Annotated in this window: 57 protein-coding genes, 3 tRNA genes and 1 pseudogene (2 of these 61 only partly in view); 34 read left to right on the top strand and 27 right to left on the bottom strand. The window is 65.9% G+C overall.

What is annotated here, in order from left to right; all coding sequences use genetic code 11:
- The 3 genes and pseudogenes from ACWGRX_RS19675 to ACWGRX_RS19665 form a co-directional block, all read right to left on the bottom strand.
- Nucleotides 1–80, bottom strand: a pseudogene (locus ACWGRX_RS19675) (JAB domain-containing protein); its annotated part reaches 238 nt to the left of the window's first position; the annotation flags it as partial.
- 62 nt (nt 81–142) lie between these two features.
- Nucleotides 143–1,348, bottom strand: a complete 1,206-nt coding sequence (locus ACWGRX_RS19670) for an integrase (RefSeq protein WP_452118918.1) — start codon at nt 1,346–1,348, stop codon at nt 143–145.
- On the bottom strand, nt 1,339–1,590 hold the full coding sequence (locus ACWGRX_RS19665; protein WP_452118917.1) for a hypothetical protein: 252 nt from the start codon (nt 1,588–1,590) through the stop codon (nt 1,339–1,341). The genes ACWGRX_RS19670 and ACWGRX_RS19665 overlap by 10 nt, the downstream gene beginning before the upstream one ends.
- A gap of 126 nt (nt 1,591–1,716) precedes the next feature.
- Here ACWGRX_RS19665 and ACWGRX_RS19660 point away from each other — a divergent pair, with 126 nt between their 5' ends.
- On the top strand, nt 1,717–2,292 hold the full coding sequence (locus ACWGRX_RS19660; RefSeq protein WP_452118916.1) for a DUF1236 domain-containing protein: 576 nt from the start codon (nt 1,717–1,719) through the stop codon (nt 2,290–2,292).
- 222 nt (nt 2,293–2,514) lie between these two features.
- On the opposite strand, the gene ACWGRX_RS19655 is transcribed toward ACWGRX_RS19660, so the two are convergent.
- A complete protein-coding gene (locus tag ACWGRX_RS19655; protein ID WP_452118915.1) occupies nt 2,515–2,934 on the bottom strand; it encodes a DUF669 domain-containing protein in 420 nt (139 codons plus the stop codon).
- A 149-nt stretch (nt 2,935–3,083) separates the two neighbouring features.
- Between ACWGRX_RS19655 and ACWGRX_RS19650 the strand changes: the two genes are divergently transcribed.
- The 3 genes from ACWGRX_RS19650 to ACWGRX_RS19640 all read left to right on the top strand — a co-directional run bounded on the left by ACWGRX_RS19650 (nt 3,084) and on the right by ACWGRX_RS19640 (nt 4,209).
- Nucleotides 3,084–3,332 carry a helix-turn-helix domain-containing protein gene (locus ACWGRX_RS19650; RefSeq protein ID WP_452118914.1) on the top strand — a complete coding sequence of 83 codons (249 nt, stop codon included), beginning with the start codon at nt 3,084–3,086 and terminating at the stop codon, nt 3,330–3,332.
- A gap of 31 nt (nt 3,333–3,363) precedes the next feature.
- Nucleotides 3,364–3,624 (top strand): hypothetical protein, encoded by a 261-nt coding sequence (locus ACWGRX_RS19645; RefSeq protein WP_452118913.1) that lies wholly within the window; start codon nt 3,364–3,366, stop codon nt 3,622–3,624.
- A gap of 144 nt (nt 3,625–3,768) precedes the next feature.
- On the top strand, nt 3,769–4,209 hold the full coding sequence (locus tag ACWGRX_RS19640) for a helix-turn-helix transcriptional regulator (protein WP_452118912.1): 441 nt from the start codon (nt 3,769–3,771) through the stop codon (nt 4,207–4,209).
- Nucleotides 4,210–4,225: 16 nt separating this feature from the next.
- Here the strand turns inward: ACWGRX_RS19640 and ACWGRX_RS19635 are convergent, their stop codons facing one another.
- Entirely contained in the window at nt 4,226–4,495 is a 270-nt protein-coding gene (locus ACWGRX_RS19635; RefSeq protein ID WP_452118911.1) for a hypothetical protein, read from the bottom strand.
- 105 nt (nt 4,496–4,600) lie between these two features.
- Here ACWGRX_RS19635 and ACWGRX_RS19630 point away from each other — a divergent pair, with 105 nt between their 5' ends.
- The 3 genes from ACWGRX_RS19630 (at nt 4,601) to ACWGRX_RS19620 (ending at nt 5,359) form a co-directional block, all read left to right on the top strand.
- The gene (locus ACWGRX_RS19630) at nt 4,601–4,837 is read left to right on the top strand and encodes a hypothetical protein (RefSeq protein WP_452118910.1); all 237 of its coding nucleotides are present in this window, start codon (nt 4,601–4,603) and stop codon (nt 4,835–4,837) included.
- Nucleotides 4,838–4,912: 75 nt separating this feature from the next.
- Nucleotides 4,913–5,140 carry a hypothetical protein gene (locus tag ACWGRX_RS19625; protein WP_452118909.1) on the top strand — a complete coding sequence of 76 codons (228 nt, stop codon included), beginning with the start codon at nt 4,913–4,915 and terminating at the stop codon, nt 5,138–5,140.
- A 54-nt stretch (nt 5,141–5,194) separates the two neighbouring features.
- Nucleotides 5,195–5,359, top strand: a complete 165-nt coding sequence (locus ACWGRX_RS19620; RefSeq protein ID WP_452118908.1) for a hypothetical protein — start codon at nt 5,195–5,197, stop codon at nt 5,357–5,359.
- 44 nt (nt 5,360–5,403) lie between these two features.
- Here the strand turns inward: ACWGRX_RS19620 and ACWGRX_RS19615 are convergent, their stop codons facing one another.
- On the bottom strand, nt 5,404–6,027 hold the full coding sequence (locus ACWGRX_RS19615) for a hypothetical protein (RefSeq protein ID WP_452118907.1): 624 nt from the start codon (nt 6,025–6,027) through the stop codon (nt 5,404–5,406).
- Nucleotides 6,024–7,784 (bottom strand): tape measure protein, encoded by a 1,761-nt coding sequence (locus ACWGRX_RS19610; RefSeq protein WP_452118906.1) that lies wholly within the window; start codon nt 7,782–7,784, stop codon nt 6,024–6,026. Before ACWGRX_RS19610 ends, ACWGRX_RS19615 begins: the two co-directional genes overlap by 4 nt.
- A 592-nt stretch (nt 7,785–8,376) precedes the next feature.
- On the opposite strand from ACWGRX_RS19610, the gene ACWGRX_RS19605 reads away from it, so the two are divergent.
- Nucleotides 8,377–8,814, top strand: coding sequence for a Ros/MucR family transcriptional regulator (locus ACWGRX_RS19605; RefSeq protein WP_452118905.1), 438 nt, complete (start codon nt 8,377–8,379; stop codon nt 8,812–8,814).
- A gap of 189 nt (nt 8,815–9,003) precedes the next feature.
- Here ACWGRX_RS19605 and ACWGRX_RS19600 read toward each other — a convergent pair whose 3' ends face one another.
- The 11 genes from ACWGRX_RS19600 to map form a co-directional block, all read right to left on the bottom strand.
- Nucleotides 9,004–9,303 (bottom strand): HNH endonuclease signature motif containing protein, encoded by a 300-nt coding sequence (locus ACWGRX_RS19600; protein WP_452118904.1) that lies wholly within the window; start codon nt 9,301–9,303, stop codon nt 9,004–9,006.
- Nucleotides 9,304–9,505: 202 nt separating this feature from the next.
- The gene (locus tag ACWGRX_RS19595) at nt 9,506–10,066 is read right to left on the bottom strand and encodes an HK97 family phage prohead protease (RefSeq protein ID WP_452118903.1); all 561 of its coding nucleotides are present in this window, start codon (nt 10,064–10,066) and stop codon (nt 9,506–9,508) included.
- Nucleotides 10,053–10,253, bottom strand: coding sequence for a hypothetical protein (locus ACWGRX_RS19590; protein ID WP_452118902.1), 201 nt, complete (start codon nt 10,251–10,253; stop codon nt 10,053–10,055). The genes ACWGRX_RS19595 and ACWGRX_RS19590 overlap by 14 nt, the downstream gene beginning before the upstream one ends.
- Nucleotides 10,246–10,818 (bottom strand): hypothetical protein, encoded by a 573-nt coding sequence (locus tag ACWGRX_RS19585; protein WP_452118901.1) that lies wholly within the window; start codon nt 10,816–10,818, stop codon nt 10,246–10,248. Before ACWGRX_RS19585 ends, ACWGRX_RS19590 begins: the two co-directional genes overlap by 8 nt.
- Nucleotides 10,819–10,821: 3 nt before the next feature.
- A complete protein-coding gene (locus tag ACWGRX_RS19580; protein ID WP_452118900.1) occupies nt 10,822–11,388 on the bottom strand; it encodes a hypothetical protein in 567 nt (188 codons plus the stop codon).
- Between the two features lie 147 nt (nt 11,389–11,535).
- On the bottom strand, nt 11,536–12,582 hold the full coding sequence (locus ACWGRX_RS19575; RefSeq protein WP_452118899.1) for a hypothetical protein: 1,047 nt from the start codon (nt 12,580–12,582) through the stop codon (nt 11,536–11,538).
- A 1,272-nt stretch (nt 12,583–13,854) separates the two neighbouring features.
- Entirely contained in the window at nt 13,855–14,280 is a 426-nt protein-coding gene (locus ACWGRX_RS19570; RefSeq protein WP_452118898.1) for a hypothetical protein, read from the bottom strand.
- Between the two features lie 606 nt (nt 14,281–14,886).
- Complete coding sequence (locus tag ACWGRX_RS19565) at nt 14,887–16,104, bottom strand: AAA family ATPase (RefSeq protein ID WP_452118897.1); 1,218 nt, start codon at nt 16,102–16,104, stop codon at nt 14,887–14,889.
- Nucleotides 16,085–16,348 (bottom strand): hypothetical protein, encoded by a 264-nt coding sequence (locus ACWGRX_RS19560; protein ID WP_452118896.1) that lies wholly within the window; start codon nt 16,346–16,348, stop codon nt 16,085–16,087. The genes ACWGRX_RS19565 and ACWGRX_RS19560 overlap by 20 nt, the downstream gene beginning before the upstream one ends.
- 80 nt (nt 16,349–16,428) lie before the next feature.
- On the bottom strand, nt 16,429–16,866 hold the full coding sequence (locus tag ACWGRX_RS19555; protein WP_452118895.1) for a JAB domain-containing protein: 438 nt from the start codon (nt 16,864–16,866) through the stop codon (nt 16,429–16,431).
- A complete protein-coding gene (gene map, locus ACWGRX_RS19550) occupies nt 16,863–17,684 on the bottom strand; it encodes a type I methionyl aminopeptidase (RefSeq protein ID WP_452118894.1) in 822 nt (273 codons plus the stop codon). Before map ends, ACWGRX_RS19555 begins: the two co-directional genes overlap by 4 nt.
- Nucleotides 17,685–17,808: 124 nt before the next feature.
- On the opposite strand from map, the gene ACWGRX_RS19545 reads away from it, so the two are divergent.
- From ACWGRX_RS19545 to gpt, 4 genes are all read left to right on the top strand, one after another.
- On the top strand, nt 17,809–18,660 hold the full coding sequence (locus ACWGRX_RS19545; RefSeq protein ID WP_452118964.1) for an FkbM family methyltransferase: 852 nt from the start codon (nt 17,809–17,811) through the stop codon (nt 18,658–18,660).
- A 122-nt stretch (nt 18,661–18,782) separates the two neighbouring features.
- Nucleotides 18,783–19,547 carry a competence/damage-inducible protein A gene (locus tag ACWGRX_RS19540; RefSeq protein ID WP_291640858.1) on the top strand — a complete coding sequence of 255 codons (765 nt, stop codon included), beginning with the start codon at nt 18,783–18,785 and terminating at the stop codon, nt 19,545–19,547.
- A 382-nt stretch (nt 19,548–19,929) separates the two neighbouring features.
- The gene (locus ACWGRX_RS19535) at nt 19,930–21,750 is read left to right on the top strand and encodes a methyl-accepting chemotaxis protein (RefSeq protein ID WP_452118893.1); all 1,821 of its coding nucleotides are present in this window, start codon (nt 19,930–19,932) and stop codon (nt 21,748–21,750) included.
- Between the two features lie 166 nt (nt 21,751–21,916).
- Nucleotides 21,917–22,426 carry a xanthine phosphoribosyltransferase gene (gene gpt / locus ACWGRX_RS19530; RefSeq protein WP_291640854.1) on the top strand — a complete coding sequence of 170 codons (510 nt, stop codon included), beginning with the start codon at nt 21,917–21,919 and terminating at the stop codon, nt 22,424–22,426.
- Between the two features lie 236 nt (nt 22,427–22,662).
- On the opposite strand, the gene ACWGRX_RS19525 is transcribed toward gpt, so the two are convergent.
- Entirely contained in the window at nt 22,663–23,571 is a 909-nt protein-coding gene (locus ACWGRX_RS19525) for a DMT family transporter (RefSeq protein WP_291640852.1), read from the bottom strand.
- A gap of 281 nt (nt 23,572–23,852) precedes the next feature.
- Nucleotides 23,853–24,911 carry a serine hydrolase domain-containing protein gene (locus tag ACWGRX_RS19520; RefSeq protein ID WP_452118892.1) on the bottom strand — a complete coding sequence of 353 codons (1,059 nt, stop codon included), beginning with the start codon at nt 24,909–24,911 and terminating at the stop codon, nt 23,853–23,855.
- A gap of 1,350 nt (nt 24,912–26,261) precedes the next feature.
- Here ACWGRX_RS19520 and ACWGRX_RS19515 point away from each other — a divergent pair.
- On the top strand, nt 26,262–29,057 hold the full coding sequence (locus ACWGRX_RS19515; protein ID WP_452118963.1) for a phosphoenolpyruvate carboxylase: 2,796 nt from the start codon (nt 26,262–26,264) through the stop codon (nt 29,055–29,057).
- Between the two features lie 134 nt (nt 29,058–29,191).
- Here the strand turns inward: ACWGRX_RS19515 and ACWGRX_RS19510 are convergent, their stop codons facing one another.
- Nucleotides 29,192–30,115 (bottom strand): cell wall hydrolase, encoded by a 924-nt coding sequence (locus ACWGRX_RS19510; RefSeq protein ID WP_452118891.1) that lies wholly within the window; start codon nt 30,113–30,115, stop codon nt 29,192–29,194.
- Nucleotides 30,116–30,361: 246 nt separating this feature from the next.
- On the opposite strand from ACWGRX_RS19510, the gene ACWGRX_RS19505 reads away from it, so the two are divergent.
- Together ACWGRX_RS19505 and ACWGRX_RS19500 are read left to right on the top strand one after the other, a co-directional pair.
- Nucleotides 30,362–31,012, top strand: a complete 651-nt coding sequence (locus ACWGRX_RS19505) for a glutathione S-transferase family protein (protein ID WP_452118890.1) — start codon at nt 30,362–30,364, stop codon at nt 31,010–31,012.
- A 108-nt stretch (nt 31,013–31,120) separates the two neighbouring features.
- Entirely contained in the window at nt 31,121–31,654 is a 534-nt protein-coding gene (locus tag ACWGRX_RS19500) for a dihydrofolate reductase family protein (RefSeq protein ID WP_452118889.1), read from the top strand.
- Nucleotides 31,655–31,670: 16 nt separating this feature from the next.
- Here the strand turns inward: ACWGRX_RS19500 and ACWGRX_RS19495 are convergent, their stop codons facing one another.
- A complete protein-coding gene (locus tag ACWGRX_RS19495; RefSeq protein ID WP_452118888.1) occupies nt 31,671–32,195 on the bottom strand; it encodes a hypothetical protein in 525 nt (174 codons plus the stop codon).
- A 426-nt stretch (nt 32,196–32,621) separates the two neighbouring features.
- On the opposite strand from ACWGRX_RS19495, the gene ACWGRX_RS19490 reads away from it, so the two are divergent.
- The 7 genes from ACWGRX_RS19490 to ACWGRX_RS19460 all read left to right on the top strand — a co-directional run bounded on the left by ACWGRX_RS19490 (nt 32,622) and on the right by ACWGRX_RS19460 (nt 38,402).
- A complete protein-coding gene (locus ACWGRX_RS19490; protein ID WP_452118887.1) occupies nt 32,622–33,101 on the top strand; it encodes a hypothetical protein in 480 nt (159 codons plus the stop codon).
- 22 nt (nt 33,102–33,123) lie between these two features.
- Nucleotides 33,124–33,759 (top strand): L,D-transpeptidase, encoded by a 636-nt coding sequence (locus tag ACWGRX_RS19485; protein WP_291647423.1) that lies wholly within the window; start codon nt 33,124–33,126, stop codon nt 33,757–33,759.
- 50 nt (nt 33,760–33,809) lie between these two features.
- Complete coding sequence (locus ACWGRX_RS19480) at nt 33,810–34,841, top strand: amino acid ABC transporter substrate-binding protein (RefSeq protein WP_452118886.1); 1,032 nt, start codon at nt 33,810–33,812, stop codon at nt 34,839–34,841.
- A gap of 81 nt (nt 34,842–34,922) precedes the next feature.
- Nucleotides 34,923–36,503 carry an AMP-binding protein gene (locus tag ACWGRX_RS19475; RefSeq protein WP_452118885.1) on the top strand — a complete coding sequence of 527 codons (1,581 nt, stop codon included), beginning with the start codon at nt 34,923–34,925 and terminating at the stop codon, nt 36,501–36,503.
- Between the two features lie 29 nt (nt 36,504–36,532).
- Nucleotides 36,533–37,171: a DUF1190 domain-containing protein gene (locus ACWGRX_RS19470; RefSeq protein WP_452118884.1), complete on the top strand. Its 639-nt coding sequence runs from the start codon at nt 36,533–36,535 to the stop codon at nt 37,169–37,171.
- A 204-nt stretch (nt 37,172–37,375) separates the two neighbouring features.
- A tRNA-Leu gene (locus ACWGRX_RS19465) sits at nt 37,376–37,462 on the top strand.
- Between the two features lie 166 nt (nt 37,463–37,628).
- Nucleotides 37,629–38,402 carry an HpcH/HpaI aldolase family protein gene (locus ACWGRX_RS19460; RefSeq protein WP_452118883.1) on the top strand — a complete coding sequence of 258 codons (774 nt, stop codon included), beginning with the start codon at nt 37,629–37,631 and terminating at the stop codon, nt 38,400–38,402.
- Between the two features lie 138 nt (nt 38,403–38,540).
- On the opposite strand, the gene ACWGRX_RS19455 is transcribed toward ACWGRX_RS19460, so the two are convergent.
- Nucleotides 38,541–38,825 carry a hypothetical protein gene (locus tag ACWGRX_RS19455; protein ID WP_291638540.1) on the bottom strand — a complete coding sequence of 95 codons (285 nt, stop codon included), beginning with the start codon at nt 38,823–38,825 and terminating at the stop codon, nt 38,541–38,543.
- Nucleotides 38,826–39,248: 423 nt separating this feature from the next.
- A tRNA-Asn gene (locus ACWGRX_RS19450) sits at nt 39,249–39,323 on the bottom strand.
- A gap of 190 nt (nt 39,324–39,513) precedes the next feature.
- On the opposite strand from ACWGRX_RS19450, the gene ACWGRX_RS19445 reads away from it, so the two are divergent.
- The 5 genes from ACWGRX_RS19445 to ACWGRX_RS19425 all read left to right on the top strand — a co-directional run bounded on the left by ACWGRX_RS19445 (nt 39,514) and on the right by ACWGRX_RS19425 (nt 43,913).
- A tRNA-Cys gene (locus tag ACWGRX_RS19445) sits at nt 39,514–39,587 on the top strand.
- Between the two features lie 352 nt (nt 39,588–39,939).
- Nucleotides 39,940–40,266: a hypothetical protein gene (locus tag ACWGRX_RS19440; protein WP_291647418.1), complete on the top strand. Its 327-nt coding sequence runs from the start codon at nt 39,940–39,942 to the stop codon at nt 40,264–40,266.
- Nucleotides 40,267–40,794: 528 nt separating this feature from the next.
- Entirely contained in the window at nt 40,795–41,436 is a 642-nt protein-coding gene (locus ACWGRX_RS19435) for a protein-L-isoaspartate O-methyltransferase family protein (RefSeq protein ID WP_291647417.1), read from the top strand.
- 245 nt (nt 41,437–41,681) lie between these two features.
- Entirely contained in the window at nt 41,682–43,097 is a 1,416-nt protein-coding gene (locus ACWGRX_RS19430; RefSeq protein ID WP_452118882.1) for a TolC family outer membrane protein, read from the top strand.
- Nucleotides 43,098–43,313: 216 nt separating this feature from the next.
- Nucleotides 43,314–43,913 carry a PopZ family protein gene (locus ACWGRX_RS19425; protein ID WP_452118881.1) on the top strand — a complete coding sequence of 200 codons (600 nt, stop codon included), beginning with the start codon at nt 43,314–43,316 and terminating at the stop codon, nt 43,911–43,913.
- Between the two features lie 225 nt (nt 43,914–44,138).
- Here ACWGRX_RS19425 and ACWGRX_RS19420 read toward each other — a convergent pair whose 3' ends face one another.
- Nucleotides 44,139–44,375 carry a hypothetical protein gene (locus ACWGRX_RS19420; RefSeq protein ID WP_291638535.1) on the bottom strand — a complete coding sequence of 79 codons (237 nt, stop codon included), beginning with the start codon at nt 44,373–44,375 and terminating at the stop codon, nt 44,139–44,141.
- Between the two features lie 18 nt (nt 44,376–44,393).
- On the bottom strand, nt 44,394–44,879 hold the full coding sequence (locus ACWGRX_RS19415) for a pyridoxamine 5'-phosphate oxidase family protein (RefSeq protein WP_291638534.1): 486 nt from the start codon (nt 44,877–44,879) through the stop codon (nt 44,394–44,396).
- Nucleotides 44,880–45,022: 143 nt separating this feature from the next.
- On the opposite strand from ACWGRX_RS19415, the gene dps reads away from it, so the two are divergent.
- The 3 genes from dps to ACWGRX_RS19400 all read left to right on the top strand — a co-directional run bounded on the left by dps (nt 45,023) and on the right by ACWGRX_RS19400 (nt 49,236).
- A complete protein-coding gene (gene dps / locus ACWGRX_RS19410) occupies nt 45,023–45,502 on the top strand; it encodes a DNA starvation/stationary phase protection protein Dps (protein ID WP_291647412.1) in 480 nt (159 codons plus the stop codon).
- A gap of 147 nt (nt 45,503–45,649) precedes the next feature.
- On the top strand, nt 45,650–48,478 hold the full coding sequence (locus tag ACWGRX_RS19405) for a valine--tRNA ligase (protein ID WP_452118880.1): 2,829 nt from the start codon (nt 45,650–45,652) through the stop codon (nt 48,476–48,478).
- Between the two features lie 176 nt (nt 48,479–48,654).
- On the top strand, nt 48,655–49,236 hold the full coding sequence (locus tag ACWGRX_RS19400; protein ID WP_452118879.1) for a YqaA family protein: 582 nt from the start codon (nt 48,655–48,657) through the stop codon (nt 49,234–49,236).
- A gap of 110 nt (nt 49,237–49,346) precedes the next feature.
- Here ACWGRX_RS19400 and ACWGRX_RS19395 read toward each other — a convergent pair whose 3' ends face one another.
- Nucleotides 49,347–49,955 (bottom strand): DUF938 domain-containing protein, encoded by a 609-nt coding sequence (locus ACWGRX_RS19395; protein WP_452118878.1) that lies wholly within the window; start codon nt 49,953–49,955, stop codon nt 49,347–49,349.
- A gap of 194 nt (nt 49,956–50,149) precedes the next feature.
- On the opposite strand from ACWGRX_RS19395, the gene ACWGRX_RS19390 reads away from it, so the two are divergent.
- The 4 genes from ACWGRX_RS19390 to ACWGRX_RS19375 all read left to right on the top strand — a co-directional run.
- Nucleotides 50,150–51,415: a hemolysin family protein gene (locus tag ACWGRX_RS19390; RefSeq protein ID WP_452118962.1), complete on the top strand. Its 1,266-nt coding sequence runs from the start codon at nt 50,150–50,152 to the stop codon at nt 51,413–51,415.
- 396 nt (nt 51,416–51,811) lie between these two features.
- Nucleotides 51,812–52,642: a chromate resistance protein ChrB domain-containing protein gene (locus tag ACWGRX_RS19385; RefSeq protein ID WP_452118877.1), complete on the top strand. Its 831-nt coding sequence runs from the start codon at nt 51,812–51,814 to the stop codon at nt 52,640–52,642.
- Nucleotides 52,639–54,033 carry a chromate efflux transporter gene (chrA, locus tag ACWGRX_RS19380; protein ID WP_452118876.1) on the top strand — a complete coding sequence of 465 codons (1,395 nt, stop codon included), beginning with the start codon at nt 52,639–52,641 and terminating at the stop codon, nt 54,031–54,033. Before ACWGRX_RS19385 ends, chrA begins: the two co-directional genes overlap by 4 nt.
- A 94-nt stretch (nt 54,034–54,127) precedes the next feature.
- Nucleotides 54,128–54,512: the 5' portion of a pyridoxamine 5'-phosphate oxidase family protein gene (locus ACWGRX_RS19375; RefSeq protein WP_452118875.1), read on the top strand. It continues 248 nt past the right edge of the window; only the first 385 of its 633 coding nucleotides appear in the window; it begins with the start codon at nt 54,128–54,130; the stop codon falls past the right edge of the window.

Raw genomic sequence — 54,512 nt, 5'->3', positions numbered from 1 at the left:
GTGCCGGTCTGCTGCACCTCGTCGGCGATCAGGGCGTTCTTCTTGTCGAGGAAGAGGATGCGGATGTGTTCCTCTCTCTCAGATTTTGCCGTTAAATCAATTGCTTGCGCGTCGCGTCCCCCAAACGTCCCTACCGCGTCCCTCATGGCTTGTTCTCGCTCCGTTTTGCGAGGCGAAGCTGAGCGACGCGACTGGTCTGTTCGATCGTGCCGCGGTTGTAACGAGCGCTTGTCTGGCGGTTCAGGTGACCCGCCGATTTCATTACGTCCGTCTCCGCTGCGCCAAGGTCGTAGGCCTCGGTGATAGCACCGGCGCGGGCATCCATGTTGCAGACAGTCTTTGGCACGCCAGCGGTGTTCGCAATGGACCGCCAGCGATCGGTGAAGTTCCTATGCTTGTAGGGCTCGCGAGTCGTCTCGGCGACAATCATCGGTCCGATGCGCTTCTCCAACGGCACACGAGCGATTTCTTCCAGCACGGCCGGATGAAGCTTGAGGTCGTGCTCGACAGGAAGTCCGGTTTTCGTGTGCGACTTCCGGAGAATCATGTTGTTGTCGATATCGGACCAGAGCAGTCCGTTCACCCAGCGCCGGCCATTGTAATAGATGCCGCCCTCCGTTTCAGCGGGCTCCCATTCGCCGATAACGTCCTTCTGGCGCATGGCGAGTTCGAACTGCAGAGCGGTAGCCAAGGCGACCGAGGGCCAGCCCTCGGCGTGGGCGGCGGTGCGCACCGCATTCACGTGGTCAATCGTCATCACGGCGCACCGCGCCGGTGGTGTCGGGAATCGGATCTTACCGAGCATGGTATCGGCGCGGAAGCAGTCGTCGTAGCCCAACGTCACGCCATAGCTGATTAACTGCCTTACGGCGTCCATAGCGTGCTTGGCGCGCCAGGGGCGGGCAGGGGCGTCCGGCTTCTTCGGTGCGCCAAAGCGAGCGTGCCAGCGTTTGAAGTCCGGCCCGAGCAGCTTGGCAAGCTGCCTGTCGCCAACGCTCTTCTCGATGATGGTCAGCGACTTCAACACATTGGCCCGGCTGTTCCACTTCATTGAGTGGAAAGGCGAGTCTTCGTTCGTCTGGAATAGACGCGATAGGCTCAGCATCGAGCCGTCGTAGCCGGGGGCTGAGTGCCGGCCGAGTGACGCCCATGCAAGCATCTCCGCCTGCAGACGATGGCAGTGTGATGAGAGCGACGCGCGGCCTTCCGGGGTCTTCGGATAGTGCAGGCGGACGGACGACGGGCGATAGCCCCTCTTGGCAAGGTCGGCGCGGGCTTCCCAGTACTCGCGAACCGAGCCGTCCTTGTTCCGCTTGCGCTTGAGCCCCGGGAACTCGATCACTGCCATACCTCGACGCCGTCAGCCGTAGAGGGCAGGGCACCTTGCCGGATACCGTGTCGGCGGTCGAGAAATTCTCGAACAGCCGGCCAGTAGCGGCAGCCGGTGAGAGGATCTACACGGGGCAGGCCCTCGCGCTCCAGAACGAGCGCAAGGGAGTCCCACCGGACCTTCGCCTTGGGTCCAAGGATGCGCTGGGCGATTGCCTGCTCGGGCAAATACAGCGGCGAGTTGTCGTTGGCTGGCTGCATTCTGGGCTCCATGGCGGGCGAATGCCGACTAATTGCCGGATTCGCACGGTCGAAAGTCAAGCGTAATCAGCCGGCGCAGCTATACTGCTCTGATGCGAGCCGTGGTTGGCGCGCCGGTGGGCTGTCGTGAACAGCTATATGCACCGGTTTCCGTGGCTTCTATTCACCCGGTTCACACAATTGATTGTCAAGCAGCCGCAGTATCTGCCGCTTGGATTTCGCGCATCGCTCGCTCGTCAATCGCCGGAACCTCATCGCCGCAGCCAAGTTGCTTCATCGAGCACGCAACTTGGGAGATTGGTGATGAAGAAACTCGCTTTCGCGTTTGCGTTAGTCGCACTGCCCGCCATGGCGTTCGCACAGAATTCCGGCGTGGTCGTCCGAGACCCTACTGGCGGTGCAACTCGCGATCCAGCACTCGGCGTCGGCACTGTTGAGGCTCCCCTGAAGCGGGATCCGGCCGGTGGGGTGATGATCGACGACACGCCGCGATTCCGAGCCTATGTGGTCGAGCAGCGCGTCCCGTCCTACACCTATGCCGAGCCGATGGCGGTCGGTGCCGTCCTCCCGGCCGAGGGCGGTATCGTCTATCGCGAAGTACCGAGTGAATACGGCGCACAAGGTTACAGCTACACGGTGGTGAACGGTCGCACCGTTCTGGTGGAGCCGGGCGCCCGGCGCATCGTCCAGATCATCAACTGATCCCGCTCCGAGGTTTCAGGGATCGAACGGGGCGGCAGAGCACAATCCTCGCTTTGTTCGCCTCGTCCGCGCTGGGTAGGCGCGCGCGCCACCTTCCAATGTCGGGCGTTCGCGGCCCCAATTCAGCCGGAATCGGGGAGCCCGCTAGCGGGCGCCACAGTGATGCGGCAGCGGACGCCGGGTCGTGCAAGTGCCCCCAGCCCCCATGCGACCCGGCGTCTATCAAGCCGCAGCCGGCTTGTCGTCCCGCTCGAATAGGTACTGCTTGATGACGTTCTCAAGCTCGCCGGTGTCCTTGCGAGCCTTGATGCCAATCTTCACGTGGAACGCCTTGAAGTGCAGCTCCTCGCTGTCATCCGGCGCGAGCACGCCAGTGGCGCGCCGCAGGCCGGCAAAGTCGCGCTGGCCGCGCTCCTGCTTGGTCCGAGCACGGTGTTCCAACTCGTAGTTGATGTAGAACGGGCGACCTTCGAAATCGCCGTCAACAACCTGCCCCTTGCACTTCAGGATGTTGCCCGTGCCCTTGCTGTTGGTGACGTATTCCGACTCCACGATCTCAAGGGTGTATTCCCCCGCCGGCAGGGGCAGGTAGCCGCTGCTGGGGACGGCGTTGGGGTTGAAGCTGTATGCGATGCTGGCCATGGCGGCGCTCCTTATCATATGAATTTGTTGACATAAACAATAGGCGCTGGAGCGCGCTAGGAGTCAACAAAATAATATGAGAGTGACAAAAAATGTTTCTATCCCCATGATTGGTTGACAACCATAATTAGGAATCGCTAGAGCGGCATATGATCACACCCGCACAATCACGCGCGGCCCGCGGCTTACTCGGCTGGTCGCAGACCGATCTAGCCGGTGCGGCGAAGGTCAGTATCTCGACGATACGCGACTATGAGACCGGCAAACGCCAACCCATCGCCAACAATCTGTCTGCCATCCGACTAGCACTAGAAGCGGCTGGAATGGTTTTTGTCGGCGACGGCGAGCCCGCGATCGGAAGTGGGCCTGGCGTGCGGCTGAAATCGTCAGCCCCTTGACTCTCAATCGGCATGTTCTCATTTTGTTCGCATGCCGATTGCCCTGCCATTGACCGTCAAACGCTTTCGCAACGGCCAGGGTGAGGTCGTATGCGTCATCATCCGCGACGCGTCTGGAAGGGCGATTCACATAAACTGCGACCCGAGCGACTTCCGCAGGACCGCATCGCGCGTGTGGAGCCCTGAGGACGCCGAAGCGCTTGGGAAGTGGATCGCGCGCCGGCTGTCCGAGGAGATCGTCATCCAAGTCCGCGTCGATGAGAACCGGCGCGACGCGATGTGGTGTCGGTAGCTTCCTGGCGCGTCGTTCCGCTTGGCTTCTCAATATGATCTGACGAGCATGCTGCGCGCCGGCTAAGCCACATCGCCAATCCAGTGTATAATCTAATGGTACACATAGGTTGACGCATGGGTCATTATGCTGCACTGTTTGCTCATGCTGACACCCGAACAAATCAGGGCGGCTCGCGCCCTTCTCAACTGGTCCCAGGCGGAGCTTGCAGATCGTAGCGGCGTAGCGGCTCAATCGATTAAGAACATCGAACGCGGCGTAACCGACCCACGCCTGACAACTGCGACGACGCTCAAGCGCACTCTAGAATCGGCCGGGGTCCAGTTCGTTGAGCCCGGGATAAACCCGGCGGGCAACGGAGTCGCTCTGCGCACATCCCCACGACACGTGGCCACCCAAGGCGAAATGCAGGCCAGCGCGGACGATGCCCGATTTCAGGCTGCAGAGGCCGTAGACGAAGCCCTAATCGGCTCGGACGCCACCGCGGAACAGAAGGCCGAGCGCCGTGGAGCGCTTACGGACGAGTCCGAGATGATCGGGCAGGCCCGCGGCAAGGGCCGCGGCAAGCCCAGCCCTGACAAATAGCGAGGATTGATGGAAGCTACTTCGGCTTTAGCAGGCGGTTGAACATCTCGGTAATCGGGTTGTGAGGGCTTCGGGGACGGGCGGGAGAGTTCGGCCTGCCGGGCCAATTGATCTGCGCCTCCCCTATAACCCGTTCCCGATCGTCCATGCCGCGAACTCGATATTGCGGATCGCCGTCGTCGCTGGTCGGCAATAGGCGGGTGACCGCATACGTTCCAACGGCATCTTGGTCGTGGAAACCGAAATTCAGTCTTACTTGGTCTCCGACTTTAAAATGGTGGTCCATAATCGCTCCTTTGTGCTGTCAGCATTCAGAGCTGAGATGCACACTAGCACGCCGGAGAGCTGTGGAGGGCGATTTCCTGCAGGATGGTGTGCGAGGCGCGCCGCGGTGCCGCGCACCGTGCTAACCTGCGTCATGGAAAACCTCCCAAACCGCCGGCTCGAAATCACCGACGCAACCAACATCGCTCTCACGGGCGGGCCGGTATGCGGCGCCGTCATCATGGTCACGAAGGCGGGTGGCGGGCTGATCGAACTCCACTTGACTGCGGAGGCGCTGGCCAACATCGAGGTGCTGCTGGAAGGTGCGCGAATGGCGCAGGCCCGAATTTACGGGCTGCATTGAGGCCTGGACCGCCTCGAGGCTTGAATTCCGCGCGGTCGCAATAAATGTTCGCCATCTCGTTTGATGGAGGGCGGCATGCCATTTTCATCACTCAGCGACCCTGCTGATCTCGCCCGCGCGCAGAGTGCGTTCTACCTGGCCTGGCTGGAAATCGTAGCCGGCGGACACGTTTCGGAAACGGAGCAGGCAGGCCGCGATCGGCTGGCTGAAGTCATCATCGCCTTATTACCAAGCTGCGCCGATGAAGCCGAACTGGTGGAGCTGGCCGTCGAGCGTTTCGCTCAGCTCAAGGTTGAGTTCTAGCCCCTTGACCGCGCCGGCCGGGTGGATGACGCTGCGTCGTTTGGGGAGGAGAACGTGGCAAAGCTAGTGATCAGGAGCAAGGCCTCGCCTACGCGGAAGGCGTTGGCCAAGATGGTGACGGTCGAGAACACGGACGACGGCAAGAAGGTCACCGGAACCAAAAAGCAGGTGAAGGCGTGGGCTATTGAGGAAATCCGGAAGGGCCTCAAGCCTAAATAGACCGGCCCGTCCGTTTACATCCGACGTAACGGGCCAGCGCGCCGCTAAGCCGCTTCCCGCAAGCAATCTCCGACCCGATCCGGCCAACGGTGCACAACGGCCTGATGGGTCGCGATCGGAGTCACGCTCGACATCAGCAGGAAGCCGCCGACGCCGCCGTTGCCGTTCTCGTCGCGATAGGCGCGCTGCTGCTCGGCAATGGCGATGCCGGCCGTTACGAGGTCGGTGGGCATGGATGCCAACGGTACAGCTGGCGCCGAGGCATAGTCGGTGATCTCCGCCGCATGCCAGCCACCGCCGTACGCTGGGTTGTTGGTTACGACATATGCCTCGGCACGACCGCGCTCATGGCTCCACCCGACGGCGTAGATCTCTACACCACCATAGGACCTGACATCGTCCGGCGCGTTGTCCCATGCGACCTCTACCGACAGGGCGAGGTTGTCGACCAATTCCTCGAACGATCGGAAGGTGCGCCCCAGCCGGGGCGTTAGGTCCTCTGAGAAGCCCGACGGGCCACGGCTCGTGACCACGCAGCTCAAATGTGGAAGCGGATGCGTCTTGGTCGTGATCGCCGTGATCACGTTCCCATGGTCATTGTTGTAGGTGACACCGTCCGTGAACACGACCGCCGCCTCGTCCGTGAGAAATATCTGGACTGCACTCACTGCTTAAATCCCATCTGCATTGTTCCGATCAGCCCGCCGGGCGCGCCGTTGCTGCCGCTGGTCCCGAACAAGCCGGCAAGCGGCCCGCCGCCAATAAGGGCGGCTTGTAGGGCTGCGCGCGCGAGTTGTTTGACCAAGTTGCGCATGACGTCCTCGGCCTTCTCGCCGTCGACAATCAGGTCGCCGAGCGAGTCCGTGATGGCGTCGCCAAAAAACTTCTGGGCTTCCTGCGCATCCTCGAGGGCCTTGCGAACGTCTTCGACCTTGACCTTGGCGTTGGCGTAACCCGTCGCAGCGCGATCGATCGCAGCTCGCATTTCTTCTGTGATCGGGATCGCGGCACGCTTTGCGGCGGTTTCTAGCTCGAGCGCTTCGCGGGCCTTGGCCTTCGCAAACGTGCCCTTTCCCTCGGTTTCAGCCTCGAGGAGCAGCGCCTGACGCCGCTTCTCGCTGGCGACCAGGGCCTTCTCATAAGAGTCGAGTGTGTCCTTGCTGGATCCGCCGCCGCCTTTGCCGTCCTTGCTGCCGACCGGTTTATATTTGTCGTTATCGATCGGGTTGATCTTGCCCGTGCCGCCAGGGCGAGCTGGGGGTAGCGTCGTCGTCTTTAGCTGGTTTGCAAACTCGGCTTCAGACTGCCTAAAGCTTGCCAGAGCCTTGCGGTTTTCCTCCGCAGCGCGGGCATTGGCTGCCGCCTGCTCAGTCGCTACAGTTTCGCGCCCGCCGGCGTTAGCCGTGCCCATCTCGCGCGCCTGCGCCGTACGGGCTGCGCGCTCTTCCTGATAGGTCAGCCCCTGCTGGCGCTGGACGCCTGCATTGGCCCGGGCCAGCTCTCCAACCTTCGCAATCAGCGCTTGGACGCCATTTACGGCGCCGGAGGCCGCCGTGCCGACGCCGCCGATAGAGCCGGCAAGGCCGTCGATCGCGACCGCCAGGCCGCGCGAGAAGCCTGTGGCCGTGTCGAACTCACCCGCGGCCTTGATGACTTCGTTCTTGAGCTTCTCCATCGCCTGGGCGGAGGTAAGCGACGCACCGGCTAGTTTCTGCTCGAGCAACGGGGCGCCGGCCTGGATGGCTCGGAAGAACCCTTCCGACGACACCTTGCCGTCCTTGACGAGCGCGGTGAGCTTCGCAACGTCACCACCAGCCTGCTGCATCCCCGCGGCCGCCGCCTGCAGGAGGGGATAGGCGCCATCGAGGAGCGAGTTGTACTCCTCGGCCTGCACCTTGCCGTTGCTGAATGCCTGCGAAAGCTGAAGCAGGGCGCCGGACGATTCCGATGCGCTCTTGCCCGACACACGAAGCGACTGCGCCACGATATCAGTTACCTGCAGGATCTCGTCCGAAGACGCCTTCAGGGTCGTCTGCGCCTGCGAGACGCGGCCGTAGAGTTGGGCCAGAGCATCGAGCGGGACGGCATTGCGCTGAGCCGATGCAAACAGCTTGTCGAAAACGCCGCCGAGGTCGCCGTCTTTCACGCCTGCCGTTTTCAGCTGGTTGAAGATCCCGGTGTACGTGTCCGCGTACCTGCGAATGTCGTTCAGCGCCGACCCGACCGCTACACCGGCGAACACGCCGGCGATGCGCTTGCCAAGGGCGCTCAGCGAGCCGCCAACGGATTTTTCCATCGCCGAAGCGCGGTCTTCAAGCTGTTTGAAGAGGCGATAAGCCTGCGCGTTCTGCTTCTTAAGCGCGTTGCTGAATTGGGTAGCCTGGACCTCCAGCAGGAGGCTCAATTTTTCTACGTCGACTGCCATGAATGTTCCTGCGCCGCGGCGCTAATCAAGATCGATGGGCGCCCAGCCGGCGGGCCTTCCGGTTGCAGTGCTAGGCTGCCGGCCAGATCTTGAGGCCTAAAGGCCAATAAAAGATTGTTAAGCAATGAGTTTACTGATAGCATAGGGCTTCCAGCGTTTAGTACAGGAGAGCCCGATGCATCCAATTCTCGTAAAATGTCCTCAGACGGGACGTGCAGTCGAGACCGGCCTCCGCACCACAAAAGCCAGCTTCGACGCTCTCAGCATTCGGCGAGTACTGACTTGCCCGGACTGCGGGCGCGATCATGCTTGGTCATGTGAGGAAGCATTTCTTGGCGAGGAGGAGTTGCGAGGACGCGGAGCCCTGAAGGCGGCCTAGTTCCCGCGCGGCTGTCGCCCTCCCTTGGGGGGGGGCGAACAGCGCAAGCACAGGGCCGTGCTGTGTATGGATGGGGGAGCCGCAGAAGCCGCGATTTAGTACCTGGATTTTAGATTGAACTACTGATTAATAGTCAATCGTAGATTCTCCCGGATCAATTGGCGGTGGTGGGGCGGGAGGCAGCTAATATATACTCACCCGATGGAGATTAAGTTGCCCGAACGGAACGTAGACCTTGTCAATCTGACGGCTCAGATTGTGGCGTCCTATGCCGCCAGCAACAGTGTGACTCAATCAGACCTGACAGGGTTGATTGCCAGCGTGCATTTATCGCTGACGAAGATCGGGGCCGAACCCGAGCCTCCGGTCGAAGCGCTCGTTCCCGCGGTTCCAATCAAAAAGTCGATAACGCCCGACTATATCATCTGCCTCGAAGATGGACGTAAATTTAAAACCCTCAGGCGACACCTTCGAACCGCCTACAATCTGTCGCCGGAAGAATACCGCGAAAAGTGGAGTCTTCCTGCCGACTATCCGATGGTCGCGCCAGCATATGCGGAAACCAGATCGCAGCTCGCGAAAAGCTTGGGCTTAGGCCGCAAGCCAGCGCCAGACAACGCGAAGCGCGCCCGGGGAAAAGCTTCGGCTTGATCGAGGCTAAGCCGGCGCGGCTGTCTTGGAACGCGCCGGCTGCCGCGGTTACGGTTGCCCAAGTCGGGCGGCTTGATCCCACGCCAACTGCTACACCCTCATATTTTCAATTGTGGCGGCGTGCGTGTTCGGGCGGCTCCGTTGCGCTGCCTGGGCGGTTCGGAGACTTTCGACCTCCCCCCGGGGGGCCTAGATAGGCCAGCCGGAGGCGTCGTAGCGGATGACCGTCTTGCCGTGGTCCTCGAGCTGGCCGTCGCGGTCATGATGAGGCTTACAAATCGACTCCAGATTGGCCGGGTCGAAGAACAAGGCCTCGTCACCCTTATGGGCTTTGCGATGGTGGACGACCGTAGCCTCGGTCACGATCTCGGATGCAAGGCAGCGAGCGCAAAGCGGTTCGGCAGCCAATTGAGACTCGCGCAACCGCTTCCACCGGGCCAGGCCGTACCACCTCAACCATGCCCGCTTGGTATCCGTCACCCGAGGCATCGGCGCACCTCAGCCCGCTCGGCCGTGAGCAGCCGAGCGTTGGTCGCTATGGTCGTACCATCCTGCGTCCGAAACGGCCGGTACTCGACATGATCGCCTATGGTCGGCTCGCGTTCGCCGAAACAATGGTGGTGGACAAAGAGCGGGCCGGATGTGGAGCTGATGCGGGCACCGTGCAACCCAATGGAGATAACCTCGCCGATCATCGGATGCCTCGCAGCCTAAGATCGGCTTCCATCTTCTGACGAACGCGGCGTGCAGCGTTGGATGCGTTGTTGTTGGCACTGCGCACTAGGGACGCGGTCGTCCCCGGGTAGGCAGGCAGAGGGCAGAGTGAAACTTCGTAGAGCAACACGTCTGTAATGGAGCGCACGGGCAGGCCTTCATCCGGATCTGTCCAGCTCTCGGCAAGGACGCTAAAGCCAAAGCTGCAGCCGAACACTTCGCCGCGGTCCAGTGCTGACAGAGCGGTCATCCCTGCAGGCGAACGCTCATCTAGCTCGAGCCTGAACCAAAGGCCGCGCTGGCGCTCTTCTAACTGCAGCGTGCCGGCAGAGAGGCGCCCCAGCACGGAATCCCATGTATGATTCCAGAGAGCAAGAACGTCGCCCCGGAAGTAATTCTTCTTTTTGAATGCCCCCGGAGCGACTTCTTCGTAAAAGTCGCCGCCGATCTCTTCTTTCTGGCCGAAAACAGCGGCATATCCTTCAGCGATATTGCCTGAAAATGTCGCAGCGCCGGCGCGGGTCTCAATATTTTGCAAGCTTTTCCTCCGCTCGGCGCAAGCGAGCTTCCCGGTCTGCGGTCGTTACCTTCGGCTTGCGGTTGCGGACGATCGCCCGCGCGAACTTCTTCGCGTCGAAATCGGCATGTTCGGTCGTTTTGCCAAAAAGCGTGACGCGATGAGGAAGATCGAGGCCCTTCGCGTCTGCATGTTCGATTTTAGCCATAGTATCCGGCCTCCTTCGCTTCGCGGATGAACCGATGGACATGACCGTCGCGCGCATCACCGAGGAAGCCTAGTCCCAGCGGGCCGAGCGAGGCCCACGATACGTCATGCCGTTCGAACTCATCCCGGAGATTGTCGTAGTCAGCCCGCGCAACGGACACGGCCTGCAAGGCCTCGCAGAGGGCGGCGACGCGCCGGCCGTATTCCGGGCGGGCTGCCATGCAGATCGCCTTCGACGCGCCCGTGCGCGCAACAGCGAGCCGCTGTCGAATAACCTCGAGCGCAGCGTCGATATCTGAGAGGGTTCGCTGAACCTCGGTCAGGCGACCACGCAGACCGGCTGTGGAGTCGGACGTCTCGCCGAGGAGCGCGGCAACGCCAGGGCGCATCGTGGGCGCTGGGGATTCCTCAATCTTGCGGACGAGGTCGCGCCGTTCCGCGTTCAATGTCGACTGCTGGGTCAGCAACTCCTGCCGCTTATCCACGAGAGCCGCATACTCAGGCGATGCCTCCGCCAGCGATGGGACGCGGAAAGGCTCAGCCGCCTGCTTCTTAAAAATTGCCATTGTTTACCTATGAAAAAGAGCGCGGATAGCGTCGACGAGGGCGCCGCCATTGATCGTGGTGGAACGACGATGCCCGCCCTGGCCCCAGAGTGAAGCGTTCGCCCCGGGCTCACGAAAACGTCTGACGTGGTCGCCGTCGTGGATGGCGATTTCAGGCCAGGTGCTGACGAACTCAAGCCGCATGGCAGCGACGTCGCGCTGGCTGTCGAGATCGCCCAAAGCCATCTCGGCGATGACGTCGAGGACCTCGCGAGCCGAGCGGGGAATGCTCGTCGGCCAATGTTCCGCAGTCTCGCCGTTGACCATGAGATCGACACCGAGGATGGCGCCGCCTGGCGTCAGGTCCTCTGCTCGGCGAGCGGCAGCGGGCGCTTCCCGAAGCAGCGGGTCGAACGCGATTGCGCAAAGTAGAGTCACGAAGTCGTCGATGCTGAGTTGCTGCGCTAACCCTGGCGCGCCTGCCGGGAGCAGGCCGCTGTCAATGAGTTGGCGCGAGATAGTGCGCGATCGGGCTGGGTCGAAGCCAAGACGTTGCTGCAAGGCGTCGGTCGCCTCGCGAATAGTCGCCATTGCGACCTCCAAAATTCCAAAAATGAAAGTGAATAGGCAAAAAGAAACGACCCCGCCGAAGCGAGGTCGTTGAAGTCATGGGGTCTGCTAGGAAGGCGCGTCTAATGCCGTCCTACCTAAAGGGGCGGAACCTGCGAAAAAGGGACATCAGGCCGCTAACGCTTGCTGTCTTGCACTGCACTCCTCGGCGTTTTGGTTCATCGCGCGCTCGAATTCCGCGCAAGCATCGACCAGTTTCTGTTTGCCAACTCGCTCAGCATGCTTTCCCGATTTCCCGAATAATTCGCCGATGTCTGACAGGTTCGCCGCACGCAGCCCGAAGTCCAGCACCATGACCGTTTCCGCCGACATCACCCGCAGCAGGCGCGGCAGTAAGCTCTGCGCGTCGATGGTGTCGTCTGGCGGGGTGACGTACCCCGCCGGTGGGAACTTGCCCTTGCGTCGGCGATAGCGACCGTCCGCATTCCTAGGCTCGGTACGAACGATGACCTTGTCGCTTTTCTTGGTCCGGTGCAGGATTCCGACGACGCTGCCGACACGCGCCTTCGCGCCGTGGCGCCTACCGCGGTCAATCGACTCGGTCGGGCTGAGGTTGCGGCCGATGATGGCCGCGAGATCGTCCGCCCGGTCTTCCGGATCGTCGATATCATCTTCACGTTCGGTCGGGCGCTTGACGCCGCCTATCACTTCCACGCTGTCAGCGTCCTCAACCGGCTGGGGCGCGGGAGGTGCATCGTCGTTTGCCGCACACTCGGTCTCGCCGGCAATCACTAGGGCGCCGCACCGAATGAGGCGCCCAGTCGCGTCGTACTCCAGTTGCCCATCTGCCGGAACGAGCCGCCCGCCAACCTGTTTCCAGCGAACCCCATACGAAGCCGCTAGAATAAGCGTCTCCTCTGAGAAGTCTTTCGGGAGGCTAGCCTCGGCCTTGGTCGGCGCGGCGGAGTCGCCTGGCGCCAGCATCCAGTTGCTCCCCACCGGGCCGGTCTCCAACGTCTCACGTAGCCGTTTCCAGTCCATCAGCGGGGCAAACGCTTCCTGCCAAGCCCTGTGGCGCGGGCTCGTTGAGTGAGCCCGTCGGGTCGGGGGATCGTTGTCGTTGTCGGCGTCGCAAGCGCGCAAAGATTCGAGGATGGCGCGGCGCCCTGCCGCGTCGTTCGGATCAGAGGGCGCTTGAAAGTAGGTCACGGTCATCTGCAGTCCCCATTGAGTGAAGCGCCATTGCCTGGCGTCTTAATGGTGCGGCGACGGCCCAGAGCGGGCCGGGGGTGGCGGTGTTTAAGTATTTGGTAGGTGGATAGCGGAAGCGCCAAGAATGCCGCGCACGGCTTTCTCTGCCCCTGATGTCACGGCGGGCCGAGTTGATGCCCACAAAATTTAGTCCCGGAGAGCGGAAATCGTCAAGGATTTGTGCCTGACAATGATCTGAGAACGACATCTAGTATGTAGATGTGGCTTTCGTAGGGAATTTTCAGGCGATCCGATAAACTTACTTCTACTGTAACTCCATTGCCACAGAAGACACTTTCGCTTTCCGATGACAGTAGGGTGCTGCGGCGATGGCCATCTGGTCTCGGATCTCCTTCGGCTGAGTCTCGTCGCGCATAACCGCAAGCATGAATTCGAGCGGAGTTTGGTTGCTCGGGCGGGTCGCGATCATCATGCGAGCCTTGCCGGCTGCGCCCAAACTGCCCCTCTTCCGGCCGGAGCCGGGTCTATAGCCACCTCGGACCATCGCTATTCCTTTGATTTATTTTCATACGGGTAGAAAAAAGTTGCGCGTGGATACCGGGCAGGTCTGCCGATTTCGGGCCCGCCTGGAGATGTCGCTACCCCCACTGGAACCGGCGCCTCACTTCCGCGTTCCACGCGTGGGAGGCGTAAGCATGACAAACGAGAACGCAATAGGACGCTTGTTGCGAGTCATTATCATCGTCGCCATTGGCGGCGGCATACTGCTCCCGTTGGCGATGCTTCTGTAACGCCTCGCGCGCCAGTCGCGATTTTCATGCTAGCGCAAAAGCTCGATTACCCGGCCGTTCCGGCGGGCGAGCGCTCCATGCCTACTCACCCCCAGCCGTGCGATTGCGCCAGATCAAAGCCGCGGCCCCGAACTTGCGTTTGATTTAGCCGCTATGCCTGCGCCTACCGATTTTGAAACACATCGTGTCAAATTGAATGGGGCCGGGGATGTCAAGACGAGCAATGCGACCGCGCTTCGCGGTGCTAATGGAACACGCCAGAGCCAGGCGCCGGCGGGCAAAGCCGGCCAATGAGCAGGCGGTGCAGCAACAGCACGAACCTGACGAAAGCGCTAACGATAACTTGAGCGAAGGCCAGTTGGCTGAAGCTGACTCCCTCGCGCGCTTGCGCGCGCATGAGGAATTCCTGAGTTAGCGCTAATGCGCTGGTACCCGGCCGTTCCTGTCGTGGGTGGCTGGAGAGATAGAGGCGGCCCCCGGGCGATCACAGTGGCGTGCAGCGGCCAATGGAAATCGCGGGCGTATCACTGCCTTCTTTGTCGAGAGGGTCGACATACCCAAAGTCATAGATCCTTTGGAACCGCAAAGTTGTCTTTGAGAACTCGAATTTCGTCATTCCTCGGCAGGAGAGATGATCTCCATCGAAGTCGTTCGCGCAATAAACATCAGGTCTCTTATCGCCGAGCCGGGTTACAACCCACTGGGCGCTCGGGGATATGCCTTTCTCTGATCTTTGTAAGATATATTTGTGCGTATCGACGTTAAATCGAGCTGCGTCCCAGGTCTTCTTGTACCAATCGAAAGAAAATCCTGTGGCCGCATCCGCAACGCACAGCCATTTTCCAGCTTCCTGCGAGTGTGCCGTCGTTGCGGCGAGCCCCAGTAGCAACGTAACGACGACTAGTCTCATATCACCTCCATAGTCGGACGCCCATCCCACCTTACCTATATCCTTGCCAGCGCAACAAGCAGGCTGCACCTTGGACAAGTAGCAATGGCCGGTATTCGAACTGTGGTACTGGGAGGATGCAGATGGGAAGACATGTAAGGGCATCGCGGAGGGCTGCACTAGCCGCTGCTGTGGCGCTCTTCCCGTTCGCTTCAAAGGCGCAGCTTGCCACCTTGAACCTCGATTGTGGCTGGATCGAATCCTTCGACTCAACCAAGAATGCAATGGAGCCTACGCGTGGGTCTGCGTTCTATACGATCACATTTCATTCGGATAATGCTGGCATAGCGAGGCAGCAGGGCCTGGGAGCCGAGTTCAAAGTTGCAGCCAACGATACTGAGATCAGCGGAGAAACGTCCTACTACATAGGACAGGTGTTTTTTCGCCAGCAATTCAACTTGAACCGTTACACTGGCCGGATCGAATCTAGCCTCGCTGCTAATGGGAACTCATTGACGCACTATGGGCACTGCAAAACCGTCCAGCGTCGCCAGTTCTAGATACACTCCCCTAAGACCCCTCAGAGTCCTAAGAGTTAGGAGTCTGAGGGGAGGTTTATTTAAGAAGCTACTCTGAGGGGTCTGAGGACTCTGAGGGGGGTGTATAGAGTCCGTATTTGGACTTCTCTGCCTCGCCGGCCGCGACCATTTTGCCGAGCAGGTACTGCACATTGGCGACGGGCTTGCCGATCGCCTTCGCGATTTCGCCAGGCGACTGATGACCTGCCGCCATGGCATCCATCACTGCTCGCCGTTCATCCGACCGCTTTGCGTCTGCGGCGTCGCCGATAACCGACCAACGGCCTGCATCGAAACGCAGCGCCTTTTCTATCTCCTCAATGTCGCGCCCGCGGCCATACAGCTTCGGCCCATCCGATGTGCGATTGAGAACTAAAATGCTGTCAGCGGCGCCCGTCAGGCCGTTCGTGCCGGAAATCATCTCGAGAGGGTCGTCAGCTTCCATCTTGCGAACGTGCGTGACGACGACCAGCGCGATGTTGTGCTCGCTCGCCCAGCGCTGGAGTGGTGATAGCGCTTCATAATCCGCGGCGTAGGAATCCTGCTGCCGTCCGCGTGCTGGCCGGACCATTGCAAACGTGTCGACGATCGCAAGGCGCGGATCCGCAGCGGCCGTGCGCCATGCGTCCAGGCGTTCGACGAGCCCTGCGTTGACCTTCGGCGCCTCAGTCTCGAGCGTCAGCCGACTGATGTCTGGACGATCACTTCTGGGTAGCACAACACGCAGGCGATCACGCAAACGACGCTGGTTGTCCTCGAGCGCGAAGTAGATCGCATCGCCTTGCTGGCACCGGACGCCGAGCGACATGCCGCCGCTAGCCACGGCAATGCCGAAATCGAGCGCAAGCCAGGACTTGCCGAGTTTCGGGCGTCCGCCGAGCAGGGTCAGGCCCTCTGCGATGTAGCCGGGCACAACGTAACGCACCGGCTCGAATTCCATCGCCAGGAGGCTTTCGCCGTCGATGGCGGTAGAGCGCTGGTTGTCGTTCGCGGGCTTAGGCGTGGTCGCGGGAAGCTCGATCGTGTTGCGGAGACCAAATATCTTGGCAGCGATATCGGGCCGATGGCAACGCTTGGCGTCGAGAAGCTCTCTCTCCTCGGGAGTGATAGCTTCTAGAGCCTCGGCCTCGCTTTCCAGCTCGGCGCGCTGATCATGAATAATGGCCAGGCTGGTCGCGACGTAGTCAGCAAAGATTGCTTCCCGCTGTTCCGGCGTCTCGTCTCCGCCGAAAATGAGGTGGGGGAGATCAGGCGCAGTTTCGGTCAAGGGCGTGAAGCCTCCGGTAGGCCGCTTCGGCGGCATTGTTGATCTTGGCGAAGAGGTCAGGCGAGAAGTTTGCGACCCGCTGGCCGTGGGCCGCAGGCGGCGCGGCTATGAATGTGCCGTTCGGCCTCAGTCGAAGGCGGAACCCCGAGAGCTTCATGTCGGGAAAGGACAGTGAGAAGCGCGCAACCGTGCGCGCAGTGCTGCCGCCTGGATCAGGCAGCGGCACGAAGTCGATGATCTGCATCTAGCAGTCTCCGATGTGTGATTGGTTGAAAGACGCCCGCCGCAGGGCAGGGGACGTCAGTTAGCTAAATCAATAGCTTGTCACAGAATGCGGAACTGCTCGCGCTCGGCGAAGGCCATCGCCAGGCGGCAATAGTCGATGACCGAGGACCAGGAAGAGAGCACGGGCTTCTTGACGATCTGGCCCTTCATCGCCCGCTTCAGCGAGGCCTCGACGATCTTGAGGTCGAGCGCGACGCTCTCGCCGATGCCCTTGACCTCCCGCAGCCGCGAGACGGGTGCGCCGATCACCTCGGCGAAGGAGCCGAAATGCTGGATCAGCTGCTTGGCGAGCGGCTTGACGTCGCGTTGCGGGATCGAGCGGAAGAGCAGCAGCTCGAGCAGCTCGTAATCGGGCAGGGCCCCGTCGCCGCCTTCGAGGAAGCGCTGGCGCAGCCGCTCGCGATGGCCGAGATGATGCGGGGCGGCGCTGGCGGGCGCGGCAACGGGAGCGGGACTTCCCTTGCCGCTCTCGCTCATCTGGGTGCGAGCGGGTTGTCGCGGCCGGCGGGCGAGCGCGTGAAGATCTCGCAGCCGTCTTCCGTGACGCCGACCGTATGCTCGAACTGGGCCGAGAGCGAGCGATCGCGCGTCACGGCGGTCCAGCCATCGGAGAGCACCTTCACGCTCGCCTTGCCGAGGTTGATCATCGGCTCGATAGTGAAGAGCATGCCGGGCTTGAGCTCGGCGCCTTCGCCGGCGCTGCCATAGTGCAGGATGTTCGGCGCGTCGTGAAAGACCTCGCCGAGGCCGTGGCCGCAGAAATCCCGCACCACCGAGCAGCGCTCGCCTTCGGCATAGCGCTGGATGGCGAAGCCGATATCGCCGGTGGTCGCGCCCGGGCGCACGGCGGCGATGCCGCGCAGCAGGCTCTCATAGGTGATCTCGATCAGGCGCTCGGCCTTGCGGGGTATCGCGCCGACGCCGAACATCCGGCTGGAATCGCCATGCCAGCCATCGAGGATCAGGGTGTAGTCGATGTTGACGATGTCGCCCTCGCGTAGCGGCTTGTCGTCTGGGATGCCGTGACAGACGACATGGTTGATCGAGGTGCAGATCGACTTGGTGTAGCCGCGGTAGAACAGCGTCGCCGGATAGGCGCCGTTGTCCATGGCGAACTGGAAGGCGAGATCATCGAGCCGCTGGGTCGTCACGCCGGGCCGAACCTCGTCGGCGAGCATGTCGAGCCCCTGGGCGACCAGGCGCCCGGCCTTGCGCATGCCGTGGAAAGCTTCGGCGCCGTGCAGCTTGATGACGGGCTCGCGCCTTGCGCGCGCGATCGATTCGTCGAGGGTCATGTCGAGAAGTGGCTCCTTGATGCCTTTATTTATTGGCTTTGGCGGCTGGTGCAAGCCGGACGGGCCGGGCCGCGACATCGCGGTAGTGCTGGCGCAGGGCGGATTTGCCGTGTACAGCGCGCCAATGGCACTCAATGACATGCAGTCGGGCGAGGAACAGCCCTACGGAACCTTCGCGCCGCAGGGGCTGGTTGCACGGATCATCGCGCGCACCCGGCGCGCCTCCGGCTCCTATCTCGGTCGCAAATTCGCCTTCGCGCTGCGCCGGCTCGGGCTCAAGGCGCTGAAGGGGCGGCCGGTCGACATCGAGGCGCTGGGCGCCCGGATGCGGCTCTACCCCGACGGCAATGTCTGCGAGAAGCGCGTGCTGTTCACGCCGCAATATTTCGATGCGCGGGAGCGCGAATTGCTCGCGGCCCGGATCGGCGAGGGCTTCTGTTTCATCGATATCGGCGCCAATATCGGGGCCTATTCGCTGTTCGTCGCCGCAAAAGCTGGACGCCGGGCGCGCATCCTCGCCGTCGAGCCGCAGCCGGAGATCTTCGCGCGGCTGACCTACAATATCGCCCGCAACCCCTTCGGCACGGTCAAGGCGGTGGCGTGTGCGCTTGCCGACAAGCCGGGCGAATTGACGTTGTTCCTCGACCCCGCGAACAAGGGTGAATCGAGCGTTCGCCTGCTGCGCTCGAGCACCTCGACCTCGGTACGCGTGCCGGCGACGACGCTGCTCGCGCTGATGCAGAGCGAGGGCTATGAGAAGCTCGATGCGATCAAGCTCGATGTCGAGGGGGCCGAGGACCTGATCCTGGAACCCTTCCTGAGGGATGCGCCCGAGGCGCTATGGCCAGGCTTCATCGTCATCGAGGATTCGCGCGCCCGCTGGCAGATGGATCTGCCGGCGCTGCTGGAGGCGCGGGGCTATCGCCTGCTGGCGCAGACCCGGCTCAACCTCGTCTATGAGCGCAAGGTGTCCTGATCCACCTTGCCGCGCATGACGGCTCCGCCCCGGACGGTGCTTGAGCGGCCGGGCCCGAGGCGCTTAGCTCCGTTCTGCGCAGGCGGCGTCATTCTCCGCTTCGACATTCCAGGAGCCTGCCCATGAGCGCGTCATCGAACAAGGCTTTCGAGCCGCCGGTCACCGCCGCGATCCTGGTGATCGGCGACGAGATCCTGTCGGGGCGGACCAAGGACAAGAATATCGGCTACATCGCCGAATTCCTGACCAATATCGGCATCGAGCTGCGCGAGGTCCGGGTCGTGCCTGACCTGATGGACGAAATCGTCTCGGCGCTGAACGCGATCCGCGCGCGCTACACCTATGTCTTCACCACCGGCGGCATCGGCCCGACCCATGACGACATCACTGCGGATGCCGTCGCCTGTGCCTTCGGGGTTTCGATCGACTACGATCCGCGGGCGATCGCCATGCTCGCCGAGCGTTTCCCGCCGGACCAGCTCAACGAGGCCCGCATGCGCATGACGCGCATTCCCGCCGGGGCCGAGCTGATCGCCAATTCCGTGTCGAAGGCGCCGGGCTTCCGCATCGGCAATGTCCATGTCATGGCCGGCGTGCCGGCGATCATGCAGGCCATGCTCGACGTCGTCGCGCCGACCCTGAAGACCGGGGTCAAGATCCTCTCCGAGACGGTGCGCGCGGGCTTGCGCGAAGGCGATATCGGCACGCCGCTCGCGGCCATCGCCGCTGCTCATCCCGACTGCACGATCGGCTCCTATCCGTTCTGGTCGGAGACCGGGCCGGACACCAATCTCGTGGTTCGCTCGCGCGATCCGGAGAAGCTGATGAAGGCGGTCGCTGCGGTTCAGGCGATGGTCGAGACGGAGCGTGCCCGGCTGAAGCGCTGAGCGTCGCTAAACCGTCCGGAACAATTTCCGGTTGCGCAGGGAGACCGGGGTTCCCGTCAAGGTACAGGGAGCTCTCGCGTCGGCCGCCGCGCGCTCTCGCGTGTTGTTTAAAGTCATTAAAATCTGCAATCCGCCCGCTTGATGTGCAAACGTCTTCTGGGTCGCTATTTCAATGGCGCGGTTGATTCTTGCTGGACTTTGTATTCCGTTTTGCTTTGGTTGGTTTTCGGCGTTATATTTACTTTACAATTTTAAGTACTTTTCCGATCACGATTTTGTTATTTCGTTGATTTCTAAGCTCCTTAGCTGCCCGTAAACTGTCGTCGTCTATCCTTTATTTCCGCGGATCGAGTTCCGCGGTGCTGAATGCAGGGGGATGGGCATGCGGCTAAATCCATTCACGGGCGGCGCTGCGCGCCGCGAACTCGAAGGTGAGATGGCGGCTCTCGGCCGCTCGATGGCGGTGATCACATTCAAGCTCGACGGGACCATTATCGAGGCCAACGAGAACTTCCTTGGAGCGGTCGGCTACACGTTGGAGCAGGTGCGCGGGCGGCACCACAGCATGTTCGTCAGCAAGGAAGAAGCGGCCAGCGCCGACTACAAGGCGTTCTGGGCGAAGCTGGCGGGGGGCGAGTACCAGGCCCGCCAGTTCCTGCGCGTCGCGGCCGATGGCAGCGAGCTCTGGATCGAGGCGAGCTACAACCCGGTCCTCGATGCCGGCGGCAGGCCGCTGAAGGTGATCAAGTTCGCGACGGTGATCACCGCGCAGAAGAACCGCGAGGCCGACATGGCCGGGCAGCTCGGGGCGATCCGCAAGGCGATGGCGGTGATCGAGTTCTCGCTCGACGGCACGATCCTCGACGCCAACGAAAACTTCCTTGCCGTCACCGGCTACTCGCTGGCCGAGATCAAGGGCCAGCATCACGGCATGTTCTGCGAGCCGGTCTATCGCGATTCGCCGGAATATCGCGCCTTCTGGCAGAAGCTCGGCCGCGGCGAATATGATGCCGGCCAGTATCTGCGCCTCGGCAAGGGCGGCAGGGAGGTCTGGATCCAGGCGAGCTACAATCCGATCTTCGATGCCAGGGGGCAGCCCACGAAAGTGGTGAAGTACGCCACCGACATCAGCGAGCAGAAGGCGGCGCGCCAGCTCGCCCAGGCGGTGGCGGAGGCGCAGGGCGTGATCGGGCGAGCCAAGGAGCGCGACCTGACCCAGCGCATCCCGATGGCGGGCAAGGAGGGCGAGGTCGCCGATCTCTGCAACGGCATCAACGAACTCCTCGACAATATGGCGCAGGTGATCGGTGCCGTCGGCGGCATTTCCGGGAAGGTCGCGGCCGCTGCCGACCGCATCGCCTCGGAAAGCGTCGATCTCGCCGAACGCACCGAGGCGCAGGCTTCCAGCCTGCAGCAGACGGCGGCGACCACCGAGGAACTCGCCGCCTCGATCAAGACCAGCGCCGGCAATTCGCGCCAGGCCGCGGCGCTCGGCGACGAGGCCAAGACCGTGGCCTCGCGCGGCGGCGCGATCGTCGCCGATGCGGTGACGGCAATGAGTCGGATCGAGCAGGCCTCGACCGCGATCGCCGATATCATCTCGATGATCGACGAGATCTCGTTCCAGACCAATCTGCTGGCGCTGAATGCGGCGGTGGAGGCGGCCCGCGCCGGCGATGCCGGCCGCGGCTTCGCCGTGGTCGCCTCCGAGGTCAGGGCGCTGGCCAAGCGCTCCAGCGAATCTGCCCACGGGATCAAGGAGCTGATCGGCAATTCGAGCGAGCAGGTCCGCTCCGGCGTGAAGCTGGTCCAGCAGGCCGGCAAGACGCTGGAGGAAATCGTCAACGCTGCCACCCGGGTCGCCGGCACCATCGCCGACATCTCCAGCGCCGCGGTCGAGCAGGCCAATGGCGTCGAAGAGATGGCGCGGACCGTCGCGCATATGGACGAGATGACCCAGCAGAACGCGATGATGGCCGATGCCAGCTCCCGGCTCTCGCGCGAATTGCAGGGCGAGACTCAGGCTCTGGCGGCGCTGGTCGGAGCGTTTCGGCTCGATGGGCGCGAAGCCTCGGACGCGCCCGAGAGGCTGGCCGCCGGCCTGCGTGCCATGCTCCCGGCAGCGAAGCCCGCGCCCGTCCCGGCGGGCAGGCCGCCGGTCCGCACGGCGGTGCGGGTCGGGAGCGGCGGTGCCGACGGCTGAGCCGAATTCTGACGGTCCGAAGCGGCGGGACGATCCGGCCCGGCGAGCCGGGTCGGACCATGCCGTTGCGATCACAGCGGGGAAAAGCTTCCGCTCGGCACTTGCGCGCGCCGGCCGGATGCGCTTTGCGGAAAAGCCAGCCACGCTTTCCGCAGGACCGCCCGCCATGGCCGAACCGACCGCCAACAAGGCTTTCCCCGTTTCCTGGGACCAGTTCCACCGCGACGCCCGCGCGCTCGCCTGGCGCCTGGCCGATGCCGGGCCGTTCGAGGCGATGGTCTGCATCACCCGCGGCGGGCTGGTGCCGGCGGCGATCATCTGCCGCGAGCTCGGCCTGCGCATGATCGAGACGGTCTGCGTCGCGAGCTATCACGACTACAAGAACCAGACCGAGCTCAAGGTGATGAAGGAGATCGCCCCCTCGATCCGCGCCATCGGCGACGGCAAGGGCAAGGGCGTCCTCGTCGTCGACGACCTCACCGATACCGGCAAGACCGCCCGCGTCGTGCGCGAGATGCTGCCGAACGCGCATTTCGCCACGGTCTATGCCAAGCCGGCCGGCGTGCCGGTGGTCGACACCTTCGTCACCGAGGTCAGCCAGGACACCTGGATCTATTTCCCCTGGGATATGGCCCTGTCCTATGTCGAGCCGATCGCCAAGGGTCATAAGGGCTGAGGATATGCCCTGTCGTTCCGGGGCGCTGCGTAGCGGCGAGCCCGGACCCTATGAGCGCTCCTTTTTTCGTCATGGTCGGGCCTGTCCCGACCATCCACGCCTTCAGTGGTCCAGTGTCGTGTTCAAGACGTGGATGCTCGCCACAAGGGCGAGCATGACGGGCTGAAATTGCAGGGTGTCCATGGGTTCCGGGCCCAGGCCTCCAGCCTGTCCCGGAATGACTGCGGAAGGGCCGCTCAGCGCGCGCTCGGCGCCCTGAGCGCCACGACCATGCCGGTGATGGCGATCGCCATGCCGGCGATCTCCTGCGCCGAGGCCTTCTCGCCGAGCAGGGCGGCGCTGGCGATCGCGGTGACCACCGGGACCAGCGGCAGGAACAGGGCGGCGCCGCCGGCGCCGAGCGTCGCGACCGACTGGGTGTAGAGGAACAGCGCCAGCGCCCCGACCAGAACGCCCTGGTAGACGGCCTGCAAGGCGACGGCCGAGAGCGGCGCCTGCAGCAGATTGACCGGCTGCACGAGGGCGAGCAGCGGCAGGAACGGCAGCGCCAGCAGGCAGGTCGCCATGGTGACTTCGACCGCATTGGCGCCCCAGCGTCGGCAGAGCACGCCGAAGATCGACCAGAGCAGGGCGATCAGCACGAAGAGCAGATCGCCGATCCATGCGCCTGCGCGCGTCGGCGTGTTGGCCAGCGCCTCCCGGGCGAAGACGGCGATGCCGAGCACGAGCAGGGCAAGGCCGATGAGGCGGGCCTTGCCGGCACGCTCGCCGAGCACGAACCAGGCGAGCGCGGCGGTGCAGACCGGGATCAGCCCGGGCGAGATCACCGAGGAATGCAGGGCGGGCGCGAAATGGGCGCCGCCGACCAGGATCAGGCTGTAGGCCGGGCCGACCAGCGCGGTCAGCACCAGCGCCCGCTTCCAGCCGAGCGTCCCGACCGGGAAGGGCTTCAGCCGCTTCAGCGCGAAGGGCAGCATCACCAGCGATGCCGCGAGGAAGCGCAGCATGGTGACGTCGCCGGCCGAGAGCCCGTCGGCGACGGATTGGCGCGAGACCACGGCCTGGACGCCCCAGATCACGGCGCAGAGCAGGCCGCAGGCGACGCCGAAGGCGGGCCGCGAGGTCAGGGGGATGGTCTTGGTCACGCAGCGGCTTTCGGGCGAGGAGAGCCGGCTCTATGCGCGGGGGCGGGAGGCGCTGCAAGGGCGGGCAGGCGAGGGCGCTGCTCGCTGAATGCATGGACGCAACGTCATGCGCCGCCGGCGGATGACGGGCGCGGGGAACCCTTCTCCCCTTGGGGGAGAAGGTGGCAGCGCGAAGCGCTGACGGATGAGGGAAGGATGGCGCTGCCGCAGAGGCGGCGCACCCGGTCGCGCCGCCCTCATCCCCCTGCCGGGACCTTCTCCCCCGGAGGGGAGAAGGGGGCTTACTCCACCGCCGCGACCAGCCGCTCCAGAAAACCGTCGATCGCGGCCTTGTCGATCCAGCGCAGCACGGCGACGAGCTCGTGCTCGGGGTCGATCCAGATCAGGTTGTTGCCGGCTCCTTGCGCACTGAAGGCGCTCGCCGGCAGGTTCGGGTTGACGTTCAGCCACCAGAGGAAGCCGTAATTCGCCAGGGTCGGCGAGGGCACCAGAGACTGTTCGAGCCAGGCGGAGGGTATCAGCTCGCGCCCGTCCCAGACGCCCTTCTGCGCGACGAGCTGGCCGAAGCGGGCATGGTCGCGGGCGCTGATGAACAGGCCGCCGCCCCAATGGCCGCCGCCGGGGACCGACTGCATGCGCTCACCGCCGATCTCGAGCCAGGAGGTCTCGTAGCCCTCCCAGCGCCAGCCCTGCGAGGCGCCGATCGGGTCCATGATGCGCTCGCGCAGGACCTCAGGCAGCGGCCGGCCGAAGCGGCGCAGCAGCGCGTAGCCGAGCGCGTTCACCCGGACGTCGTTGTACTCGTAGAGGCTGCCGGGCGCGCCGAGCGCGCGGCGCTGGCCCTTGCGGCTGTTGTCGGCGCCGACGCCGATCTGCCGGAAATGGTCGACCTGGTCGGACTTGCCGAAGATCTCGCCCTGCCATTCGCTGTTCATGTTGAGCAGATGGCGCCAGGTGATCTTCGCATTATGCGGGCTGGAGAAATGCGGCCCGTCGACGCTCTTGCCCACGGGCTCGTCGATATCGGCGATCAGCCCGTCGGCGACGGCAAGGCCCGCCAGCACCGAAAGATAGCTCTTGGCGATCGAGAAGGTCATGTCGGGGCGCTCGACATCGCCCCATTCGGCGGCGAGCTTGCCGCCCTTCAGGACGATGCCGGCCGGCCCGCCGCGCGGCTCGACCGGGCCGACGATCTCGGTCCAGGGACCCTTCTCGTCCCATTCGCGATTCCCGACATAGGCGCCGTCCGGATAGAACATGCTGCGCGGCCAGGGCGAGTCATGCGCCTGCGCAAAGGCGACGGCGTCCTGGAGGCGGGCGGAGGAGAGGGAGCTGGGCAAGGCGGGGACTCGTGGGAGGTGGAGGCTGGTGAGCGGGTTTAGCATTGCTGCCGGCGAGTGTCTGCCGCTGCCGGGGCGGGCTCCGAGGTGCCCAGAGGAATGCCTGCTTTGGGTCGGAAGCGGTCAATTCGTGCTGAGTTGTCATCGATTGTGTCGATGGGGGCGCCGCCCCACTCCTCGATCATCGTCTCCGCGAAGGTCGCGGGATCGAGGCGGAGTTCGCGATTGAGCGCACATGTCAGTGGCCCGCAAGCTTGCGGCAAGACTCAACCTCATCCTGAGGAGATCGCTTCGGCGGCCGTCTCGAAGGATGTTCGCGGAGGCGCTGGAACCAGCTGGAGCATCCTTCGAGACGGCCCATTCGGGCCTCCTCAGGATGAGGTCTGGAGGTTCGGGGGCCCAACCCGGTCATCCTGGACAAGCGGCGAAGCCGCGCAGCTCCGGGATCCATCGTAGGGCTCCTGAGCTCTAAGATGGATCCCGGCCCGAGCTTCGCTCGCCCAGGATGACGGGGGTGGCTGTGTGAGGTCAGCACGATCCGGACAAGCGATGTGGAATGCGATCGCTGCCGCGCCGCTGACGGGATTGCTTGCGACAGGCCGATGCTCTCGCCGGCTCGACGCCGCGAGCGTCTGGAACGCCATCCGAGGGAGGGCGCGGGGCCGGGCGGCGTCGCAGTCGACGGCTGCGTGCCGAATGTCGATGTCTTCTGTCGAAGCAGCGCCATTGGCCGCCTCCCGAGCCCCGCGCGCGGTTCTCTATGGTGTCTTCGCCGTCTGGTTACGTCCGGCAGGACTGGGAGGGCCTCTCCCATCGACGAAAACCCCTCCGCGGTGGAACGGGCAGGCCGGCCGCAAAGGTGGATCACACCTTTGTGGAGCGCGCTTGTCCGGGCTCGCAAGGCCCTTTCGCCGCGAAGACCGCTCTCCCGCCCGGCCTCATGATGCCTCGCGAAGCCCCCTCGGTTCGGGCGGGACGGGCAGAAGCATAAGCGAGGTTTTGGGGGCGGGGATAAGTTGGCGGGTCGTCCCCGGTGGAGGCGGCTGCGTGCGAGGGAGAGGCGCGGGGAACCCTTCTCCCGTGTGGGAGAAGGGCAGGGATGAGGGCCTGCCCTATCCGTAGAAGGCGCAACGGCTCGGTAGCACTCCAATTATCGGCGGCGGTCCTTCACCCCTGCCCCTCTCCTTCCAGGAGAGGGGTTCTGCGTCGAGGTTCCCGCGCCTGTCGCATCCGTCTGCTGCGGCGCCGCAACGCTTTTCGCGGTTGCGGTAGAATTGGAATCCTGCTCCCCTGCGAGCCGCCTCATCAAACGATTTAAAGAAGACGGAGAGCGGCGTGGCTGCGGAGGAAATGTCGCCATCGGTGCTGGCAGGTGAATTGTCGGCGGCGATCGTGCAGGCGCGCAGGGATGCGCGCGAGGACCCGTTCGGCAATCCGGTGCTGCGCGCCACGCTCTGGCTGACCCGCAAGATGGATCGCGGCGAGGTGACGCTCGCCGACACCGCGGCGCTGATCCGTGAGCTCGGCCGCGCCGCGCTGGCCGACCGGGCAGGGCGCGTCGCGTCCTATGTCGGGCTGGAGCGTGACGAGGCCGAAGCCTATGCGGCGCTGGCGCGGCGCGTCGGCGAGGAGGCGAGCGCTTCGGCCCAACCCTTCGAAGCCTATGGCGCGGCGCTGGCGCGGCTGCGCTTCGCCGCCGTGTTCACCGCGCATCCGACCTTCGGGATGAGCCGGGCGGTGGCGCATGCGCTGGCCGAGCTCGCCTCGAACGAAGGCGAGGCGGCGGTGCTGAGGGCGGCCGATCTCTCCTTCCGGCCGGATGCGGCGATCACCCTGCAGGACGAGTTCGAGCAGGCGCGCTTCGCGGTGCGCCATGCCCGCGACGCGATCGACCGGCTGAACGCGGCCTTCTTCGCCGAGGCGCGGGCGCGCTGGCCGCAGCGCTGGCGCGAGCTCCGGCCGCGCGCTTTGCAGCTCGCCTCCTGGGTCGGCAGCGATACCGATGGGCGCACCGATATCGGCTGGTGGGACACTTTGCGCTACCGGCTGGAATCGAAGCGCGGCCAGTTCTTCCGTCTGCTGGAGAAGCTGCCGGAGGCGCGGGCGGCCGCCGAGGTGAGGGCGCTGCTCGAGGCTGCGCTCGCGGCGGTCGAGCGGCAGCTTGCGCTCTGCCCGCCGCTGAACAGCAAGCCGGAGATCGCGGCCTTGCAGTCCTTCTCGCTTTCGCTGGTCGGCGAGCGCGAGGCGGCCCTGCCTGACGCCTCGAAGCTGCTGGCGGCGCTCGACAAGGCGATCGTGCTGGCCGAGGACGATGAGGCGGCGAGCGCGCTGGTGCTGGCGCGGGCCGGCGTCATCGCGCATGGCGTCTCGATCGCGCTGCCGCATTTCCGGCTCAACGCCTCGCAGCTCCACAATGCGATGCGCGGCGTGATTCCGCTCGACGAGGACCCGGCCCAGCCGGCGCAGCGCCGCGCCTTCCTCGCGGCGGCGAACCAGGCGCTCGCCAAGGCGCAGCCGACGCCGGTCGATTTCGGCGCGCTCGCGGTCGAGCGCGCCTCGGCGGCGCGGATGATGATGATGGTCGCGCAGATCGTGAAGCATGTCGACGGCTCGCGGCCGGTGCGCTTCCTGATCGCCGAGACCGAGACCGGCTATACGCTGCTCTCGGCGCTCTATCTCGCGAAGCGCTTCGGCATCGCCGATCACGTCGAGATCTCGCCGCTCTTCGAGACGTCGGATGCACTGGAGCAGGGGCCGCGCATCATCGACGAGGCGCTGCGCAGCCCGCATTGGCGCGATTATCTCAAGCGTCATGGCAGGCTCTGCGTCCAGTTCGGCTATTCCGATTCCGGGCGCTATATCGGCCAGGTCGCGGCGACCTTCTGGGTCGAGCGGCTGAGGAGCCGCATTCTCGAACTGCTGCAGCGCTACGGGCTGACCGAGATCGAGCTCGTCATCTTCGACACCCATGGCGAGTCGGCCGGGCGCGGCGCCCATCCCGACAGCCTCGCCGACCGGCTCGCCTATCTCGATCCGGAGTGGCCGCGGCGTGCCTTCGCCAAGGCCGGCGTCAAGGTCACCCGCGAGACCAGCTTCCAGGGCAGCGACGGCTATCTGCTGTTTGGCACGAAGGGGCTCGCCGGGGCGACGGTGGCGCGCATCGCCGAGGCCGTGTTCGCCGATCCGGCGGATGGCGAGGACGATCCGATCTATGCCGAGCCGGACTTCGCCACCGAGTTCTTCCAGACCGTGCGCGAGGAGATGACCCATCTCGTCGACGATCCCGGTTATGCCGCGCTGATCGGCACGTTCGGCCCGTCCCTGCTCGACAAGACCGGCTCGCGCCCCGCGGCGCGGCAGAGTGATGCCGGTGGGCCGGCGGTGATCCGCCATCCCCGGGAGCTGCGGGCCATCCCGAACAACGCCATCCTGCAGCAGCTCGGCTGGCTGGCGAACAGCGTGCACGGCATCGGCCAGGCGGCGGGGCGGGCGCCGGAGCTGTTCGCGAGCATGCGCGAAAGTTCCGAGCGCTTCGGCCGGGCCTATCGTCTCGCCGCCCATGCCATGGCGAACAGCGATCTCGACGTGCTGCGCGCCTATCTCGACACGCTCGATGCCGGCTCCTGGTTCGACCGGGCGCGGCGCACGGAGAGGGAGGGGCGGCGCGACGAGCTGCTCGCGGTCGCCGAGGCGCTGGCGCGGCTCGACCTCGCACCGGCGCTGCGGCGGCTGTTCTGGCGCTTCGCTTCAGACCGGCTGAAGCTGAAGGAGGCGGCGGGCGAGCCGCCGGCGATGCCGGTCAGGCTGGTCGCGCTGCACACGCTGCGGCTTTCGCTGCTGCACCGGATCTGGCTCTCGGCGACGCATATCCCGGATTTCCGACCGCATGCCGGGGTGACGCGCGAGCTGTTGCTGGAGCGCATCCTGCGGCTAGACATGGCCGGGGCGCTCGTCCTGCTCGGCGAAATCTTCCCGCTCAATCCCGACCCGGCGCTCGGCCTCGATTTCGGCGAGCCGCCGGGGCCGCGCGAGGGCGGCGCCTATGCGGCGCTGCATCGCGACGTGGTCGAGCCGATGCGTCAGTGCTTTGCGCTGCTGCGCGAGATCTCCGGCGCGATCCAGCATGAGATCGGGGCGTTCGGCTGAGATCGCCGCCCCGTCATGCTCGCCCGCGTGGCGAGCAGCCACGGCTTGAACGCCGCGCGTCGTCAAGGAAGACGTGAATGGTCGGGACAGGCCCGACCATGACGAAGCCGGTCGCGCTTGCGGCTTTGCAGCCGTCAGTCCAGCGCGAGGGAGCCGCGCAGCGGCCGGGAGGGCGGCATCAGCGCCGCGATGCGGGCGTCGCTCTTCGGCGGCGCGATGAAGGCCTGCGTGGTCTTGCGGGCGATGCCGAGATCGTAGGGGCGGCTCGGCGGCAGCGTTGCATTGGCGACGACATAGGAGGCTGAGCTCGTGGCCAGGGCGATCGCAGGGGCGGGCGCGGCCGGGGCGAAGGCGAGCGGCGCGCTGGCGAAGGCGGTCGAGGCCGAGGAGGCGCTGGTCGCGAGTGGCGCGGGCTCGGAAAGCGCGGCGACCTGCGAGCTCGGCTCCTCGATGCGGCGGCGCTCCGGGCGCTCGCCCTTGACGTAGAAGGCGTTGCCGCCAGCCACCGTCACATAGTGCATGTTGGGGTAGGAGAAGCGCATCCCCGCCATGTGGAAATGCTTGGCGTTGCCGACGGCTTCGTTGCGCTTGCCGGCGAGGATGGCTTCGGCGGCGGCCTCGGCCTTGGGGAGTTCGCGCGCCGACATCGGGCGGGTGAGCACGCCGGAGGCGAATTGCTTGGGGGCGCCGACGACGCCGCAGATCGTATCGTGATAGCGCGGCGCGCCGACCCGGTTCATCACCACCGTGCCGACGCCGAGCAGGCCGGATTCGCTGGAGCGGTTCGATTCGAAATACATCGCGCGGACGAGGCATTCCTTCTCGCGCGGGTCGGCCTTGGCCAAGGCGATGGCACGCTTGCGGATCTCGTGGCTCTGCTTCGGCGCGGTGCTCGCAGCGGTCGTCCGAGCCGTGGTCGAGGCGGTCTCGACCGGCGTCATGCTGCAGGCGCCCAGGACCGGAGCCGCCAGTGAAACCAGGAGCGGGATCGCCTTGCGACCGTGGCGGCTTTTGCCGGAAAGACGGGTAGCGTTCGCAGCGATCTCGGTCCGCGTCATGCGGCAACCTCCTGATTACGGGATCGGGGCTGCCCAGGGTGGCGGTCCGTCATCTCCGGCAAGGAATCCCCTTCCTCTTACCAGAAGGTTAATTTCGGAAGGAAGAGGCAAAGTTGTGCGGCGCGAGATGACGGCGACTCACGCTCGAAAAGGACGAGACGGGTTGTCGGAGGCCGCTCCGGCGGTTCGTTCCGCGACTGCGGGCGTCTCACGCGAGCCTGCGAGGCAATAGTCGGGAGCAAGATGATGACCGTCACCATCACCGCCTTCGAACGCTCGCCCGACCGTGGCAGGGGGCTGGCGCGCGACATGCGAGTCCGCTGGGCTCTGGAAGAGGTCGGCCAGCCCTATGAGGTCCAGCTCCTGTCGTTTCGGGCGCTGCGCGAGCCGGCTCATCTTTCTCTCCAACCCTTCGGACAGATCCCGAGCTTCGAGGAGGGCGATCTCTGCCTGTTCGAGTCGGGGGCGATCGTGCTGCATATCGCCGAGCGCCATGGAGGCCTGCTGCCGCAGGAGGCGAACGCCCGCTCGCGCGCGATCGCCTGGATGTTCGCGGCGCTCAACACGATGGAGCCGCAAATCTTCGACCGCTCTCTCGCGACGATCCTCGAGCGTGATCAGCCCTGGTACGAGCAGCGGTTGCAGGCTCTGGAGAGCATCATCCGCAAGCGGCTCGGCGACCTGTCGCGGCGGCTCGGCGAGGCGGACTGGCTCGATGGTGCCTTCAGCGCCGGCGACCTCCTGATGGTGACGGTGTTGCGCCGGCTGCAAGGCTCGGGCCTGCTGGAGGAGCATCCGAACCTCGCCGCCTATGTCGCACGCGGCGAGGCGCGGCCCGCCTATCGGCGCGCCTTCGCGGCGCAGCTCGCGGTCTACACCGCCGCTTCGGCGGGCTGATCGTGCTGCTGCCGGGCACGGGACGATGGCGCGGCAGGCGTTCCAACGTCACTTTTGCGTGACCACGCCTCGCTCTAAACTGAACACAACCACAGGGAGGCCAGCAGCGTGGCGAAGCTCGTTTTCGGCATGAACCAGTCCCTGGACGGCTATGTCGACCTCCACCCGGAGATGCAGGTGGGTCCGGTGCTGTTCCGCCACTGGACCGAGCATGTGCGCGCCCTGGCCGCCAGCCTCTACGGCCGCCGCATGTACGAGACGATGCGGTATTGGGATGAGGACGACCCTGCCTGGGATGCGGCGCGGCGCGATTTCGCCATGGCGTGGCGGAAGCAGCCGAAATGGGTATTTTCGCGTTCGCTGAAATCCGTCGGCCCGAATGCGACGCTGGTCGCGGGGGACCTCGCCGCGATGGTCCGCGGCCTGAAGGCGAGGCTTGCCGGGGAGATCGCCGTCTCCGGGCCGGAGCTGGCGCAAAGCCTGACCGAGCTCGGCCTGATCGACGAGTACCGGCTCTATTTCCACCCTGTGGTGCTGGGGCGCGGCATGCCGTTCTTCGCCGGCCCGCGGCCGCCGCTTCGTCTCATGGCCAGCGAGCCGGTCGGCGAGGGCGTGATCAGACTGAGCTACGTCCCGGCCTGAACGCGGCCCGCGACGCTCAGCGGGCGCTTTCGGAGACCTCGACGGTGGTCATGGCGCCGTTGCTCTTCATGATCTCGGCCGGCTTCCAGACCGTATGCGTGTCGATGGGGGTCGAGACCATGTGCCTGAGCTGCTTCTTGGCCCGCTCCGAGAGCAGCCGGCTCTCCTTGATCGACTGGAAGCTGCTGTAGCTGCGTTCGCCGCCGCTGAAGACGACGACGCGGCCGTCGAGCACGATGACGTCGCCCTTCTTCAGCGTCGGGTCCTTGAGATACCAATAGGGATCGCTGGCATATTCCATCGGCGCGACGCGCGGCGTCGGCGGGGCTTCCTTGGTCGCGACACCGGGCCGGCCGTCCCGCGGTGCCCGCGGGCGCACGGTCATGTGCAGCGGCTCGCGTTCGGGCACCGGCGCCACGACCCGGCGCGGCGCGATGCCGAACAGGGTTTCGAGGAAGTTCGCCTGCGCCGGAACGGCGCTGGTCAGGGAGACCGCGGCGAGGGCGATGACGGCGGTGAGGCGGTTGCGATCGGCGGACAAGGCGGCGTTTCCCAGCTCTGAGCATCAGGAAATAGCGAGCGGGCAGGGCGATCTCAACGTGCAAATCGGCAAGTGCTGAATCGCTTGTTGGCAATCCTTTCGAGGGCGTGCGCTCCGCTTTCCGAAGGTCTTGGTTTCATTCGCGTTTCTGACGCTTTCTCGGTTAATTTCCGAGGCGTTGCGGGCGGCGCATCGTCGCCATGCGCCGTTTGCCAGGAGCGGACGGGCCGGTGACCTTGCGACCCTGGCGCCGAAGTGCTCATTCGGCACGGCGAAAGCTTCGGGGCCGAACCGACCGTTGACCGCGGCGGAAAGCCGAGACCATGATGGGCCGAAGCGGGGGGAGAAGGCATGCGCATGGCGTTGGCGTATCCGGTGGCGATCATCGGTCGTCTCCGGGGCAGGGGGCGAGCGGAGATTTCCGCAATGGCGGGCCGAGGCGCGGCGGGCGCCTGCCTGTTCGGCGCTGCGCTGCTGCTCGCGGGCTGCGGCTCGACGAGCCAGGGGCCGGCTGGCGGCGGGGTTTCCGCCGGCGGCGCTTCGACCGCTTCGAGCATTCCGCGCGAGCGCCTGATCGGGCGCTGGGGCATCGCCTCCTTCCACACCGAGAAGGACCGCAAGCGCACCGAGGCGCAGGCCAAGGCCGGCTGCTCCCAGCCCTATACCATCTCCAAAGGCCCGACCGACGGCGTGATGATGCATGTCGCCGACGATCCCAAACCCTATGAGCTGCGCCTGAAAGGCGGGCCGGGCGGCAAGAACTATGTCGGCTTCGAGGCGCCGGCGGGTGATCCGCAGGACCGCGAGATTCTCTCGGCGAGCGATTCGATGCTGACCATGCGCTTCGTCGATCCCGATGCGAACCGCCGCTACGGCACCTTCATCTACGCCCGCTGCGGCACCTGAAACCCGCGAGCCGAGATCGCGCATGAAAAAGCCCGACATGACACGGATTCTCGGCGGCCTCGGCGCCGCGGCACTAACGCTGGCGCTTGCCTGGCCGGCCGCCGTCCAGGCGCAGGGCAAGGGAATGGTGCCGCCGGCCGAGACGATGGATGTCGGCGACGAGCCGGGCCGGGTCTCGACCGAGGAGGTCACCATCACCGAAGGGCCCTATGCCCGGCAGATGGTGTTCTTCCGCTCGAACGAGGCGCCTGGCACGGTGGTGATCCACAGCGCCGAGCGCTTCCTCTATGTCGTGCAGCCCAACAACCGGGCGCTGCGCTACGGCATCGGCGTCGGCCGCGAGGGCTTCCAATGGTCCGGCCTCGTCCAGGTCAGCCGCAAGGCGGAATGGCCGGACTGGCGCCCGCCGCCGGAGATGCTGCAGCGCCAGCCCTATCTGCCGCGCTTCATGGCCGGCGGGCCGGGCAATCCGATGGGGGCGCGCGCGCTCTATCTCGGCTCGACCGTGTTCCGTGTCCACGGCACCAACCAGCCGGAGACGATCGGCCAGTCGATCTCGTCGGGCTGCTTCCGCCTGGCCAATGGCGATATCATCGACCTCTACTCGCGCGTTCCGCTCGGGACCAAGGTCGTGGTGCGACACAAGGCGACGATCTGACCGGCCTTTTCAAGGCCGCACGCCATTCAGCAATCAGGAGATCCGACCCCATGCGAGGCGCGTTCCGAATTCGTCTCCAGCCATCGGCGCTCGCCGTGCTCGCCGCGGGGCTCGTCGCGCTGCCCGCCGTCGCCGGCACGCTCGACAAGGTGAAGCAGCGCGGGACGCTGGAATGCGGCGTCAGCGAAGGGCTGCGCGGCTTTTCCGAGAAGGATGCGCAGGGGCGCTGGGCCGGGTTCGACGTCGATTTCTGCCGTGCCGTGGCGGCGGCGGTGCTCGGCGATGCCGGCAAGGTCAATTTCACGCCGCTCTCGGCCGGCGAGCGCTTCGAGGCGCTGAAACAGGGCAAGGTCGACCTGCTCTCGCGCAATTCGACCTGGACGCTCGGCCGCGAGGCCGGGCTCGGCCTCGCCTTCGCCGGCATCACCTATCATGACGGGCAGGGCTTCCTGGTGGCGCGCTCGCTCGGCGTCGACGGGGCGCTGTCGCTCGACAAGGCCAAGGTCTGCGTCGAGGCCGGCACGACGACCCAGCTCAATCTCGGCGATTTCTTCCGCGCCAATTCGATGAGCTTCGAGGAGAAGGCGTTTCCGAGCGCCGCCGAGGCGCTCGCCGCCTTCCAGTCCGGCCAGTGCAATGTGCTGACCCGCGACCAGTCGGCGCTCTATGCCGAACGGCTCAAGCTGCCGAAGCCGGGCGATGCCGTGATCCTGCCCGACGTGATCTCGAAGGAGCCGCTCGGCCCGGTGACGCGCTCCGACGATTTCCCGTGGTTCAACATCGTCAAATGGGTGAATTTCGCGCTGGTCAACGCCGAGGAACTCGGCGTCTCCGCGGCCAATGCGGACGAGGCCGTCGCCTCGACCAAGCCGGATGTGCGCCGCCTGACCGGCGCCGAGGGCGGCTTCGGCAAATCGCTCGGCCTCGACGAGGCCTGGGCGATCCGGGCGGTGAAGGCGACCGGCAATTATTCCGAGATCTATGAGCGCAATCTCGGGGTGAACTCGCCTCTCGGCATTCCGCGCGGGCTGAACCAGCTCTGGAACATGGGCGGCGTGCTCTACGCCCCGCCGATGCGCTGACCGGCGCCTGCGCCGTTCCCTCGCAAGCCGTCCCGCCTTAGGGTACGGCCAGAGGAAACGCAGCCGGGAGCAGGGCGCAGCATGGTGGCCACGGAATTCGGGGCGGAGCCCTTCGACGCGGAGGGTGCGCGCACCACGCTGTTCTCGGCCCTGCTCGCCGCCGTCTCCCGCCATGGCAAGGCGCGAATCGCGCTGGAGGACCCCGAACGTCAGCCGATCAGCTTCGGCCGGCTGGTGCTCGGCGCCTTCGTGCTCGGCCGCAAGCTCGCGGCGCAGACGCAGAAGGGCGAGAAGGTCGGGCTGCTGCTGCCGAACATGCAGGGCATGGCGGTCACCTTGTTCGGCCTCTCCGCCTATGGCCGGGTGCCGGCGCTGCTGAACTTCACGGCCGGCACCAAGAACCTCAAGGCGGCCTGCGAGGTCGCGCCGCTTTCGACCATCGTCACCTCGCGGCGCTTCATCGACCAGGCCAAGCTCGACGAGGTGATCGAGGCGATCGGCCAGGGCAGGCGGGTGATCTATCTCGAGGATGTCCGCAAGCGGCTGACCAGCCTCGACAAGCTGCTCGGCGCGATCGCGGCGCTGGCGCCGGGGTTCGTCCATCGTCGGCATGCGGCCGGCCCGGACGAACCGGCGGTGGTGCTGTTCACCTCCGGCACCGAGGGTAAGCCCAAGGGCGTGGTGCTGAGCCATGCCAACCTCGTCTCCAATGCCCGCCAGATATTCCAGCTCGCCGCCGGCTTCCTCTCCGAGCGCGACATCGTCATGAATCCGCTGCCGGCCTTCCATTCCTTCGGCCTGACGGCGGGGCTGCTGATGCCGCTGCTGCACGGCATGAAGGTCGTGCTCTATCCGAGCCCGCTGCACTACAAGCAGGTGCCGCGGCTGATCGCCGAGACCGGCGCGACCTTCCTGTTCGCCACCGACACCTTCCTGCAGGGCTATGCGCGCGCCGCCGACGAGGGAGACCTCAGAAGCGTGCGCTATGTCGTCGCCGGGGCAGAGCGCGTGAAGCCGGAGACGCGCCGGCTCTGGGAGCCCTATGGCACCACCATCCTCGAGGGCTATGGCTGCACGGAGTGTTCGCCGGTGCTCGCCTGCAATACGCCGGTGGCGATGCGCGAGGGCAGTGTCGGGCGGCTCCTGCCCGGCATCACCGCGCGGCTCGAGCCGGTCGAGGGCATCCATGAGGGCGGCCGATTGATGGTGAAGGGCCCCAATGTGATGCTGGGCTATCTCAACGCCGACAGCCCCGGCACGCTCGCCCCGCCCGAGGGCGGCTGGCACGATACCGGCGACATCGTCGCGATCGAGGACGGCTTCGTCAGCATAAGGGGCAGGGCGCGCCGCTTCGCCAAGCTCGGCGGCGAGATGGTCTCGCTGGCGGCGGTCGAATCGATGATCTCCGGCCTGTGGCCGGGTTTCAATCACGTCGTCGTCGCCTTGCCGGATCTGCGCAAGGGCGAGCAGCTCGTGCTCGTCACCGAAAAGCCGGATGCCGACAAGAAGGCGCTGCAGGACGAGGCGAAGCTTCAGGGCTTCCCGGAATTGTGGATGCCGAAGGCGCTGCTCGTCACCCGCGCCATCCCGGTGCTCGGCAACGGCAAGATCGACTATGGCGCGACGCGCGAGCTGGCGATCACGATGCGGCCGCTGCTGTGACGCCACATTCGCATGATCTCAGAGGGGGCATGCTGCTACTGCTTCCCGTCGCCATGATCAGGATGGCCTCATTGTTCGCCTTCGGGCTGGCGCTTGCGCCGGCCGATCTCGCGGCGCAGGCCGTCGGACAGACCTATGTGCGCCGCGACGAATGCATCGAGGCCGGCAAGCTCTCGGCCGAGCAATGCGAGTTCGCCTATCGCAATGCCCGCGCCGAATTCGAGCAGAAGGCACCGCGCTATGCCTCGCGGGCGCTGTGCGAGCGCGCCCATAAGCGCTGCGGCGCCCAGGTCTCGACCACCGGCGGCTGGGATGCGCTGGCGCGCGGCGGCGGGGCTGCGAGCTATGTGCCGCGCTTCGTCGGCATCCGCGTCAGCGGCGAGGGGACGGCCGCCAGGGCGCTGCCGATCGTCGAGGGCTCGGCCAGGATCGCCTTCACGGCCCGGAAGGTCGCGGCGCTCGACGACAAGGTCGCGGGACGCCGCAGCGTGATCGGCGGTGGCGGGCGCGGCCAGACGCAGGCGAGCGGCCCCTATATCCGCCGCGGCGACCGCGACGACACGGTGCCCGTGCCGATGGAGCAGAAGAAGATCGGCTCGGATGTGGCGCCCGGGCTCTATGTCGATCCCGACGGGGTCGAATGGTACAAGCCGAGCCGCCGGCGCTGACGCCGCGGCTAATCGCAGGCGACTCCGACACGCATTGTCATCCCGGGCTCGCCCCGGGATCCATCGGAAGGCGCGGCAGTCCTGTGGTGGATGCCGGAGCTGCGCCGCTGCGCGAATCGTCAGGGATGACGGCGCAGTTCCGGGCCTGAGCAAGGAGCGCTTGCCCTTGTGGCCGTGCGCGCGGGAGGCTAACCGTGTCCCGGCGCGGACGTGGCGAAACTGGTAGACGCAAGGCACTTAAAATGCCTCGCCAGAGATGGTGTGCGGGTTCGATCCCCGCCGTCCGCACCACCCGATCCCGATTCCCGATCCCTGCCTCCGAACTGTCCCGGCGCGTTGCCGTGGCGGCACGACCGCGCGGCCCTGCGTTTGCTGCGCGCGCCCTTGTCGAGCGTGCATGCAAAGCCGGGCTATGGACACGTGCAGATCTATCGAACCATCGCAAGGGAGGAATCGGATGAGTGGAGCAATCGGGCTGAAGGCGCGGATCCAGTCGGGGGAGCTGGTCGCCGGAACGATGGCCCTCGAATTCTTCGTGCCGGGCCTGCCGGCGATCGCGGCAGCGGCCGGGGCGGAGTTCATCCTGCTCGACATGGAGCATACCGGCACGAGCTTCGAGACGATGCGGATGCTCTGCGCCGCCTGCCGAGGGCTCTCGATCGCGCCGGTCATCCGGGTGCCGACCACCGAATACAGCCTGATCGCGCGGGCGCTCGATATCGGCGCGCATGGCGTCATGGTGCCGATGGTCAACACGGAAGAGCAGGCGCGGCTGATCGCCTCCTGCGCGCATTATCCGCCGGCCGGGCATCGCGGCGCCGCCTTCGGCATCGCGCATGACGATTATCTACCCGGCTCGCCGGTCGAGAAGATCGCGCAGGCCGCCGCCCGCACGCTGATCATCGCGCAGATCGAAAGCCCGCAAGGTGTCGAGAATGCCGAGGCGATCGCGGCCGTGCCGGGAATCGACGTGCTCTGGGTCGGTCATTTCGACCTGTCGAACTTCATGGGCATCCCCGGCCAGTTCCACCATCCCGATTTCGAGGCGGCGCTCAGCCATGTCGGCCGCAGCGCCCGGGCGAACGGCAAGGCGGCCGGGCTGATGGCCGGCGATCTCGGCTGGTCGAAAAGGGTGCGCGAGCTCGGCTATTCGGTGATCGCGCAGGGCGTCGATGGCGCGCATTACCAGAACAGCGTCGCGGCGGCGCTGAAGACGCTGCGTACGCTGTAGCGTTCGTCGGATTCGGATGGAGCCGCTCCGTCATCCCGGCTGGAGCGCAGCGAAAAGGCCGGGATGACGCCGGAGCTCTTCTCGTGCCCTGAAGCCGGCCTGCTGCCCCGGCCGAGCGTCGTTTCCGCCTCCTGCGCGTCAGGACAGCCGGCGGTCGCGGATGTCGAGGATTCGCTCGAAGATCGCCTGATGGTCGGCGAGCAGGGCCTGAAGCGGGCCGATCGGCCGGAAGGCGCGCATGTCCTGCTCGTCCTCGCCCGCCTCGACCCAGCCGGCGATGGCTTCGTCCGCGGCGGCGAGCTCGTCCTCGGTGGGTGAGGGGTGCGCCGGTGCGCCATTCTCCGCTGCGATCTGCAGGGCGATTCTGCGGCGCAGATCCTGTTCGAGCGCGATCAGCGGCTCGAGTTCGTCGGTATAGGCCACTCGCAGGCCCTCCCATTCATTCCGGCTCGCCCTGCGCCGGCCGGCGCCGCGTGGTGATTCCTTCGCCGGCCCGGCGGCGGGCTGCTGCATGCGGCGCAGATCGCGCGCTCGGCGGTGCTTCCGGGCGCTGATAGCGCATGGCTTTGCCCGGCCCAAGCCATGGGCGCGATTCCCGCCTGTCCAGGCCTGCGGGCATCGGGATTCGCATCGGCGATGGCGAGCCGGGCTGGAAACGGGATTCGGCTGCCTTGCGGCTGCGGCGGCTTGTCACGCCGCTGGCCGATAGGCTTCGCCGAAGCGCCCGCCGCCTAGCACCCAGCGGGTCAAAATCAGCAATAAGCGGGGTCTGAGGGGCTGGAAGGCGCGCCTGCGCGCAAAACAGAAAGGGCTTAGCCGATCTCTCGACTAAGCCCTTGAAACTGCTGGCTCCCGGAGCAGGATTCGAACCTGCGACCAATCGATTAACAGTCGATTGCTCTACCGCTGAGCTATCCGGGACCGATGGGGGGCGTATAGCGACGACGCTCGCCGGGTGCAAGCCCTTTGCGACGCAACATGCCGGCAAATCGTCATCGATGGGGTGCGTCGCATTTTCGCTGTGGTCGACGTGTTGGTTTCGGTTGCGGAGGCGCGCGCCATGTGGTTATAGGCGGCGTCATGGAGATCACGCCCGCGTGATCTCCCGGAAGGCCTCGTGGCGGAGTGGTTACGCAGAGGACTGCAAATCCTTGCACCCCGGTTCGATTCCGGGCGAGGCCTCCAAACTCTTTTTCATGAACAGATTTCCTTGGGCTGTTTCGGCAGGTTGTTCCGCCCGCGCCCACCCCGTCAGCCGACGGGATAAACTCCCTCCCGTTCTCGCCCTCCCTTGGGCGATCATGTTTCCGGGGGCGATCCCGGTGCCGGCCTGACCGGCTGGCGAGGCTTCGGTTCAGGTGTCGCTGTCGCGCTCGCTTCGGCCAGCCGGGCCGTTCCTCCTTCGGTATTGCGACCCGGCGCAAAATCCGCGGGAGAACCTCAGGCTGGCCGGTGGTCCGATTGCGTTACGCAAGAGGATATGAGAGCAGCCCGTTGCTGCAAGCGATCTGTTTCGCTTGGCCTACGGAATATGCCTATGACCACTCGTCTCATCATCGCCGCCGTCACAGTTGCATCGCTCCTCGCCGCTCCGGCTTTCGCGGCGAACCGGAAGGTCGACATCGTCAACAAGACCGGGAGCGTCATGACCAGCTTCTTCGCGTCGTCGACCGGCACCGACAGCTGGGAAGAAGACATGCTCGACAACGACACGCTCGCAAATGGCGAGACGCTCGAAGCCGACATCGATGACGGCACCAAGGCCTGCATCTACGACTTCAAGGCGGTCTTCGCGGATGGCGACACCGTGATCAAAAAGAAGGTGAATGTCTGCGAGATCTCGACCTTCACCTTCACCCAGTAAGCCGAGCCGAGCCAAGGCAGGGCGCCTGTCGAAAAGCGGTGCGGGCGATGATGCCGTCTGTACCGTAGCCGTAGAGCGGCAGCCTTTCGGCACGGCGCCCGACATCGAAATCTGGGCCGCGCATCCCCCGGGGGGAGGGGCGGCCCTTTTCAATCGGCGGCACGATCCCGGCGATTCGGCCCGTGCCTGCGCAGGTGCCGTCGGGAACAGGGGTCCGGCGAGGGCAGGCGAATCGCTCCGTTTCGGGCGAGTGCTCTTGCCGCATGCCCTTGCCGCATGCTCGGCGCCGATTCCTCCTGGCGCGTTTGCCGGTTCCGCCGACAGGCGAGGGGGCAGCGATGCGATCTCGGGCCTCCGGGGATGTCGCGGCTGCGTATGAGCCGGCCGCGTGGCTCGCGGCGGTGGCGATCCCGGCTCTGCGACGGGGTGCGTACCCACAATGCGCCCTGCCGGCTGGCCTTGCCTTTTGCGGCTGCCTCGCCCAAAACCCCGCTGCCGGCCTTGTGCCGTCATTCGGAGATTTTGAGCATGTCGAGCTTCGCGGATTTGCGTCGCATGATGGTGGACTGCCAGCTGCGCACCTATGACGTGACCGACCGGGCCGTGCTTGCCGCCGCCGACAGCGTGCCGCGCGAGGCTTTCGTGCCGGGTGATCTTGCGCATCTGGCCTATCTCGACCAGTCGGTCTCCCTGCCCGGTACGACGCGCGCCCTGCCGGCGCCGATGGTCGTGGCCCGGATGATCCAGGCGCTGGAGCTGAAGGCCGGCGAGCGCGCGCTCGAATATGGCGGTGGCTCGGGCTATGGCGCGGCGCTGATGGCGGCGATGGGCGCGCAGGCGAGCCTGTGCGAGCCGGACGAGGCGGCGCTGGCGCTGGCGCGTGCCGCGTTCGCGCAGGATGGCGTGCCGGAGGTCCAGGCGCTGGCGGCGATTCCCGCCAAGGCCCAGTACGACGTCGTTCTCGTCGGCGGTGCCTGCGAAACGCAGCCGAGCAGCCTTTTCGGCCATGTCGCCCCCGGTGGTCGGCTGATTGCGATCGAAGGGCTCGGCCGCGCGGCGCGGGTGATCCTCTATCGGCATGCCGGCGAGACATTGACCGGCCGGCCGGTCTTCGATGCCGCGGCGCCTGCTCTCACGGAATTCCGCAAGGCCGAGGCTTTCGTTTTCTGAAGCGGTGCCGTTCGCGAGGGGCGTCCGCGATCTGGCTCGGAAGCGGAAGCGAATTCCATGCCGCCCCGGGGGCAGTGTGGCGAGCAGGATAAAGGTGTCTCATTTTTGCGGCACTGGCGAACTGAAAAGGCGATGGGTTCCCTGCGGCCGTTGGCGATATCGGTCGACGCGCCTATAAATTTCAAATGAGTGCCGAGGCTGGGGCGATGCCTGGGCGAGACAAGAGTCCGCACAAGAGGCGTCCGGTGACTGAAACGAAGCTACTCTGGAAAAGGTCCGCGAGCCGCCTGGCGCTGATCGGCGTTCTCGGCACGGGCTTGGCTGCACCAGCTCTTGCGCAGACGATGGAATCGGCGCTGTCGCGCGCTTACTCCGGCAATCCGACCCTGAATTCGCAGCGCGCGGCGGTCCGCGCCACCAATGAGAACGTGCCGCAGGCGCTTTCGGGCTACCGCCCGCGGATCAATGCCTCCGCAGATATCGGTGCCAGCATCACCGAAAGCAGCACCCCGGCGGTTCCGCGTAACGGAAGCTTTCACAACAACAACACCTCGCGACTCACGCCGCGCGGTGCCGGGATCCAGATCGACCAGAACATCTTCGACGGCGGCAAGACGCGCAGCTCCGTGAGCCAGGCCGAATCGCAGGTGCTCGGCGCCCGCGCGACGCTGCTCAACACCGAGCAGAACGTGCTGCTCGACGCGGCGACGTCCTATATGAACGTGCTGCGCGACACGGCGATCCTGAACCTCAACCGCAACAACGTCGAGGTGCTCGAGGAGCAGCTGCGCCAGACGCGCGACAGGTTTCAGGTCGGCGAAGTAACCCGCACCGACGTCGCACAGGCCGAGGCCCGTCTTTCGCAGGCGCAGTCGCAGGCGATTCTGGCCGAGTCGAACCTCAAGACCTCGATCGCGCGCTTTCGGCAGAACATCGGCGTCGAGCCGAAGCAGCTTTCCCCCGGTCGCCCGGTCGAGAACCTGCTGCCCCGGAATCTCCAGGCTGCGCTGAACATCGCGCTGACGGGACACCCGGCGATCATCGCGGCGCTGCATGGCGTCGATGCCGCGGAGCTGCAGGTCAAGGTCACCGAGGCCGATCTCTATCCGGTGCTCGGCGTGCGCGGCATCGTGGCGCAGCGCTATGACAACCAGTTCTTCGGTGACAACCGCACTTCGGCCAGCGCCGTCGCGACCCTGACCATCCCGATCTACGAGGGCGGGCAGGTCTATTCCCGCACCCGCCAGGCCAAGGAAACGGCCGGACAGCGGCGCATCGACGTCGATACCTCGCGCGACACGGTCCGCGCGGCGGTCGTCTCGGCCTGGGGCGCGCTCGATGCCGCCAAGGCGCAGATCACCGCGGCGCAGTCGCAGGTCCAGGCCGCCGAAACGGCGCTCGCCGGCGTCCGCGAGGAGGCCAAGGTCGGCCAGCGCACCACGCTCGACGTGCTGAACGCCCAGCAGGAACTGGTGATCGCCCGTTCGACGCTGGTGACCGCGCAGCGCGACCGCGTCGTCGCCTCCTATGCCGTCCTTTCCGCTACCGGCAAGCTCTCAGCCAATACGCTGAAGCTGAAGGCCGAGCGCTACGACGCGCGCAAGCACTATGATCAGGTCAAGGGCCTGCTCTGGGGCACGCAGACGCCGGACGGTCGCTGAGCCAACCTGCCGGTTCCCGGCACTGCCTCGTCGCCGCACCCGGCGCGAGGCCGGGTTCCGGCGCGTGGATCACGCGAAACCTCGGCGCACATGTCGCGATTTCTTCTGTGGGCGGGCACGCCGCTGCCTTGCCTGCCGGTTCAGCGGTGAACTACTCATGATGTGGGGGCGCGCTGATTCCATGGCCGTTCCCCGGTCGAGCGGTCCGGATTCAGCATGAGCGCGCAGCCCAAGCCCAATGAACCCTCGATGGAGGAAATCCTCGCCTCCATCCGGCGGATCATCGCGGATGACGAGAAGCCGGCGACTCCTCCCGAGCCCGAGCCTTCCGCGCTCGCTCCGGTGCCGGAACCCGACCCGGTTTCTGAGCCCGAGGCGGTTTCCGAGCCCGATCCGCAGCCGCAACCGGAGGACGATGTGCTCGACCTCGGTGCCGAGGCGAGCCTGGTCGAGGTGCCGGTGGCGGTCGACGATATCGAGTTCGCCGAGCCTGTCGAACCCGCGCCTGCGGCTACGGTTGCGCTGCCGCCGCCCGAGCCTCCGGTCGCGATCGCGCCGCCAGTGCAGGCCGCGCCGAGCGCTCCGTCTCTCGACATGGCGTCCTTGATTTCGGATCAGGCCGGTGCCGCCGTGCACAACGCCTTCGGCGCCCTCGCCAACACCGTGCTGAGCAACAATGCCCGGACCCTCGAGGATCTGGTCAAGGACATGCTCAAGCCGATGCTGAAGACCTGGCTCGACGATAATCTGCCGGGCATGGTCGAGCGGCTGGTGCGCGCCGAGATCGAGCGCGTCGCCCGCGGCGGGCGCCACTGAGGCAGCCTGCCGGACGGGGCGGCGGCGGCCGTTCCGATTTTGCGGGGGCGGCGGGTCCGATAGTCCGACCTTCTTGAACGTTTCCGAGTCTCTGCCGTCATCCCGGACAAGCCGCGAGGCGGCGCAGCTCCGGGATTCATCCTAAGGCGTCGAGCCCTGCGATGGATCCCGGCGCTCCGCTTCGCTACGGCCGGGATGACGCGGTTTGCGGCGCTGGGGCGGCGTCTAACGCCGCCTCGGCGCGCGGGCCCTGGCTGGCCGGACCGTGCGAGGCCGATAATTGTCGAAGACGCCGCCCTCATAGAGCCGCTGGATGGTACAGCCGGCGAGCGCCATCAGCGCGGTCGGCGGGCCGAGGCGCGCGACCAGCGCCCCGAGCGCCAGCGAGACCGGGCGGGGATAGCGGCCTGAAGCGGCTTCTGCCGCGACCCAGGCGCCGACGAGATGAACCAATAATCTCATGGGTTTGCTCCCCCTGCTTCAAAGAACGACCTTGCGGTTCGCGCCGAGATCCGGCCGCGAACCCGTCACCGCTGCGGCCATCATCTTGACGCTGGTGACGATCTTGCCCGGGCTGTCCCAGAACTCCGCCATGGCCGGGCGCACCCGCAGGATCCTGATATTGGGATCGTCCTTGCTCTCCCAGAAGGCGCGGGCGGCGGTGGACCAGAGCTCTTCGACGCGCGGCCGGTCGTCGAGCACGTTCGCGGTGCCGCTGACCGAGACATATTTGTAGGAGGCATTGTCGGCGAAGGTCAGGCAGATATTCTCGTTGATCTCGACCTCGTCGTCCTTGTGGGAGCGCTTGTCGGTCAGGAAATAGATCGCGTCCTCGTCGCGCCTGGCATGAGCGCTCATCGGGCGGGCGCGCAGTTGGTCGCTGGCGCCGTCATGGCTGACGAGCATGCACAGGCCGATCTCCTCGATCAGCTCCCAGACATGATCCTGGTCGGTTTGGCGGGGCATTTCAGATCCTCCTTGATCTGCCATTTCCAACGGCTGGAAAGCGCGCCGGTTCCTCGCGCGGTGCGGTTCGGCGCCAGGGAACGGGGAGGGGCGTTCATGCGTTGCTGGAGCGCCCGCCATTCTCTCCAGCCAAGGAAATCGCCATGAAGAAGCCCGCCACGCGCATCGACCTGCCGTCCAATGCCAGGAACGAGGTGATCGGCCTGCTGAACGAGCGCTTGCAGGACGGGATCGACCTCGCCCTCGCCACCAAGCAGGCGCATTGGAACCTGAAGGGGCCGGGCTTCATCGGCGTGCATCTGATGCTCGACGGCTTCCGCAAGGAACTCGATGGCCATGTCGACACGGTGGCCGAGCGGGTCGCCCAGCTCGGCGGCATCGCGCTCGGCACGACGCAGGCGGTCGCCGCGGGCAGCGATCTCAAGCCCTATCCGACGGAAATCGTCGCGGTCGCCGAGCATCTCGCGGCGCTGATCGAGCGCTATGCCGCGGCGGCCAACAGCGTCCGCGAGGCGATCGACAAGAGCGACGAGGCCGGCGACACCGGCACCGCCGATCTCCTGACCGCCTATTCGCGCATGCTCGACAAGGCGCTCTGGTTCCTGCAATCGCAGGCCGCCTGAGGGCGCCCAAGTCCGATGCAGGGCTGCATCGCGTCGAAAACGTTGACGCACAGCCCCCGCATGCGCTCTTAAGGCGTCAGACCTTTTGGCTTTCGTTATTCAACGGCCGGGGCAGGTTCCCCGGCCTTTCGGCGTTCGAGCAAAGCGATGATGGACAAGACATTCGAGCCGGCCAGCGTCGAGGCACGCATCAGCGAGGCCTGGGAGAAGGCGGATGCCTTCCGGGCAGGGCGCGGCGCCGCGCCCGGCGCCGAGCCCTATTGCATCGTGATCCCGCCGCCGAACGTGACGGGTTCGCTGCATATGGGCCACGCGCTCAACAACACGCTGCAGGATGTGCTCTGCCGCTTCGAGCGCCTGCGCGGCAAGGACGTGCTCTGGCAGCCGGGGACCGACCATGCCGGCATCGCGACCCAGATGGTGGTCGAGCGCAAGCTCGCGGCCGAGAACCGTTCGGACCGGCGGAGCATGGGCCGCGAGGCCTTCGTCGCCGAGGTCTGGAAGTGGAAGGAAGAATCGGGCGGCACGATCGTCAACCAGCTGAAGCGCCTCGGCGCCTCCTGCGACTGGTCGCGCGAGCGCTTCACCATGGACGAGGGGCTCTCGGCTGCCGTCCTCAAGGTCTTCGTCGCCCTGCACAAGCAGGGGCTGATCTACCGCGCCAAAAGGCTGGTGAACTGGGACCCGAAGTTCCAGACCGCGATCTCCGATCTCGAGGTGCTGCAGGTCGAGAAGACCGGCTCGTTCAAATGGCAGCGCGACGGCGAGGAGGCGTTCGACGCCGCCAAGCTCGACAAGGCGCTGGCCAAGGACCCGAACGGCCATCTCTACTATTTCGACTATCCGATCGAGGGCGCGGTCTACGACCCCGAGAATCCTGCGACCTACATCACCGTCGCGACGACCCGGCCCGAGACGATGCTGGGCGATACCGGCGTCGCCGTGCATCCGGAGAACGAGAAGCTCAAGGGGCTGATCGGCAGGAATGCCGTGCTGCCGCTGGTCGGCCGCGTCATCCCGGTCTTCGGCGACGACTATGCCGACCCCGAGAAGGGCACCGGCGCGGTCAAGATCACCCCGGCGCACGACTTCAACGACTTCGATGTCGGCAAGCGCAATTCACTCAGGATCGTCAACATCCTGGACGGCGAGGCTCGCATCCTGATTCAGGACAATGCCGACTTCCTGGAAGGCGCTTCTCCCGAGGCGGAGACGCTGGCGCTGCACGGCGCGGACCGGTTCACGGCCCGCAAGGCGGTGGTCGGCCTGATGGCGGCGCGCGGGCTGCTGCGCAAGGTCGAGCCCAACACCCACACCGTGCCGCATGGCGACCGTTCGGACGTCGTGATCGAGCCCTGGCTGACAGACCAGTGGTATGTCGACGTCAAGCCGCTGGCCAACCGCGCGCTCAAGGCGGTCAAGGACGGTCGCACCAAGATCACGCCGGAGAGCTGGACCAAGACCTACAACGACTGGCTCGAGAACATCGAGCCCTGGTGCGTCTCGCGCCAGCTCTGGTGGGGCCATCAGATTCCTGCCTGGTATGGGCCGGATGGCGAGTGCTTCGTCGCCGAGTCCGAGGCCGGTGCGCAGGCGCTGGCGCTCGGCCATTATGGCGGCCCGGTCGCGCTGACGCGCGACGCGGACGTGCTCGACACCTGGTTCTCCTCGGCGCTCTGGCCGTTCTCGACGCTTGGTTGGCCTGAAGAGACGGCCGAGCTCAAGCGCTACTACCCCACGGCGACGCTGGTCACCGCCTTCGACATCATCTTCTTCTGGGTCGCCCGGATGATGATGATGGGCCTCAACTTCATGGACGAGGTGCCGTTCAAGGACGTCTATATCCACGCCATCGTTCGCGACGAGAAGGGCGCGAAGATGTCGAAGTCCAAGGGCAACGTCATCGACCCGCTGGTGCTTGTCGACAAGTATGGTGCGGATGCGCTGCGCTTCACGCTCTCGGCGATGGCGGCGCAGGGCCGCGACATCAAGCTCTCGACCGCGCGCGTCGAAGGCTACCGCAACTTCGCGACCAAGATCTGGAATGCGGCCCGCTTCGCCGAACTGAACGGCTGCCTGCGGGCCGAGGGCTTCGACCCCGCCAAGGTCGCGCTGCCGCTCAACCGCTGGATCCTCTCCGAGGCGGCGCGCACCGCCGATGCGATCGCCGCCGGCATCGAGAGCTTCAAGTTCAACGAGGCGGCCGACGCGGCCTATCGCTTCGTCTGGGGCCAGTTCTGCGATTGGTATCTCGAGCTCTCCAAGCCGGTGCTGCAGGGCGAGGGCACCGACGCGGCTGCCGTTGCGGCGAAGGCCGAGACGCAGGCGACGGTGGCGCATGTCATCGACCTGATCTGTCAGCTGCTGCATCCGTTCATGCCGTTCCTGACCGAGGAGCTCTGGGCGCAGAAGGCGGGCGAGGGCGCGCCGCGGCCGGTGCCGGCCGGCGAGGCTTCGCTGGTCTGCCTGACGCGCTGGCCACAGCTCGGCGCTCTGGTCAACGAGGCGGCCGAGGCCGAGATCGGCTTCGTCGTCGACCTGATCTCCGATATCCGCTCGGTCCGCTCGGAGACCAATGTGCCGGGTGGGGCGCAGGTGCCACTGGTGCTGGTCAAGCCGAGCGCCGCGACGCGCGCCGCCGTCGAGGCCTGGGCGCCGATGATCGAGCGTCTGGCGCGGCTTTCGGCGATCGAGTTCGCCGATGCGGCACCCGGCCAGTCGGCCCAGATCATCGTGCGCGGCGAGATCGCGGCCCTGCCGCTCGCCGGGATCATCGACCTCGATGCCGAGCGCGGGCGCCTGACCAAGGAACTCGCCAAGCTCGACCAGGACATCGCCGCCGTCGAGCGCAAGCTCGGCAATGCCGATTTCATGGCGCGCGCGCCCGAGGAGATCGTCGAGGAGAACCGCGAGCGCAAGGCGATCGCGCAGGCCCGCAAGCTGAAGATCGCCGAGGCGCTCGAGCGCCTTGCCTGAGGCGAATGCCGGGGCGGTGCTTTCGGGGCCGCCCCGACCTTTTTCCGTCACGAAACGGTCGCGCTATTGACGCTGGTCTAAGAGAATTCTGGCGTCCGGCCGCGGGATCGCGTAGATGCATGCGGCGCACGCCAACCATGCGTCAGGGGCGAGCCCGGGGAGCGGTCGAACAGTAAATGCTCAAGCGTGCATATGACTGGTGCGTGTCTTACGCGTCCCATCCCGCAGCGCCCTGGCTGCTCTTCGCCATCACCTTCGTTGAAAGCTCGATCAGCCCGCTGCCGCCGATCCCGCTGCTGATCCCGATGTGCATCGCGCGTCCGGACCGTGCCTGGTTCTATGCCGGCGTCTGCTCGCTCGGCGCCGTCACCGGCGGCTATCTCGGCTATGCGATTGGCGCCTTGCTCTATGAATCGGTCGGCGCCTGGCTGATCGGCATCTACGGCCTGCAGGAGAAGGCCGCCCATCTGATCCACACCTCGCAGGACTACTGGTTCTGGGTGCTGCTGACCAAGGGGTTGACGCCGATCCCGTTCAAGATCGTCACGATCATGTCGGGCTTCCTGCATTTCGACCTCTGGAAGTTCACCGTCGGCATGGTGATCTCCCGCGTCACCTTCTTCGCGATGATCGCGGTCGCCCTGCGCTGTTACGGCGACAACATCCGGATCTTCATCGAGAAGCATCTGCCGATGACGGCGCTGGCGCTGGTCGTGGTGGTGGTCGGGGGCTTCTTCGTGCTGCCGATGGTGCTCTGAGCGGGGGCCTCCGGATATTCGAGCCCTCATCCTGAGGAGCCGCGCCAGCGGCGTCTTGAAGGATGAGGGGGCGTTCTCCGACAGGCTCTGAAGCCCGCCGCACTCGTCGCTCAGCGCTTGCGAAACACCACGCTGAGATTGTTCGCCGGCATCGCCGTGACCTCGGGCGGGCCGAAGCCGGCTGCGGCGGCGAGGGCTGCGACCGTGTCGAGCTCGCGCAGGCCCCAGCGCGGATCGCGGCCGCGCAGGCTCTCGTCGAAGGCGGCATTGCTCGGCGCCAGCGGCACGCCAGTCTGCCGATAGGGGCCGTAGAGATAGAGCGGGCCGCCGGGCGGCAGCAGCCGCGCCGCTTCGGCGATCAGTCCCTGCGTCGCCGCCCAGGGCGAGATGTGGATCATGTTGATGCAGATCACCGCATCGGCCCGCGCCAGCGGCCAGCCGGGGGTCGACGCGTCCAGGGCCAGGGCGGGCAGCAGGTTCGGCAGCGCGGCCTCCTTCGCCCAGGCGTCGATGCTGGCGCGCGCCTCGGCATTGGGGTCCGAGGGCTGGAAGGACAGGCCGGGCAGGGCGGCCGCGAAATGCATGGCATGCTCGCCGGAGCCGCTGGCGATCTCGAGCACCTGCCCCTTCGCCGGCAGGGTCTCGCGCAGCACGGCGAGGATCGGGTCGCGGTTGCGCTGGGCGGAGGGCGCGAACTGGCGGATCTCGGCTTCAGGCAATTTTGCGTTCTCCCATCGCTTTCGGGCGGAGGTGCCCGAAGGATAAAATGCGCGACCGATACGTAAAGTTCGGCATAGGGCCCTACGAAAAACCGGTACCCACTTCTTCGCGCGATGCTCTATAAGCGCCAGCGAAGCAGGACGATAGCGAGTGCGGCCCTGCAGCCTTCGAGCTGGTGTTGTTAACCGAGATTTTGATCGTCGTCGTCCTCACCGTCATCAACGGTGTGCTCGCCATGTCGGAACTCGCGGTCGTCTCATCCAGACCAGCAAGGCTCAAAGTCCTCAGCGATCAGGGTAGCCGCGGCGCGGCGACGGCACAGCGCCTGGCCGATAATCCCGGCCGCTTCCTCTCCACCGTCCAGATCGGCATCACCCTTGTCGGTGTGCTGTCCGGCGCCTTTTCGGGGGCGACGCTCGGCACCCGTCTCGCCGACTGGCTGCGCGACGAGCAGGGCTTCTCCAGCGCCGTCGCGGACGGCGTCGGCGTCGGCACGGTGGTCGTCGCGATCACCTATCTCTCGCTGATCATCGGCGAGCTCGTGCCGAAGCAGATCGCGCTGCGTGATCCGGAACGGGTCGCCGCGCGGGTCGCGCCGGCGATGGCGCTGCTCGCCAAGATCGGCTCGCCGCTGGTCTGGCTGCTCGACGTCTCCGGCAAGACCGTCCTCGCCTTGCTCGGCCAGAAGGGTGAGCCGGAGGAGAAGGTCACCGAGGAGGAGGTCCGCACCATCATCGCCGAGGCCGAGACGGCCGGCGTGCTGGAGCGCGACGAGCGCGAGATGATCTCCGGCGTGATGCGCCTCGCCGATCGCTCGGCGCGGGCGCTGATGACGCCGCGGCGCGAGGTCGAGCATCTCGACCTCGCCGATAGTCCGGAGGAGATCAAGGCGCAGTTGCGCGCCACGCGGCGCTCGCGCCTGCCGGTGCAGGACGGCGAGGCCGATGCGATCATCGGCGTCGTCACCGTCAAGGACATGTTCGACGCCTTCGCCGATGGCGACGGCCGCGAATTGCGCAGCATGGTCCAGCAGATCCCGGTGGTGCTCGACACGACCGGCGCGCTCGACGTGCTGCGGGCGATCCGCGCCTCGCCGGTGCATATGGCGCTGGTCTTCGACGAGTACGGCCATTTCGAGGGGATCATCACCTCCAGTGACGTGCTCGAGGCGATCACCGGCGCCTTCCAGGAGGAGGACGACAGCGAGCCGGCCCTGGTGACGCGCGCCGACGGCTCCTATCTCGTCGCCGGCTGGATGCAGGTCGACGAGTTCTCGCACGAGCTCGGCATCCATGTGCCGCGCGATGCCGATTACCAGACGGTCGCCGGCTTCGTGCTGGCGGAGATGAACCGGCTGCCCAATGTCGGGGAGAGCTTCGAGAAGGGCCATTGGCGCTTCGAGGTGGTCGATCTCGACGGCCGCCGCATCGACAAGATCCTGGTCAGCCGGATCGATTGAGCGGGCAGGCCGCAAGGCGTTCTTCTTTCAATGTGACGCGGGCGCGGTGCGCTCCTGCCTTCTCCCCTTGCGGGAGAAGGTGGCCCGAAGGGCCGGATGAGGGGTCACTCAGGCCTGGAGGGCTTCGGGACGGACGGAGCGGGCCAGCGACCAGTGTCGCGCGACCCCTCACCCCGGCCCTCTCCCGCAAGGGGAGAGGGGGCGCTCCATTCGCTTGTGTCGAGGCCGACTGCGCGTGCAAACGCGCAGTGCGTCGCGAAGTCGCGAGAGGTCATCGACGCCGTTGACGCTCCCCCGACGCCATGGTCTAAATTCCGCAGGGGTTCATTCGCGACGACCCCGTGAGGCGTCAGCCCAAGGATCGCGTCCAGTCTCCTAGCTTCCGGGAGGGACGCCATGTCTTCCAATATCCAGATCAGCGCTGCCCAATTGTCACGGCTCGTCGGCCTGCCCGATGCGCCGGTGCTCGTCGATGTCCGCACCGCGGAGGATTTCGCCGCCGATCCACGGCTGCTGCCGGCCGCGCAGCGCCGGAGCCATGAGGACGTCGCCGGCTGGGCCAATGTCTTCGCCGGCCACAAGCTCGTGATCTGCTGCCAGCGCGGGCAAAAGCTCAGCGAAGGCGTCGCGGCCTGGCTGCGGCATGAGGGGATCGCCGCCGAAACGCTGACCGGCGGCTTCGAGGCCTGGCGCGAGGCCGGCCTGCCGCTGGTCGATGTCGGCCGGCTGCCGGCCCGCGACGGTGCCGGGCGCACCGTCTGGGTGACGCGGGCGCGGCCCAAGGTCGACCGCATCGCCTGTCCCTGGCTGATCCGCCGCTTCGTCGACCCCGCGGCCGTCTTCCTGTTCGTGACGCCGTCGGAAGTCGCTGCGGTGGCCGAGCGCTTCGGCGCGACGCCCTTCGACATAGACGGCGTGTTCTGGAGCCATCGCGGCGAGCGCTGCAGCTTCGACACCATGATCGCGGAGCTCGGCCTGTCGACTCCGGCGCTCGACCGGCTCGCGGCGATCGTGCGGGCGGCTGACACCGCCCGGCTCGACGACGTGCCGCAGGCGGCCGGATTTCTGGCCGCGTCGCTCGGATTGTCGCGGATGTTTCGCGATGATCTGGCACAGCTCGAGGCCGGCATGCTGCTCTACGACGCCTTCTATCGCTGGTGCCGCGATGCCACAGAGGAAACCCATAACTGGCCGTCCGTGCCGGCAGGGGCGGAGGCAAGGCCATGACGACGGCGACCGATGATGCAAGCAGGGCCGCTGCTGCCGAAATCCCCTCGCTCGGCGAGGCGACGCGGGTCTGGCTGAAGATCGGGCTGCTCTCCTTCGGCGGCCCGGCCGGCCAGATCGCACTGATGCACAAGGAGCTGGTCGAGGAGCGCCGCTGGATCGGCGAGCGGCGTTTCCTGCACGCGCTCAACTACTGCATGCTGCTGCCCGGACCGGAGGCGCAGCAGCTCGCCATCTATGTCGGTTGGCTGCTGCATCGCACGGCGGGCGGGCTGATCGCAGGGCTGCTCTTCATCCTGCCCGGCGCGCTGGTGATGCTGGGCCTGTCCGTGCTCTACGTGCTCTATCGCAGCGTGCCGGTGGTCGATGCCCTGTTCTTCGGGGTCAAGGCCGCGGTGCTCGCCGTGGTGATCGAGGCCGGGCTCAGGATCAGCCGCCGGGCGCTGAAGAACCGGGCGATGGTCGCGATCGCGGTCGCGGCCTTCCTCGCGCTCTTCCTGTTCAAGCTGCCGTTTCCGCTGGTGATTCTCTGCGCCGGTCTGACCGGCTGGCTCGGCAGCCTCTATGCGCCGGCGCTGTTCGAGGCCGGCGGCCATGCCGGCAAGGGCGGCGCGCACGAGTTCAAGGGCGTCGTCGACCTGATGTTCGAGCGCGGCGAGCTGGAGCACGCCAAGCCCTCAAGCGGCCGGGCCTTGCGGACGCTGGCGCTCTGGCTGCCGCTCTGGCTCGGCCCGGTGGCGCTGCTCTGGCTGCTGGCCGGCGGCGGGAATGTCTTCACCCAGATCGGCAGCTTCTTCAGCGCCATGGCGGTCGTCACCTTCGGCGGCGCCTATGCGGTGCTTGCCTATGTCGCGCAGGCGGCGGTCGAGGGCTATGGCTGGCTCGTCGCCGGCGAGATGGTCGATGGGCTCGGCCTTGCCGAGACGACGCCGGGGCCGCTGATCCTGGTGCTGCAATTCGTCGGCTTCCTCGCCGCCTGGCGGGTGCCGGGCGGGCTCGATCCGCTTCTCGCCGGCAGCCTCGGCGCCCTGCTGACGCTCTGGGTGACCTTCGCGCCCTGCTTCCTGTGGATCTTCCTGGGTGCGCCCTATGTCGAGGCGCTGCGTGGCAACCGGGTGCTCTCGGCCTCGCTGACCGCGATCACGGCGGCGGTGGTCGGCGTGATCATGAATCTCGGGCTCTGGTTCGGGCTGCACGTGCTGTTCGGCACGGTGAAGCCGGTCAGCTTCGGGCCGCTGGCGCCCGACCTGCCGGTGCTCTCGACGCTGGACTGGCGGGCGGCGCTGCTCGCCGCCGGCGCGATGCTGGCCATGCTGCGCTTCAAGCTGGGGATGATGACGGTGCTCGCCGGCTGTGCGCTGGCCGGGATCGCGCTGCGCCTGGTCGGATAGCGATCATTCCAGTTTCTGGAATTCTGAACTGCCCGGCGCGGAAATTGTGCTCGGGCGAAGGAATGATCATTTCGCTGGGTCGGAGGCCAGAGCCATGACCCATCGTTTTCTCGAGATCGCGACCACGCCCGCCGTTCGGGCGGCCCAGGAGGCACAGGGCAGCCGCCGCGCCTATGCGCGGCAGGAGGAGGGCGCGCCGCATCACGACCGGCTTGGCGACAGCGAAGCCGCCTTCATCGCCGCCCGCGACTCCTTCTACATGGCGAGCGTCTCGGAAACCGGCTGGCCCTATCTGCAGCATCGCGGCGGCCCGCCCGGCTTCCTGCGCGTGCTCGACGAGACGACGCTGGGCTTCGCCGATCTCAGGGGCAACCGGCAATATCTCAGCCTGGGCAATCTCAGTGCCGACGACCGGCTCTGCCTGTTCCTGATGGATTATGGCCGCCAGGCCCGGCTGAAGATCTTCGGGCATGCCCGCT

Source organism: Allobosea sp. NPDC055594, from assembly GCF_053618995.1.
Note: the sequence above shows the minus strand (reverse complement) of the source record. Positions and strands in the feature narration are given on the sequence as shown.

Excerpts from the sequence above, each read along its gene's own strand:
- ACWGRX_RS19485 (WP_291647423.1), top strand. The coding sequence starts at position 33,124 with ATGAAAAAGCCCGACATGACACGGATTCTCGGCGGCCTCGGCGCCGCG.
- ACWGRX_RS19440 (WP_291647418.1), top strand. The coding sequence starts at position 39,940 with ATGACCACTCGTCTCATCATCGCCGCCGTCACAGTTGCATCGCTCCTC.
- ACWGRX_RS19545 (WP_452118964.1), top strand. The coding sequence starts at position 17,809 with ATGGCACTCAATGACATGCAGTCGGGCGAGGAACAGCCCTACGGAACC.
- gpt (WP_291640854.1), top strand. The coding sequence starts at position 21,917 with ATGGCCGAACCGACCGCCAACAAGGCTTTCCCCGTTTCCTGGGACCAG.
- ACWGRX_RS19575 (WP_452118899.1), bottom strand. The coding sequence starts at position 12,582 with ATGACCGTGACCTACTTTCAAGCGCCCTCTGATCCGAACGACGCGGCA.
- ACWGRX_RS19650 (WP_452118914.1), top strand. The coding sequence starts at position 3,084 with ATGATCACACCCGCACAATCACGCGCGGCCCGCGGCTTACTCGGCTGG.
- ACWGRX_RS19580 (WP_452118900.1), bottom strand. The coding sequence starts at position 11,388 with ATGGCGACTATTCGCGAGGCGACCGACGCCTTGCAGCAACGTCTTGGC.
- ACWGRX_RS19435 (WP_291647417.1), top strand. The coding sequence starts at position 40,795 with ATGTCGAGCTTCGCGGATTTGCGTCGCATGATGGTGGACTGCCAGCTG.
- ACWGRX_RS19510 (WP_452118891.1), bottom strand. The coding sequence starts at position 30,115 with ATGACGCGGACCGAGATCGCTGCGAACGCTACCCGTCTTTCCGGCAAA.
- ACWGRX_RS19640 (WP_452118912.1), top strand. The coding sequence starts at position 3,769 with ATGCTGACACCCGAACAAATCAGGGCGGCTCGCGCCCTTCTCAACTGG.
- dps (WP_291647412.1), top strand. The coding sequence starts at position 45,023 with ATGAAGAAGCCCGCCACGCGCATCGACCTGCCGTCCAATGCCAGGAAC.
- ACWGRX_RS19405 (WP_452118880.1), top strand. The coding sequence starts at position 45,650 with ATGATGGACAAGACATTCGAGCCGGCCAGCGTCGAGGCACGCATCAGC.
- ACWGRX_RS19665 (WP_452118917.1), bottom strand. The coding sequence starts at position 1,590 with ATGCAGCCAGCCAACGACAACTCGCCGCTGTATTTGCCCGAGCAGGCA.
- map (WP_452118894.1), bottom strand. The coding sequence starts at position 17,684 with ATGACCCTCGACGAATCGATCGCGCGCGCAAGGCGCGAGCCCGTCATC.
- ACWGRX_RS19415 (WP_291638534.1), bottom strand. The coding sequence starts at position 44,879 with ATGCCCCGCCAAACCGACCAGGATCATGTCTGGGAGCTGATCGAGGAG.
- ACWGRX_RS19490 (WP_452118887.1), top strand. The coding sequence starts at position 32,622 with ATGGCGGGCCGAGGCGCGGCGGGCGCCTGCCTGTTCGGCGCTGCGCTG.
- ACWGRX_RS19590 (WP_452118902.1), bottom strand. The coding sequence starts at position 10,253 with ATGGCTAAAATCGAACATGCAGACGCGAAGGGCCTCGATCTTCCTCAT.
- chrA (WP_452118876.1), top strand. The coding sequence starts at position 52,639 with ATGACGACGGCGACCGATGATGCAAGCAGGGCCGCTGCTGCCGAAATC.
- ACWGRX_RS19400 (WP_452118879.1), top strand. The coding sequence starts at position 48,655 with ATGCTCAAGCGTGCATATGACTGGTGCGTGTCTTACGCGTCCCATCCC.
- ACWGRX_RS19480 (WP_452118886.1), top strand. The coding sequence starts at position 33,810 with ATGCGAGGCGCGTTCCGAATTCGTCTCCAGCCATCGGCGCTCGCCGTG.
- ACWGRX_RS19470 (WP_452118884.1), top strand. The coding sequence starts at position 36,533 with ATGCTGCTACTGCTTCCCGTCGCCATGATCAGGATGGCCTCATTGTTC.
- ACWGRX_RS19560 (WP_452118896.1), bottom strand. The coding sequence starts at position 16,348 with ATGCAGATCATCGACTTCGTGCCGCTGCCTGATCCAGGCGGCAGCACT.
- ACWGRX_RS19460 (WP_452118883.1), top strand. The coding sequence starts at position 37,629 with ATGAGTGGAGCAATCGGGCTGAAGGCGCGGATCCAGTCGGGGGAGCTG.
- ACWGRX_RS19505 (WP_452118890.1), top strand. The coding sequence starts at position 30,362 with ATGACCGTCACCATCACCGCCTTCGAACGCTCGCCCGACCGTGGCAGG.
- ACWGRX_RS19635 (WP_452118911.1), bottom strand. The coding sequence starts at position 4,495 with ATGGACCACCATTTTAAAGTCGGAGACCAAGTAAGACTGAATTTCGGT.
- ACWGRX_RS19540 (WP_291640858.1), top strand. The coding sequence starts at position 18,783 with ATGAGCGCGTCATCGAACAAGGCTTTCGAGCCGCCGGTCACCGCCGCG.
- ACWGRX_RS19625 (WP_452118909.1), top strand. The coding sequence starts at position 4,913 with ATGCCATTTTCATCACTCAGCGACCCTGCTGATCTCGCCCGCGCGCAG.
- ACWGRX_RS19515 (WP_452118963.1), top strand. The coding sequence starts at position 26,262 with ATGTCGCCATCGGTGCTGGCAGGTGAATTGTCGGCGGCGATCGTGCAG.
- ACWGRX_RS19535 (WP_452118893.1), top strand. The coding sequence starts at position 19,930 with ATGCGGCTAAATCCATTCACGGGCGGCGCTGCGCGCCGCGAACTCGAA.
- ACWGRX_RS19420 (WP_291638535.1), bottom strand. The coding sequence starts at position 44,375 with ATGAGATTATTGGTTCATCTCGTCGGCGCCTGGGTCGCGGCAGAAGCC.
- ACWGRX_RS19385 (WP_452118877.1), top strand. The coding sequence starts at position 51,812 with ATGTCTTCCAATATCCAGATCAGCGCTGCCCAATTGTCACGGCTCGTC.
- ACWGRX_RS19475 (WP_452118885.1), top strand. The coding sequence starts at position 34,923 with ATGGTGGCCACGGAATTCGGGGCGGAGCCCTTCGACGCGGAGGGTGCG.
- ACWGRX_RS19555 (WP_452118895.1), bottom strand. The coding sequence starts at position 16,866 with ATGAGCGAGAGCGGCAAGGGAAGTCCCGCTCCCGTTGCCGCGCCCGCC.
- ACWGRX_RS19425 (WP_452118881.1), top strand. The coding sequence starts at position 43,314 with ATGAGCGCGCAGCCCAAGCCCAATGAACCCTCGATGGAGGAAATCCTC.
- ACWGRX_RS19645 (WP_452118913.1), top strand. The coding sequence starts at position 3,364 with ATGCCGATTGCCCTGCCATTGACCGTCAAACGCTTTCGCAACGGCCAG.
- ACWGRX_RS19585 (WP_452118901.1), bottom strand. The coding sequence starts at position 10,818 with ATGGCAATTTTTAAGAAGCAGGCGGCTGAGCCTTTCCGCGTCCCATCG.
- ACWGRX_RS19655 (WP_452118915.1), bottom strand. The coding sequence starts at position 2,934 with ATGGCCAGCATCGCATACAGCTTCAACCCCAACGCCGTCCCCAGCAGC.
- ACWGRX_RS19610 (WP_452118906.1), bottom strand. The coding sequence starts at position 7,784 with ATGGCAGTCGACGTAGAAAAATTGAGCCTCCTGCTGGAGGTCCAGGCT.
- ACWGRX_RS19570 (WP_452118898.1), bottom strand. The coding sequence starts at position 14,280 with ATGAGACTAGTCGTCGTTACGTTGCTACTGGGGCTCGCCGCAACGACG.
- ACWGRX_RS19600 (WP_452118904.1), bottom strand. The coding sequence starts at position 9,303 with ATGCCTCGGGTGACGGATACCAAGCGGGCATGGTTGAGGTGGTACGGC.
- ACWGRX_RS19670 (WP_452118918.1), bottom strand. The coding sequence starts at position 1,348 with ATGGCAGTGATCGAGTTCCCGGGGCTCAAGCGCAAGCGGAACAAGGAC.